Source organism: Pseudomonas sp. FME51 (assembly GCF_014897305.1).
On sequence record NZ_JABUYN010000006.1, the window covers coordinates 57,672 to 115,342 of the forward strand.

Sequence of the window (57,671 nt, forward strand, 5' to 3'; positions counted from 1 at the left end):
ACAGCTGCAACTGCGAACGTATCTTCAGCAGCCCGCGCTCGGGGCGCAGCGCAGGATCAATAGTGTCCCACTTAGGACCACCAACGGCACCCAGCAGAATGGCATCAGCCTGGCGCGCACGCTCCAGTGTCTCGTCTGCCAGCGGCGTGCCGTAGCGATCATAGGCCGCACCGCCCAGATCGTCATAGCTTAGCTCGACGCCCAGGTTGTATTTTTCACTGGCGGCGTCCAGTACCTTGACCGCTTCAGCAACAATTTCCGGGCCGATACCGTCGCCGGGAAGAATCAGAATGTTCTTTGACATATTTTCGTAAGCCTTTGATTTCTTATATCTGAAGCCGGAGTACGCGAAACCGAAACGGTCGGCGACTCCGGCTTCCGAGTCAATTCACTTGATCGCACCGAACAGCCACGGCTGCGCCTGGCGGTGCTTCTCTTCGAATATGCGAACGGCGTCGGCGTCCTGCAGCGTCAGGCCGATATCATCCAGGCCATTCAACAGACAGTGCTTGCGGAAAGCGTCGATCTCGAAACCGTAGCTTTTGCCGTCGGGGCGGACCACCGCTTGCGCTTCCAGGTCGACGGTCAGCTGATAGCCTTCTTCCGCCTCGGCCTGAGCAAAGAGCTCATCGATATCTTCTTCTGCCAAAACAATAGGTAACAAGCCATTTTTAAAGCTGTTATTAAAGAAGATATCCGCAAAGCTCGATGCCAGCACCGCACGAAAACCATACTCATCGAGGGCCCAGGGCGCATGTTCACGGCTGGAGCCGCAGCCGAAGTTTTCCCGCGCCAGCAATACACTGGCACCTTGGTAACGCGGCTGGTTGAGGACGAAATTCGGATTCAGCGGACGGGTGGAATTGTCCTGCCCCGGGTAGCCTTCATCCAGGTAGCGCCACTCGTCGAACAGATTGGCGCCAAAACCGGTGCGCTTGATCGATTTGAGAAACTGCTTCGGAATGATCTGATCGGTATCCACGTTGGCGCGATCCAATGGTGCAACCAGCCCGGTGTGTTTGGTAAAGGCCTTCATGCCGTCGCCTCCTCTCTGAGCATCTCTCGTACATCAACGAAATGGCCAGCAATCGCTGCCGCTGCTGCCATGGCCGGACTGACCAGGTGCGTGCGTCCGCCATTACCCTGCCGACCTTCAAAGTTACGGTTGGAGGTCGACGCGCAATGCTCTCCCGCCTGCAGTCGGTCGGGATTCATCGCCAGGCACATGGAGCACCCGGGATCACGCCACTCAAAACCCGCGGCCTTGAAGATCACATCCAGTCCTTCGCGCTCAGCCTGTTCCTTGACCAACCCCGAGCCCGGAACCACCATCGCCTGCTTGATGGTGTTGGCCACCTTGCGACCCTTGACCACGATCGAGGCGGCACGCAGATCTTCGATCCGCGAGTTGGTGCAAGAACCGATGAACACGCGATCAAGAGCAATGGAGGTGATCGGCTGATTGGCTTCCAGCCCCATGTATTGCAGCGCACGCTGATAACCACTGCGCTTGACTGGATCGGTTTCTTCTGCCGGATCCGGCACGTTGGCATCCACCGCCACGACCATTTCCGGTGAAGTACCCCAGGATACCTGGGGCTGAATCTGCGCAGCATCCAGCTCGACCACAGTATCGAACTCGGCATCGGCGTCGGATACCAGATCCTGCCAGGCGATCACGGCATTATTCCAATCCTCGCCTTTGGGCGAGTAAGGACGGTCCTTGACGTAGGCGACGGTTTTCTCGTCGCAGGCAACCAAGCCTACGCGAGCGCCGGCCTCGATAGCCATGTTGCAGACGGTCATGCGCCCTTCCATTGACAGGCTGCGAATTGCCGAGCCGGCGAATTCGATGGCATGCCCGTTACCACCAGCCGTTCCTATCTTGCCGATCACGGCCAACACTATGTCCTTGGCCGTCACGCCAAAGCCCAGCTCGCCTTCGACCTTGACCAGCATATTCTTCATTTTCTTGGCGACCAGACACTGGGTGGCCAATACGTGCTCAACCTCGGACGTGCCGATACCATGAGCCAGGGCACCAAAGGCACCGTGGGTGGCAGTATGCGAGTCGCCGCAGACGATGGTCATGCCGGGCAGAGTGGCACCCTGTTCAGGCCCCACCACATGCACGATACCCTGGCGCCGGTCGGTCATATGGAATTCCATGATGCCGAAATCGCGACAGTTGTCATCCAGTGTAGTGACCTGCAACTTGGAGACCTGATCTTCGATACCGGCAGTACCTGCGGCACGGTTGATCGTGGGTACGTTGTGGTCGGGCGTCGCCAGGTTGGCGTCGATGCGCCATGGCTTCCGGGCGGCCAGACGCAACCCCTCGAAGGCCTGAGGTGAGGTAACTTCATGGAGCAGATGGCGGTCGATATACAACAACGCTGACCCATCGTCGCGCTGCTTGACCAGATGACTGTCCCAAAGCTTGTCGTAAAGCGTCTTGGCGGACATGCTTATCTCCTGAATCGGCTGATGACTGCGGTCACGGAAAACCCGGCGGCAGCTCTTTATTGACGAGATGATGGTAAAAGCTGGCAATCAATAACACAAATTCATTATATTCATGCATTGGATAACCAAACGGAATCCGTCATGGATACTGGCAACCTTATCGCCTTTCTTGCTGTCGCCGCCACAGGCTCCTTTTCGCGCGCGGCGGAGCAGCTGCATCTGACCCAACCGGCCATCAGCAAACGCATCGCCACCCTGGAGCAGCAGCTCGATGCACGTCTGTTCGACCGTATCGGCAAGCACATCGGCCTGACCGAGGCAGGACGAGCACTGAAACCCCGCGCCGAACTCATCATCCACACTCTGAACGACACGCGGCGCGCGCTGGATAACCTGTCATCCAGCATCAAGGGTCGGCTAAGCCTGGCCACCAGCCACCATATTGGCCTGCACCGATTGCCTCCGATACTGCGGCGTTTCACCAAGGCCTATCCCGGCGTGGTGCTGGATATTGAATTTCTCGATTCCGAAGTCGCCTACGAAAAGGTCTTGCATGGCGAAATAGAGCTGGCCGTAATTACCCTGGCCCCCGCAGTCGAAGCGCCGATCATTGCCACGCACATCTGGGATGATCATCTGGAGTTCGTCGTTGCACCCGAACACCCACTGGCCGAGAAGAACCCGGTGCAGCTGCAAGAGCTGGCCGCGTATCCGGCGGTGTTTCCAGGCATCAACACCTTTACTCACCGCGTGGTGGCTCAACTCTTTGACCAACACCATATCAAACCGCAGGTCAGCATGAGCACCAACTATATGGAAACCATAAAGATGATGGTCTCCATCGGCCTCGCCTGGAGCGTGCTGCCGCGGACCATGGTCGATTCACAGGTGCGGGCACTCGATATCCCCAACGCAGGACTGGTACGGCAACTCGGCTGCATTCACCACAGCGGGCGGACACTATCCAATGCCGGCCAGGCGCTCATCGAACTGCTGCGAGTGGAAGCAGCACAGGCTCTCGGCAACGCGGCGGAAAACCAAAGCTGAACTTGCAGACCACTATAAGGTCTCAGAAGTAGATTTGCGGATAACCGCATCAGACAAACGCAGTACACAGGGATTTCACCATGAATAAATCAATGTTGTCAGGTATCGTTATCGGCGCTGTAGTAGTCACTGCAGGAGGAGCCTTTGCCGGGTACAACGCGTTTTCCGACAAGACGCCGACCCATGCTCAGGTACTCAACGTTGTCGAAATAAAGGAAAACGAGCGCATTCCTCGCGAGGTATGCCAGCAGGTAACCGTGACCCGCCAGAAACCGGTCAAGGACCAGCATCAGGTATTGGGCAGCGTGGCCGGCGCGGTGATTGGCGGCGTGCTGGGTAATCAGGTGGGCGGCGGTACCGGCAAGAAGATCGCTACCGTGGCGGGCGCGGCTGCCGGAGGCTATGCCGGCAACAAGACTCAGGAACGCATCCAGTCCGGCAATACCTATACCACCACCGAACAGCGCTGCGAAACCGTGTACGACAACAAGGAAAACCTTGTTGGCTACCAGGTCGAATACAGCATCGGTGACGAGACCGGTACCGTGCGCATGAACAACCATCCCGGCGACAAGATCCCGCTGCAGGATGGCCAACTGGTGCTGGCTGGGCAGTAACAGCCTCGCTCACCTCTCAGGCCGGGCGCCCTGCCCGGCCTTTTCAAACCCCTCTCCGCTTCCTCCGCCTCCTATTGCTCCTCTTCCTGACACAATTCCAGCCAGCGGCGCATGCCCGCGCTGAGAAACTTGTTGCGGTGGCGCACAAAATACAAACCGCGCTGGAAGTCCCTATGAGGTACCGGCAGCGGCACCAGACTGCCACGACGAAAGGCATCATCCAGCGTGATCGCCGACAGACAACCCACGCCCAGCCCTGCCTCCACTGCCCGCTTGATCGCCTCGGTATGCTGCAGCTCCAACTTGATGTTCAGTTGAGGCAACAAACCATGCAAGGCCCATTCAAAGTTCTGCCGGGTACCGGACCCCTGCTCGCGGACTATCCACTCAGCCTGTAGCAGATCCTCGTCAGTCAGCCAGGGCTTGCCCGCCAGTTCATGGTCCGGCGCGCAGAACACCACCAGCTCATCGTCCCGCCAATGCAGCATCTTCAGATCCGGATGGCGCGTTTCACCTTCAATCAGGCCCAGATCCAGTTCAAAGTTTGCCAGCTTGCGGATGATGGTCGAGGTATTGGCCACCTCAAGCTCGACCCGCGCTCCGGATTGCTCCAGCATATAGCGCGCCATAATCCCGACCGCCAGATAGTTGCCGACACTCATGGTCGCTCCCACCCGCAAATGACCAATCTCCCGGTGCCCTCCCATTGCCGCCTCCAGGCCCCGCGCCTGCTCCAGCAGCGCCTCGGCCTTGGGACGAACGCTCTTGCCGAGTTCATTGAGCTGCAAACGCTTGCCAACCCTGTCGAACAGCTGGATGTTGAACTGGCCCTCCAGATCGCGCAGCGCACTGCTCGCGGCAGATTGCGACATCGCCAGGCTTTCCGCAGCACGCGTCAGGTTTTCATGAAAGGCTGCAGCCAAGAAGACTTCCAACTGCCGGAGGGTATATTTCATTATCGGTTTTACCGTTTATAGTTAGAAAAATAAGTCACTTAACCGGTAGGTTAGTCAAAGGGTAGAATGCACGCAATTCAAATATCAAAGATCCCTAGGGAGGGAATGATGTCCAAATTCAAGACCGAGCGTGTCCTCAGTGTGCATCACTGGACCGACACTTTGTTCTCGTTCAAGACCACCCGTGATCCCGGGCTGCGCTTCAAAAACGGGCACTTCATCATGATCGGTCTGGAAGTGGACAGTCGCCCGCTGATGCGCGCCTACAGTATCGCCAGCCCGAACTACGAAGACACAATGGAGTTCTACAGCATCAAGGTGCCGGACGGCCCGCTGACCTCGCGCCTGCAGCATATCAAGGAAGGCGACAACATTATTATCAGCAGCAAGCCCACCGGCACGCTGGTACTGGACAACGTACTGTCCGGGCGCAACCTGTATCTGCTGAGCACCGGCACCGGCCTGGCGCCCTTCATCAGCATTATCCAGGACCCGGAAACCTATGAGCGTTTCGACAAGGTCATTCTCACCCATGGCTGCCGCTGGGTACGCGAACTGGCCTATCAGAAGCTGATCACCGAAGATCTGCCGAACCATGAGTATTTCGGCGAGCAGGTAAGCGAGCAACTGATCTACTATCCGACCGTGACCCGCGAACCCTATCGCAACGAAGGCCGCCTGTCGGATCTGATGACCAGCGGCAAGCTGTTCGAGGATATCGGCCTGCCCAAGCCGAACCTGGAAGATGACCGCTTCATGCTTTGCGGCAGCCCGGCCATGCTCAAGGACCTGACCGCCATTCTGGATAACTGGGGCTTCGAGGAATCCCGTCAGGGTGTGCAGGCGCATTACGCCATTGAGCGAGCTTTCGTCGAGAAATAAGCCCTGCACGACCGTCATCTCGGGCTGCTCGATTACACAACATGAGCGAGCAGCCCGGGATGGCAAAGCCAAAGCGTTTCCGCCATATCAAGTCTGCCGATGACTTTAGATCTGCAGCCTACTCTCGGTAGATCATCTGCCGGGTCATACCACCATCTGCAACGATATTCTGCCCAGTGATGAAAGCCGCTGCGGGACTCAATAAAAACGCCACTAATTCGCCCACATCTTCCGGCTGCCCCACCCTGCCGACGGCATGCTGCTCGTGGTCGACTTGCCGCAGCGGGTCACTGGCTTGAAAGGTTTCGGCGCGGGTATCAATCCAGCCAGGGCTTACCGCATTGACCCGCACTTCAGGGCCAAGACTCACCGCCATCGCATGGGTCAGCGCTACCAGCCCACCTTTGCTCGCCGCATAGACTTCGGTGTGCGGCTCCGACTGCAGGGCTCGCGTCGAGGCTATATTGACGATGGCACCTCCGCTGGCACGCAGTAGTTCGATACATTGCCGGGAGACCAGAAACGCTCCGGTCAGGTTGACCGCCAGCAGTCGATTCCAGTATTCAAGACTCAACTGCTCCAATGGGCCGCTATCCGGATCGGCAAGACCAGCATTATTGACGATACCGTCCAGTCGCCCGAAATCCTCCTCAATCAACTCGACAGCTGCCTGCACGCTAGCTTCATCAGCCACATCCAGCGGTACGAATTCCACCGTGCCCAGGCGCGCCAGCTCCTCGGCTGTGAGAAGCCCTTGCGCCTCATCCACATCACCCAGCACCACTGACCAGCCAGCACGCAGCAGGCTGGCAGCAATACCTTTTCCTATGCCACGTGCAGCCCCGGTTACCAGCGCCACGCGTACTTCATGCAGCTCGCTCATGGGCGCTTCGGTCCCTTGTGCCACCAGATAGCCCAGCCAGCCAGGGGCAACAGGGCCACCAAGGCAATCCAGCGTGTTTTGCCGCTACGCGATTCGGTGCTCTGAGCAATACTGCTGATGGCTGACAGCGCGATGAGCAGCAGCGCAATTGCGCCCATGACGACAATGAAATTGGTATTCATGCCCCCTCCATTCCAACTGCCCACCACTATAGAACATGGTCGGGCTGCATAATGAACGCTGGCCCGTGGCGGATCAGTTCAAAGCTGACCCAGTACCGGCGTATCAACCTGCACATCAGCGTTCTGTGCCCGGTGGCGCAGCAGATGATCCATCAGCACCATGGCCATCATCGCCTCAGCGATCGGCGTGGCACGAATGCCGACACAAGGGTCATGACGGCCTTTGGTAATCACCTCGACCGGGTTGCCCGCAACATCGATGGAGCGGCCCGGCGTAGTGATGCTGGAGGTCGGTTTGAGTGCCAGATGAGCGACAATCGGCTGACCGGAGGAAATTCCACCCAGTACACCGCCCGCGTGATTACTGACAAACCCTTCAGGGGTGAGCTCATCCCGATGTTCGGTGCCACGTTGTCTCACCGAGGCGAAGCCCGCGCCAATCTCGACGCCCTTGACCGCGTTGATATTCATCAGCGCATAGGCCAACTCAGCATCCAGACGATCAAACACCGGCTCGCCCAACCCCGGCGGCACGCCTTCGGCAATCACGGTGATTTTGGCACCCACCGAATCCTGATCCCGCCGCAGTTGATCCATATAGGTTTCAAGCTCCGGCACCTTGTCGGGATCAGGGCTGAAAAAGGCGTTCTGGCTGACCGCCTCCCAGCTCTTGAATGGAATCTCGATCGGCCCCAGCTGACTCATGTAACCGCGCACGGTAATGCCCTGGCTGGCCAGATACTTGCGCGCAATCGCTCCCGCCGCCACACGCATCGCCGTTTCCCGCGCCGACGAGCGTCCGCCACCACGGTAATCGCGAATGCCATATTTATGATGGTAGGTGTAGTCGGCATGGGCCGGACGAAACAGGTCCTTGATCGCGGAATAATCCTTGGACTTTTGATCGGTATTGCGGATCAGCAGCCCGATGGGGCAGCCGGTAGTGCGCCCTTCGAACACCCCGGAGAGAATCTCCACCTCATCCGGCTCCTGACGCTGGGTGGTATGTCGGCTGGTGCCGGGTTTGCGGCGATCCAGGTCCCGCTGCAGATCAGCGGCCGCCAGCGCCAGACCCGGTGGACACCCGTCAACGATGGCAACCAGGGCCGGACCGTGGCTTTCGCCGGCGGTAGTGACGGTAAACAGAGTGCCAAGGGTATTTCCGGCCATGCGCGCTATCCAATTTCAGATAAATGAAAGGCCAGCAGTATAACGCCCGACCGGTACGGGTGACAGCCTGAGATGGTGACGGTAGTCTTGGCGATCGAAAACCCCATAAAGCGAAGCCGTTTGATGCAAGCATTGCTGGACCTTCTGCTGCCCGCGGCACTGCCGCCGCTGACCAGCGCTGCGCTGATAGCCATTTCGGCGATCACTTCGGCGATTACCGCATCGCTGGGTATTGGTGGTGGCGTGCTTCTGCTGGCGATCATGGCCACCGTCATGCCACCAACCGCCATCATTCCGGTGCACGGCATGGTGCAGCTGGGCTCGAACCTCGGCCGTGCGGCCATGACTATCCGCCATATCAACTTGCGTCTGATTCTCTGGTTTACGCCCGGCGTCCTGCTTGGCGCCTGGCTCGGCAGCCTGTTTCTGGTCGATCTGCCGTTGTCGCTGGTGCAACTGTGCATTGCCGGCTTCATCTTGCTGTTGTGCTGGGGGCCGCCGATTCCGGCGATCGCCACCGGACCTGTCGGCACATTGCTCGCGGCTGGGATAACCACCTTTATCAGTTTGTTCGTGGGCGCTACCGGCCCGCTGGTAGCGGCCTTCGTCAAACAGCAGCAGAAAGGTGAACGTTTTTCGACAGTCGCCACCTTCGCCACCGCCATGTGCCTGCAGCATGCCCCGAAAGCTGTGATCTATGGCGCGGCGGGATTTGTATTTGCTGATTGGCTCGGGTTGATACTGATGATGATCACCGCTGGCGCAGCGGGCACCTGGCTGGGCCTGAGGCTGCTCAGACGTCTGACTGACAGCAGGTTCACGCTGGTTTTCAATACGCTGCTGACGCTGTTAGCGCTTCGCCTGATCTGGCAGGCTGCCGGCAATCTCTAGGAAGAGCCGGCGAAGACAGCTCAAGATCGTCGATAGTCTGCCGATAACGGAATATACAGGCAGGAAATGACACTCCCATGAACGAAGAGCATATTCATCCAGAGGTACCCGAGTCGCCCTCCGGGCGCGACCCCTTTGCCCATGCTCGGCCTTCGGAGTTCTACTGGATTCAGCTCAAGCCGGTGTTCAAGGGCAGGCTGATGCTGCATGGCGAGCGTCTGGTGCAGATAGCGGTGACCCGCGAGCGCGTGGCGCAGTTGGAGCTGGTTCGTCTGCAAGTCAGAATTGAAGACGAAACCGTCCCTCCCGATACCAATTTCATGGAAGTGCTGATCGATCACCGCAACCAACGGGTGCGATTCGGGCCGCTGCAGGGCGTGCGGATATTTCCGCCGCAGCGCGGGCTTGCGGGCTTCATGCTGGCTCAGCTGATCGAATGGTGTCAGCGCCATTGCGGTGATTATGCGGTGACGCCGATCATGCTGCACCGCGCCGAGGTGCCCAGCGAAGAAGCTCGGCAGATACGCGAACGTCTGCTCAAGCGCGCCGGCTTTCATCAGTCTTACAGCGACGAAGGGCGAACCGAGGGCAAGGCTCAGGCCAACCGCGTCAGCGATCTTGTTGCCAGCTGGAACGTTGAGCAGGTACAACCGCTGCATATCGCTGATACCCTGCGACAACTGCGCGAGCAGGAAACACTGAATCGTCAGCAACAGGCCCAGCTTACGTCATTGCAGGCCAGATTGGACGAGTACAGACGTAATGATGTCGGCCATCGCTTCGCCATTGGCTGCCTGATCGTATTTTCCATTTTCCAGGCGTTGATGCTGCTGTGGGTGGTGTTGCGCTGATCGGCACTGCGCTATCTGGTAGACTGCCCGCCTGTTCAATCAAATCCGAATCAAGCTCCGACCATGACCCAGGACACCAACGAACCGGATGATCTGGAGCTGTTCCGCCAGGCCATCAAGGGCGCCCGGCCGATCACCACTGATCGCGCCGATACCGGCAAGCCGCGCAGCGACCGCGCACAATTGCAGACCCTGCGCCAGCGCGCGGTTCAGCCGCAACATCGCACGCGAGTAGATGGTCTCTCTGATCATTTCGTTATTGATGTGGCTCCCGAAGAGGAGCTCGCCTGGACTGCCAACGGCGTGCAGGAAGGCCAGCTGCGCAAGCTGAAAACCGGTCAGATTCCCTTTGATGGCAGCATCGATCTGCATGGCATGACCGTGGAAAAAGCCCGCGAGCTGTTGTGGGAATTCCTTGCCGAGGCCACCTCGCTGGAGGTGCGCTGTGTGCGCGTCACCCACGGCAAGGCGCAACGCAAGGATGGTCGCACACCCATCCTCAAGAGCCACGTCAACACCTGGCTGCGTCAGCATCCGAAGGTGCTGGGTTTCACCTCCTGCATACCGCGCCACGGGGGTACCGGGTCGGTGTATGTGTTATTGCGGCGGGAGATGCTCGAGGGGCGGGATGATTAGGGCTTTCGTGCTGAAGAGCGTGATACGAGTGCTTTCGCTATTTGCGTAGGGCAGCGCTGGCCGCCAGGGTCAGACCGACACGCTGTGAATACATCCATGTAAGCTCATTGATGCCATCCCTGGCATCAAACGGTCGGTCTGACCCTGACGGCCAACCCTACCCTGTGGTTCCGAGTCTCTGATGGAAAACCGGTAACCTTATTGCCGGCGTGTCTCACTCAAATACCCAATCACCGCCTCTTTGTCCCCTGCAAACACAATCCGCTCTTCCTTGGCTTCGCGCTGATAGGCGTACATGGGATCGTAGTAATCACGCAGCAGTCCCTCGATCCACCCCCGGTGCGTCTGTACATCACCGCTGTGCTGCTGGAAGTCCAGCGCCTGGCGCATAAGCTCGTCAAGCTCCTGGAACCGCTCTCCTCCCAGCCGCTTGCGGATACGCAACAGGCTGCCTTGGAGGTATTGCGAAAACGCCTGGAATGCCAGCTCGGGGTCTTCAGCGTGTTGCACGGCGAACTCGGCGCGCATGTCGATCACGTAATCTTCAAGGATGCGTGTCACGCGGTTTTCCAGCGTGTCATCCAACCAGATCAAAGGCGCGTCCTGCATGGCCCGGAACAATTCCAGCGGCACAGTGCAACTGCCCACCATACGGCCTTCGTCTTCCAGCACCAGCGCATTTGCACCCTGCCTCCGGACCTTGAGCGCTTCGATTGCCAGGCGGTTCTCGAAGTCGATCTGGCCAGGTTGAGGTGTGGCGTGACGCCCGAAGCTGGAGCCACGATGGTGCGCGTGACCTTCCAGATCAAGGCTGCTATCCAGTGCTGCAATAACTTCGGTCTTGCCGGTGCCGGTCAGACCCGCGACCAGACGTAACGGGCAGTCACGCACGATTTCTTCAAGGCTATCGATGAGGAAGCGGCGCATGGCCTTGTAGCCACCAATCACCCGCGGATATTGCACACCGACTTCGGCCAGCCATTGCTGCACCAGCTGCGAGCGCAGGCCACCGCGAAAGCAATACAGGTAGCCGTTCGGATTGGCTTCGACGAAGGCTTTCCAGGCGGCTACACGGGCGTCTTTCAGGTCGCCATTGACCAATTCATGACCCAGCGTGATTGCAGCCGCCTGCCCCTGTTCCTTGTAACAGGTACCGACCTTGCGGCGCTCCTCGTCATCCATCAACGGATGATTGACGACCTCCGGGAAGGCACCCTTGCTGAATTCGATCGGTGCCCGCACATCCATCATCGGCACACCCCTCAGAAACAGGCTGCGGTAGTCGTCAGTGTTTTCGCGCATCAGACAGCTTCGACCCAAGGGCCGCCCTGATGTTCGAGTAATTCACCGATCGGCTGCAGGGCCAGACCTTCTTCTTGCGCAACCTTGAGGAATGCCTGCTCGCTGGCCGGATCAACCGCGACCAGCAGGCCACCACTGGTCTGCGGATCGCACAGCAAACTGCGCCAGTGTTCCGGCATGTCTGCCAATTTATGACCGTAGCTGGCAAAGTTTCGAGCAGTGCCGCCGGGGATGCAGCCGGCCGCCAGGTAATGTTCGACACCGGGCAGTCGCGGCACGGCAGATTCGCTCACTCGCGCCAGGACTCCCGAACCTTCGGCCATCTCCGCCAGGTGACCAAGCAGACCAAAGCCGGTGACATCGGTCATCGCCTGCACCGCATCCAGCTGTGCGAAGCGAGCGCCGACTCGGTTGAGCTGACACATCAGGTCGCGAGCAACGCCGGCATCCTCGGGACGTAGTTTTTTCTGCTTTTCGGCGGTGGTGAAAATACCGATGCCCAGTGGCTTGGTCAGATACAGGCGTGCCCCGGCTTTGGCAGTATCGTTACGCTTCAGTTGGCTGCGGGTAACCTGTCCGGTCACCGCCAGCCCGAATATGGGTTCAGGCGCATCGATGGAATGACCGCCAGCCAATGGCATGCCGGCGTCGGCGCACACCGCACGGGCACCCGCCATGACCTGAGCCGCGACTGACGCAGGCAGCAGGTTTACAGGCCAGCCGAGAATGGCGATGGCCATCAAGGGCGTGCCACCCATGGCATAGATATCGCTGATGGCATTGGTGGCGGCGATTCGGCCGAAGTCATAGGCATCATCGACGATGGGCATGAAGAAATCAGTGGTGCTGACAATACCCCGTTCGTCATCCAGCCCGAACACGGCGGCGTCATCGCGGCTGCCGTTACCGACCCAGAGCTGCGGATAGTCGGGCGTCGGCAGGTTGCAGGCGAGGATCTCATCCAGTACCTGGGGGGAAATTTTGCAACCACAGCCCGCTCCGTGGCTGTACTCGGTCAAACGCACTGCATCGGTCATGAGGGTCTCCGCTGTGAAACTCAGGGCGGCATTCTAACAGTCTGATCTTCGCTACGCTGGTCAAACCATCGGCTTGTTCTTCTCGAACCGATCAAGTGTATCGCTGGCCACCATACGGCCCAGCTCGATCAACTCGGGCGCACGCTGAAACTCGAAAAAGCGACACAATTTTTTGGGCACATCAAAGATCACATCCGGTGGGTAGCCCGCAATCTTGTACTTGGTCAGTGATGCCTGCATGGTTTCAAAGGACAGGTTGACCAGCTCCAGCATGCTTGCCGGCCCGATCTGGATATCAGCCTGCACTGGCTGTGCCTCATCTTCCTGGCGGTTCGCTGCTGCCTCTGCGGGTGATATTTCCTCGGTCAGGTATTCCAGTTGGCCCTGGGGGTCACCCTCTTCCTCTTCATTGCCCTTATGCAGCAGATTGCGCCAGCTCAGTGTTTCCATCCATTGATCCCATTGCTGGCGGATCGGCGCGGGGCGCTCGATGACAGGTAACGCATAGCCATTGGTGTGATTGGAGTTGAGGTTGACGGCCATGATCAGGTCGCAGTGTGCCGAGACCACCGGGATGATCGGCAGCGGATTCAGCAACCCGCCATCCACGAGCACCCTGCTACCCTGACGCACCGGGGAAAACAGACTGGGAATCGCGGCCGAAGCGCGCATGGCCTGCTGCAGGCTGCCCTGCTGGAACCACACTTCCTGCTGGTTGGTCAGGTCGGTGGCCACCGCCGTGAAGGGAATGCGCAGGTCTTCGATATTCACGTCACCGACAATTTCATGTATCCGCGAGAAAATCCGCTCGCCGCGGATGGCGCCGAGATTGCCGAAGCCGAAATCCAGCAGGCGCAACACATCAAGATAGGCCAGTCCAGAAACCCAGTCCCGGTAGGCCTGCAAGCCACCTGCGGCGTAGACACCACCGATCACCGCTCCCATCGAACAGCCGGCCACGCATTCGATTGAGTAACCGCGCCGCTCGATTTCCTCGATCACACCGATATGGGCATAACCCCTTGCGCCCCCGCTACCGAGGACCAGCGCTACACTTTGCGCCATATTTGCTTCTCCATATTGAATCCCGATTGACGCCGGGCTGCGCTCTCAGCATGATGCTTCGCTCAAGAACCATTCTCCGTTACAAGGCCAACCGTGATCCAGCCTCGCACCCTTTTTCGCTTGAAAATTATTGCCGCCCTGCTCGTTATCGCCATTGCTCTGGCGGCTCTCGGCCATTGGGTTCTGCACAGCGCCGAAGCACAGCGCAGCGGCACCTTACGCCTGAAAGGCCTGCAACAGGAAGTGTCGGTTTATTTCGATGCCTGGGGTGTGCCACACATCGATGCCCAGAACGATGACGATGCTTATCGCGCTCTCGGCTACCTGCATGCGCAGGATCGCTTGTTCCAGATGGACATTCTGCGACGTATCGGCGGTGGTCGCCTGTCCGAACTGTTCGGCCAGGAAAGTTACGCCACCGACAGATTCTTCCGCGGCCTGGGTATCAGCCGTCATGCCCGCCAGTATGCCGCGCAGCTGGAGCAGAACGCCGATCAACCCCACGTGAAGCTGATCAAGGCTTACCAGGACGGTATCAACCAATATATTGATCAGGGCCGCACTCCCGTGGAGTACCGTGCGCTGCTGACGCAACCGGATTATTTCTCTACTGCGGATATCGCCCACATCATGGGCTACACGGCCTATTCATTGGCCGAAGCCTTCCGCACCGATGCCCTCGTGGATCATGTGCGCGGCACACTTGGCGAGCGCCATGTTCAGGATCTGGTGCCGGGTGCTCCCCAGAGCTTGCCGCCGCGCCCCTCCGGCAACCCCATGAGCGTCGATGTGCTCCAGCCGCTGCTCGATCAGGTCGCCGAGGTACAGCGGCAGTTGCCGGCCGGGCAGTTTCAGGGTAGCAACGCCTGGGCCATCAGAGGCGCCCTGAGCGCCAGCGGCCGGCCCCTGCTGGCCAACGACCCGCATATCGGCTTTGCCGTGCCGGCAGTATGGTACGAAGCACATATCCGCACACCACAACATGAGGTCTATGGCCACTTCCTCGCCGGTCTGCCTTTTCCACTGCTGGGCCAGACCCGTCATCACGCTTGGGGGTTGACCATGCTGATGAACGATGAAATCGACTTCTACCGCGAACGGGTGAATCCGGACAACCCGGAGCAGGTACGGGCCGGCGATCGCTGGCAGAAGCTGACCGTGCATGAAGAAGTGATCAAGGTGCGCGGCCAGGAAGATCGCCTGGTGCGCCTGCGCAGTTCACGCCACGGCCCCATCATCAATGATCATCTGGCCAGCGCGACGGAAGATAGCAGTACGCCACCCCAGCCGGTCAGCCTGTTGTGGACATTCCTGACCCCCGGCAGCGATTCCACCGAGGCCTTCTATCGCTACTCCCGCGCCACCAATATGGCTGAGTTCGAGGCCGCTGCCGCGTTGCACTGGTCGCCGGGGCTGAATGTCATCTATGCCGATGTCGACGATAACATCGCCATGTGGGCGACCGGTCGCCTGAAACGCTGGCCCAACAGCAACAACAGTTTCAGCTTGCTCGATGGCAGCAATCGCCGTGACGACTTCCTTGGCTATCAGCCCTTCAGCGCCAACCCCAGGCTGATCAATCCTGCCTCCGGCTTCATCTACAGCGCCAACAACCCCTATCCGGAGAGCAGCGTACGCCGCATCCTGCCGGGTTATTACGCCCCAGCGGAACGGGCCGAGCGCCTGGCTGAACTGTTGAAAAGCCGGGACAGTCTCGACTTTTCCGTTTTCAAGGCCATGCAGCTGGACAGCCAGCGGCCCCACGCCGTCGCGATGGTTCAGGACGCCCTGCCATTATTCGACAGCCAGTTGTTGGAGCAAAATCTGCGCCCCACAGCCGAGCAGGCCCGGCAGATCCTCGCCGACTGGGACGGCCGCTTCACACCCGATAGCATCGGCGCCGTGCTGTTTCAGCGCTGGGAGGACAACCTGATGGAAGCGCTGTTCGCCGATGAGCTCGGCGACCGCTACCTGCATTTCCGCGACACCTTCATGGCCCGCAAAACCCTAGCCAGCCTGTTCTGGAAACCCGCCTCGCCCTGGTGGGACAACCGCCAGCAGCCGATCATGGACGGCCGCCAGTCTGCCATCGAGCAAGCCTGGATCCGCACCATCGAGGGGCTGACCGAGCAATTGGGCATGGCACCCGAGGAATGGACCTGGGGCACCGTCGCAAGTCTGCAGCACAAGCACCCGCTGGCAGACAGGATTCCCTTTGCCGGGCGACTCAACAGCGCTCGGGTAACGGTCACCGGTACCGATGGCAGCATGAACAACATGGCATTCAAGCGGGGTGGCGACCATTACGAGGTGGAAGCCGGTCCCTCGACCCGCCGGCTGATCGACCTGGGCAATCTCGAATCGGCACTGGGCATCAACCCCCTGGGCCAATCCGGTAACCCCTTCGATCCCCATTACGACGATCAGGCCCAGCTGTTCGCCCAGGGCAACTATCGCGCCCACCTGTTCGACTGGCTGGGTATTCGCGCCCTGCCCGACCACCTCACCCTGCGCCCACGGCGTAAATAAAGCGACTCGTAGATAAGGCCGGAACAGCTCTGTTCCGGCCTTGAGACCGCAGTTTTGCCAACTGACTCACAACCCTGCTTGCCCAGAGAAGCCTTGCCGGCCCCGGTCTGATATAACGGCGACTTTGTTCGTCAGACAAGGGAATACAGGATGTTCGCCCCGGCCAATACTGCTCACTTCGCCCTCGCTATGCCCCACCTGGAACATGACTTCAAGGTGCTGACGTTCCAAGGCACCGAAGCCATCAGCCAGCCCTATTGCTTCGAACTGGACCTGGTCAGCGAACGTCCCGATCTGGATATCGAAAGCCTGCTGCACCAGCCGGTGTTTCTTTCGTATGCCGGCCCGGACAAAGGCGTTCACGGCCTCATTCACAGCATCGCCCAGGGCGAATCCGGCAAGCGCCTGACCCGCTACCGCATCACCCTGGTTCCCCGGCTGGCCTATCTGCAGCACGCCACCAACCAGCGAATCTTCCAGCACAAGACCGTGCCGCAGATCATCACCGAGGTACTCAAGGGTCACGGTATCTTTACCAATTCCTTCCGTTTCCAGCTGCGCGAAGAAGGCCCCGAGCGGATCTATTGCACCCAGTACGGCGAAACCGACCTGCATTTCATTCAACGCTTATGTGAAGAAGAAGGCATCCACTACCACTTCCAGCACAGCCCAGACGGACACCAACTGGTGTTCGGCGAAGACCAGACCCTCTTCCCCACATTGCCGGCAACCAAGTTCAACCAGGGCAGCGGCATGGTCGCCGACGAACCGGTCATCAAGCGCTTCAACCTGCGCCTGCAAACTCGCCCCAGTCACGTCACCCGCCGCGACTACAACTTCGAGAAGCCGCGCCTGCTGATGGAAAGCGCAGCGCAAAGCGAAGCTATGCCCGCTCTGGAAGACTACGCCTACCCCGGCCGCTTCATGCACCGCGACCGAGGCGCACACCTCGCCACAAGAGCCCTGGAAACCCACCGTGCCGACTACCGACTGGTTCACGGCGAAAGCGACCAGCCCTTATTGATCAGTGGGCATTTTCTGGCTCTGGCTGAACACCCACGAGAAGACTGGAACGACCTCTGGTTATTGACCTCGGTAATTCACGAAGGCAAGCAACCGCAAGTGCTGGAAGAGTCCGTCACCAGTGCAAATTCTGAAGAGGATTTTACCCAAGGCTACCGCAACACCTTCACCGCCACCCCGTGGGATGTGAATTTCCGTCCCCAAACAGACCACAAGAAACAAACCATCGCCGGCAGCCAATCCGCCGTCGTCAGCGGCCCCGAAACCGAAGAAATCCACTGCGACGAATACGGCCGCGTCAAAGTCCAGTTCCACTGGGACCGCCACGGCCAGGCTGACGCCAAGACCAGCTGCTGGCTAAGAGTGGCCAGCAACTGGGCCGGCGACCGCTACGGCGGCATCGCCATCCCCAGGGTAGGCATGGAAGTGCTGGTCAGCTTCCTCGAAGGCGATCCCGACCAACCCCTGATCACCGGCTGCCTGTACCACAAGACCCACCAGGTCCCGTACAACCTGCCGGAACACAAAACCAGAAGTGTCTTCAAAACCCTCAGCAGCCCCGGCGGCGACGGCTTCAACGAACTGCGCATCGAAGACAAGGCCGGCGAAGAACAGATCTTCATCCACGCCCAGCGCGACTGGGACCAGAGCATCCAGCACGACCAGACCATCCGCATCGGTAACGAACGCCACGACCGCGTCGAAGCCAACAGCTACACCGAATTACTGACCGAAGAACACCACACCACCCACGCCGATCGCAAAACCGAGCTCAAGGCCGACGATCACCTGACCGTCGCCAACACTCAGCACGTCAAGATCGGCACCGGCCAGTTCATCGAAGCCGGCAATGAAATCCACTACTACGCCGGCAACAAATTGGTCATTGACGCCGGTATGGAATTGACCGCCAAAGCCGGCGGCAGCTTTCTCAAGATCGACCCGAGCGGAGTCACGCTGGTCGGGCCGCAGGTGCGGATAAATTCGGGCGGCAGTGCGGGAAGTGGAGCGGGAGCGCGCCCGCTATTGCCAGGAGATGTTATGCCAGCCGATGTAACTGCGCCCGGCGCTCTGCTGGAACAGCGTCTGCGTGAAGACGTACCTATTGTCGAGCTGTGCCAGAAACCTCAGGGCGGCACTTCGGCGCAGTGTCCACTGAGTGACTGTCCCTGTCGAAATGCTATTGAGAGCCAGCCATGACCGGGCAGATGCAGTGGTTACTTCTCGACTTCAGGGACGACCTGCTTAAACGCTTGTATCAGCAAGATGGAGAGCTGGATCTTTACCGCCTGTTCGACAACACTGAACTAGCGAGCTACTCAGCTCAAAGTCCGGTCTTGGTTAACATTGAGTGCAGTCCTGGACTCCTCATGGCTTTCCATGAGGAACCCAAACACTGGCCTGGTTTGTTGTTACAAACATCCCAGTGCTCTGCTGAATTGCTACAACACCTCCGGCATATCCTGATCGTCAACTTCGAAGGCGAGCGCAAGGGCGTGCTGCGTTATTACAACCCACGTACCGCCAGTTATTTTTTTGTGGGTCAGCGTACCGGTCTAGCTACCTGGCTCGGCCCGATTGAGAAACTGAGCTGGTATGGCGGTACATGGCGGGATGAGGCTGAAGAAACTACGGGGCTACATACCACCACGAATCCTGTAGCTGATACCTGGCAGCCATCGACGACCCAAGAACCACTTCGCCTCACCCATGAGCAGGAGCAAGCCCTCCAATGCCAGCAGGCAGAGAACTTTCTCTATCAATGGTGGCTGGGGCAACAACCACCAGTGCCTTCCAGCCAAGCATGGATATGGCTGGAAGAAGGACAGCAGCTTGATCTGCACTCTACCAACGCGTTGACAGATTATCTGGATATACGCCGCCGATATCCACATCACCCTCTCCCCACCGGTCGCTCTGAAGCAAGTGACATAGAAAAGATCACGTATTTACGAGCTCACTTTCAGCGACATAACGACAAGGAACGTTTTTCATGAGCAACCTCTTCTCTCTTGGCGGAGGAGCAGCCTGTGAGCCGGCAAAGTTGATCATTCAGGTAGTCGGCAAGGACCATCCCGATAGCCAACGTCTTGTCATCTATGACGAACAGAACTTGCAGGAACAGGAATGGTTAACCCAACAGGACAAACCGGAAATCCAAACCAACGACACCTTCAGCAGTGTGCTGCATGTCTGGGACTGGGAAGACCAGCCCAAACGTAACCTCTGGTTGGAGATTGCCGCTGTTGACGGAATGACAATTCGTGTCCCCTTGCTGGATGCCCTGCTTCAGACTCCGCGGCAGCGTGAGCATCACATGCAGTGGAATCAGATAGTACCGATTGTACCCATGACAGCCTTGCCTGGCAGCAAAAGCGAGCAGGATCTGGGCGCACCGGTACTGTTACGCAGCGGCTATCTGTATGTGTTCTATCAAGACAAACTCTGGCGCGAACTGGAAGTACGCGTTACGGAAGACAGCACCACCTATCATGATATTGACGTCAGTCGGTATCGCCGGGCAGACGGCTTCCGCAATGGGGTGCGTCGGGCTACCGGCGTAGCACTGGAAGATATCTGGCTTCCCGCACAATGGAATAACTTCCACGAAGCAAGTGTACAAATGTGCTTCTCGGAAGTGCAACTCAATGCGGTCCGCCTACAGCGTCTGGAGCAGGATAACAGCCTGCGCCGTAGCCGCTGCCACAGACCGGATCTGCGAACCTCAAAGGATAAGCTCGAGAAACTATACAAGGACAAACCCGATGGCCTGGCCATGCTGGAGGCCTTCTCTCGATACGACTTTCACGATGCCGCGAGAAGAACGGCCGCTCTGGCGCCAACCGCAACGCGCTTGAACATTGCCCTGCATGCTTTCCCAGTAACGTTGGCCGCCCCCCAACGCACACGGGAGCCTGGATACGAATGGCTCCTGGACCATCCGGCAAGATATATCTGCGATCTGTCCGGCGCCATGCCTGCTACAGCGCTGGATCTAGCCAAAGCATTCTTGAACAGTTGTGAAAACTCTACCCCCGCGACTCCGGATTCTCTGCTGGAAACCAGCGCCCTTGCTTCCTGCCTGGATGAACACCTGGCCAATACCGAAACAGGAACTGATCGTGAACCCAGCGAGAACCCCACATCACTCTGGTCTGCCCAACCCAGCGAAGCGGATGCGTTACTGAAGGTCCGTGACCGCCAATTGACCGCGGTTCTGCTGGAGGATCCGGCTTATCGGCTGCGTCATCTCAAGCAGCGCATAGAAGAACAGCAGGAATTACTCCGAAAGTGCATACAGCGCACATCACAGCACCCACATCATGGCAGTGCTTTGTTGATACAGCAGATGGTGGTACCGCAGAGCATCGGTGGCCAGCGTAATCCGCTGCATGCCAGCCTGGCCAAAATCAACGAAAAAGGTAAGGCGGATATCAATCACTTTACCGCGATTCCGGAAAGAATGCTGGTATGGCAACATCTTTCAGCGGCGCAACAGTTGCTCAGTGCTTGCCTCGACAGCACATGCGTCCAGCAAGCGCTCGCGGATCACCTCAGCCTGGACAACTTTGAATACCTTGCCGAGCTCCACTTTGTCAGCCAGCTGATCCCTTTGCTGGTTGCTTCACCCACTCAACTGGATACTCTGGCCACCAATGGTCGCCTGACAGACGCGGTGAGCAATCAAGTAGTATTTGCACCACAGGAAACGCCAGGGCAACGGCTAGTCAGCCGGATGGCCAACGAAGCGACACATCCTCTGCACAACATGCTTTGGCCGGATGTGGAGCTGGACAGCATGATGGTTGCCTACCAGAAGCCGGCCGAACCCAATCGCGGCGATGGACGATTCCGCCCCGATGAATTGGCACAGTTCGAAAACACCGAAGCGCCTGAAAGCGAACCCGAAACTCTTAATGCAGCCATCATGGCGGGCCTGTTGCGCAGCGGGAGTCTGAGCAATGCCTTGGTTGCCAACGCCAAGGCCGGAGCCAATGCCTTGCATCAGATCCATGCCAACCTCATCGGTGCCGTTGACGCCGCGCAACGGGTACTGAATCAGGCGAGAGACACGTCAAGCGTTGCCAGTCAGGAAGTCAATCGAGCCCGTCAACAACATACCGACAGTCAAGACGAGCTAGCGCGGGCCGGTCGTGACCGTCAGGCCGCAGAACAGGCACACCGGCAGGCACAGAATACTCAACAGCGCAGCGCTGAACAGGCTCAGCAACGGACGCAGCAGTTAGGCCAGGCCCAGCAGGCGGAACAGTCTCAACGCAGCGCGCTGGCCAGCGACGCACGGACGGCAAGCCTGCGCCTGCATGGTATGGGTGTTGAGCAACTGCGGGGCATGTTGCGTGAGAGCTTTGGTGAGGCCGTGTTCATCCGTCGCGCCGCCGCCAGTGCAGGGACGCATTATCTTTTCGGCCTGGATGACCTCCCGGTAGATCAACAGCGCCCCGTACGTATGTATGGAGAATACCTCGACGGTCAAGGCAACCCGCTCGCTTCAACCAATCAGCGGATGGCAAGCCGCGCCGGACTGTCACCCGTGGCCGGAGACTACCTGGTACTGGCATTACCACGCACCCACAAGACAGCGAAGGCGGTGCGACAGCTCAATCAGGCCGTTATCGAAGTGATGCAGGCAGAACAGAGTAACAAGCTAGCCCAAAACGAGCTGGGCCGCGCCAGCGCAGTGACAAGAAGGTCGATGGCGGACACCCTCAGAGCTCGCCTGCAAGAAGCGGCACACTGGCGCAATGTTCAAACGACGCAAAGCGCGGCAAATACAGCCCAACAGAATCTGGTGCAGGCAAGAAGTGGCCTTCAGGAAGCGGCTGACAGCCTCCAGAAACAACAAGGCAACCTTTTGTTCCGTGCGCTTAATGGCAAAGTGTTTCCGGCTTCGGTGATGATATTGGAGTTGTATAACTTGGCGCTGGAGCGAGAGGGGAATGATAGAACTCTGCAAGAGAAAGGGAAGGGCCGGGCTGCGTTTGGAATGATGGGAGCTTCCTTAGACCTAATTATCGCGATGGAAGCTCTGACTTATAAAATGGCCGGAAATAATTCAGTTCTGGCTATCACCCGGGCTCCGCTGTTTATCATGCCGGAACTTAGCGCGATTCGCTGGCTCGGTGCGAAGCTGGGTGTTGAAGTAGTCCGCGACGTCACGGCGCGTCTGATTGGGCAGGCTGCGGCTGCTCTGCTCATGATTGGGATCTGTCTGTACGACGTCTGGTACGCCTGGCGCTGGAACGACGATGCCATGTGGGGTTATCTGTTGATGGCCAGCGGGGCAGCTGTGGGTGTGGTTGGCGGTTTTTTTATTGGGGGCAGCGCACTGCTTGGTCCAGCGGGCTGGGCCGCGTTACTGCTGATAGGTACCGGTGCCGGCATCGTCTATTGGCTCAGCAGCACGCCCTTGGAAGACTGGCTTGGCAACGGCCCCTTTGGTGACAACACCAAGTACCCGCATCTGCAGAACCCGGACGAGGCTTTCTATCGCCTGCTGGGGTTGTTTGCCGGCCCTACGGTCAGGATTGAAACCAACCCCCTGTATGATCCCAATGCCAAGCTGCTTGCAAACGATCCGGTGCCATATGTGGTGAAAAGTGCCAACACAGTAATCTGCATCGACACCCATCTACCAGGCCTGCTGGGTTCAAAGGAAGGCGGCAGTGTTCGTGCAGAATGTTTTCTTCACCGCATAGAAATCCCCCATATCAGAGGCTACGCACCCAGGAGAGATATTCAGACCATAGAGCCTTCCGCACAGATCACGTGGCCAGGCTCTCTGCAGCTTTTTGTCACTACACCGGCTACACGTACTCCAAACGGCGAATATACGGGCACCAGTGTGAGCTATGAATGGCACGTACGCTTTCAGGCCAGACTTGAATTGCCCGATGACACTTGGATATTTCCTGCCCCGTCGCCAAAAGCGCCACAACGCAATGCCGCCAGCCAGGCCTTCTCTGCCCAGCCGGCAATCCACTACCCAGTTACAGCCGTCCTTGAACTATGACTACGGATACTTACGCCCCCACCGCCTATCGCCCGGATCGTATCCCGCTACAGCCGCCGCCGGCTGAACGCTCATGGTTCCGACGCGCCTCCAGAGTGCATTTGTCCTGGGGTAATACCCAAGAACTGGCTCCAGCCAAATTCTTTCACAAGGACAGCCCGGAAAGGCTACGCCTGCGTGAGCAGGCTGAACGAGAGGATGCCGAGAAGAAAGCCAACGGCACCTATCAGCCGAGAATTACCGAGACTCAGGATTTCCATTATGTTCATGATCACCAGCGATACCGCTTTGCGCAGTTGTCGCTGGGTGGCCGATTCTGGACAAACTTATATCTGTTTGGGAAAGGATTTTTTTTTGTAATGATCCTCCCCACCCTGATAGGTATTTTCAGTGTCTTTCCTCTAGGGGATCCACTTTCAAATGAAGATATCGGTGACCTTATAAATATACTGTTTATAGCTTTGGGAATCCCCTTGGTCATGTGGGCAATAGGCAGCCTGGTCATCCACAAACTCCCCCGTCTCTGGGTTCGCCCCGCACGCGGCCCACTATGGGAGTTCAACCGCCAGACTGGCATGGTCACGCTGTTCGATTATGACAACAACGGTGAGTACAAGAAGAACGGCTCTATCGGTGAGCTGACCGCACCTTTTCATGAATTCGACGCCTATGTCATCAGCAGTCCTGATCGACAGGGCTTACCCCTGAACGTACTGGAACTGACGCACCGTTATCGAGACATCCGCTTCAACCTGGCCCCTATCCTGCACCAGAGCGATGATGCCAACGAGCATTTTGCGCTGTGGGATTATCTGCAGAACTACATGGACGTTAGCCGCCCGCTCCCCGATATCCCCTATCTGGAACAGTTCCGCCACCTCGACCCTACTACCGTCGAGCACGACCGCCATACCGGGCGCGATCCTCGTTACTGGGTGGATATGGACGATGACACCTTCAAAGCCAAGGTCAAAGAGGTGCTGGCCGGTATTCGCAATATCGACACCCTGCGTCGCCCCAACCTGATGGCGCAATATGTGGAATACCCGTTATGACTGCAGCAGGTGAAGAAGCTACATGATCAATGCTTTTCCAACCGCAACGCCATTCGCCGGTTTTGCATTCCCCGTGAGCATGTGTGCCCCGCAACGCCAACGGCAGCCAGACCAGACCAGACCAAGAGATGCTTGATGACCTGCTCCAACTATACAGCCACAGCTTATTCGCCCGAGAAGCTACCACGTCAATCAGCAGCCAAGTCCCGCCTAGGTTTCAGACGCCTGACCGGCAGGCGCTTACCCTGGGGCAATACTCGGGAGCTGGTGCCGGACACCTTTATGCGCCCCGAACCAGAAAGTCTGCGTTTCTGGGAGCAGGGATACAAACACAGAGATGAGGGGAAAGCCAAGGGCACCTACAAACCAGCTCCTCTTGAACATATCGACTTCCATGACCGCTGCGACCATGAGCATTATCGCCATGCGCCATGGGCAGGCAGGGCTCATTTCTGGATTTACCTAGCCACCTTTGGGAAAGGAATATTTTTTGTTTTTCTTTTTTTTGGGGCTTGGGGAGCACTGGCGGGAGCGATGAGAGCCACACAAAACTATACGCAGGCTTTCATCGAATCATTTAACGCAGTTTTCTTCGCTGTAACTCTCCCCTCCCTAGGAATATGGCTGATAGCTTCTTTGGTAATTCACCGTCTCCCCCGCCTCTGGGCCAAACCCGCCAAAGGCCCCAAATGGGAACTCAACCGCCGTACCGGCATGATCACCCTGTTTAAATATCGCCGAAAACAAGTCGTTGAAGAACGCGCGCCCTTCCACGAGTTCGACGCCTATATCAACACCACCCCGGATCGCCAGGGCCTGCCGATGAACGTGCTGAGTCTGGAGCACCGATATTCGGATATCCGTATCTTTTTTGGTGATATTCAACCACCGGACCGCAACACCCAGCAGCTGTGTGCCCTGTGGGATTTCATTCAGAACTATATAGATACCAGCCATCCATTACCCGACGCTCCTCTGTTCGAAGAGCATCGCAAAAACGATCCAACCACGGCCGAGTATGATCGAACCACCGGGCGTAACCCTCGGCACTGGATCGATATGGACGATGCGACTTTCAAGGAAGAGCAGGTCAAGATGCGCGCCAGAGTGGATATGATTGATACCTTCAGCCGGCCGAATTTAATGGCACGGTATGTGGAATATCCGTTATGACTGCAGCAGGTGAAGAAGCTATCAGAACCAACAGAGCTCGGGCTTGGATATTATTTTCGCCGGCGGCGAAGCTAGCGGCGCCACGCCCAAGGCTGGGAAATTATTGACAAGACTGACCACCAATGACAAATGAAATGCACTACGGAACCACCGCCTATCGCCCGGATCGTATCCCGCCACAGCCGCCGCCGACTGAACGCTCATGGTTCCGACGCGCCTCTAGAGTGCATTTGTCCTGGGGTAATACCCAGGAACTGGCTCCAGCCAAATTCTTTCACAAAGATAATCCGGAAAGGCTACGCCTGCGTGAGCAGGCTGAACGAGAGGATGCAGAGAAGAAAGACAACGGCACCTATCAGCCGAGAATTACCGAGACACAGGATTTCCATTATATCCATGATCATCAGCGGTACCGCTTTGCTCAATTATCTGTTGGTGGACGTTTCTGGATGAACTTATATATCTTTGGGAAGGGATGCACTATTTTTATAGCTTCTGTGTATAGCGTGGTTTGCATTGTATTTGCGCTTGATTCAGATATAGGATTCGTGGACGAGATTATGGATAGCGCTATTAGTGGCGTATATATATTTTCTCCCCTCTATCTGAGCTGGCTACTGGGCTCCTTAGTTATCCACAAACTCCCTCAACTCTGGGCGCGCCCCGCACGCGGCCCACTATGGGAGTTCAACCGCCAGACTGGCATGGTCACGCTGTTCGATTATGACAATAACGGTGAGTACAAGAAGAACGGCACCATCGGTGAGCTGACCGCACCTTTTCATGAGTTCGACGCCTATGTCATCAGCAGTCCTGATCGACAGGGCTTACCCCTGAACGTACTGGAACTGACGCACCGTTATCGAGATATCCGCTTCAACCTGGCCCCTATCCTGCACCAGAGCGATGATGCCCACGAGCATTTTGCGCTGTGGGACTATCTGCAGAACTACATGGACGTCAGCCGCCCGCTTCCCGACATCCCCTACCTGGAACAGTTCCGCCACCTCGACCCTACTACCGTCGAGCACGACCGCCATACCGGGCGCGATCCTCGTTATTGGGTGGATATGGACGATGACACCTTCAAAGCCAAGGTCAAAGAGGTGCTGGCCGGTATTCGCAATATCGACACCCTACGCCGCCCCAACTTGATGGCGCAGTATGTTGAGTATCCACTATGAATACCCATATTTCCTCAGGGGGCGCATCAATATTATTCCGAACCATTTTCGTTAACATAGGCATGTTTCTGTTTTCGGAACTGCTCAGCTTTCGTGGCCGCATCGGTCGTTTGAAATTTCTGGCGATCGAGTTGTTGATAGTCTGGCCACTATTGCTCACCGCAATCATCGCCGACGCGATAGAACTACCCGAACCCCTGGAATTTCTGGCTTATACATTCTCGGTGCTTTACTGGATAGCTGGTACCTTGGGGGCCGCTGCGAGGCGCTTGCATGATCTGGGGCGAAACGGTGGGTTCTGTGTTCTCATCAATCTGCTGTGGCCCCTGTTACTTTTGATACCCGGGCAAACACAAGATAACCGCTATGGACCGCCCCCAGCTCGCCAGCCTTTGTGGGCCGTCGCACTATTGTTCTGGCCGCTCATCATTTTGTTCTTTTCCTTGAAAGATTACCTGAGCCTGCTGATAAAGACTGGGTAGGGGAAAACACAATCAAGCGAGCCTTTGTTCAAAGCCGGGTGACTTGCCCCCAGCCAGGGACGTGGGTTGAGGCGCCCAAGGGGGTGCCACTGCAGCTAGGCGCCGCTCCTACAATGGAGCCGCGCGGGCCACGAACAGAGGTATGCCTGAATCCGAAATGGACTGGGGCGCTGATGAATCAGCGCTTTTCCAGTCGCACACCGTTCTCCGGTTCTGGTTCGCCGATTTCCAGGCGCTGCTGGTTGATGCCGCGATCAAGGAGGCTTTGCACGAAGGCCGGGGCCTGGGCGCCGTTGACCTGGATACGCAGGCGGTTGTCCGAGCGCAGCATGCGAGCGGTCAAGTCGAGCCAGGCTTCGGTGATAGCGCTGTCGCTGTCTTCGGGCGTAATGCCGGATATCTTCAGCTCACCGTCAGCACGCAGTATCTTGCCCAGAGTGGCGGGGGTTGGGTAGAGCATATCGGTAACGGCCTGTTCCGGAGTCATCTGGTCCATATGCAGATAGACCTGGCGGTTACCGCGGGTAATGGCATAGAGGCTGATGAAGCGCTGTGGCTCGTCATCCAGGCGCAGGGCGAGATACGACTGGTTTTCCTCGGGGCCATACAGGCGGGAATAGCCCAACACCTGATTGGCCCACAGGCTGCTGCTGCCGCATTCACGCCCCTCGCAGAAGAACAGCGTGGTGTGCGGATGCTCCTGCAATTGCTTGACAGCGTGCGCCATGGCTTCTCTGGCGGTGTGGCCTTCGGGAATCAACCAGGATATGCGGAGCAGCTCGCCTTCGGCCAACACCTCCCGCTCGGCCCGTACCTGGTTGTTGATTCGGCGGATATTACCAATGACCACGGTATGCTCGATATCTTCCTGAGTACGTTCCCGGGCCACTTCGGAACGCGGCAGAGGCTCGATGACGGGGGTTGCGGCCATGCTGGGCGATACGAGGCCGCAGAATGCCAAAGTCAACAACAGCGGCCGCCAATCCCGGCGAACCTTCGATTGCAATTGCATCAATACTCCTATGAACAGACAGCCCCTGCGCGCGTATGGCGGCAGCGCCCGGTACCGACGGCCGCCTTTTTCAGAGCGGGTGTCATGGCAGCTTTGCCCAGCCACCTCCCCGGGTCAAGCAAGGGTTCGGAAAAAGCTGTTGATAATTGTTGCAACAGCGGGCGCTTGCTCTTCCAGATGCAGGTGATGGCCGCCGTCCAGGTGGTGGGTCTGGATGTGTTCGAAACCTTCGATACGTTCGCGCAATGGCGGCCGCTTGGCCATCACGCCCTGATTGGCCAGCACCAGACAGGTCGGCGTGCTTATCGCTTCGGCGAAGGCCACCGCATGCTCGAACGTCAGCCGCATCGGCGAGGGCAGCATCAGTTGTGGGTCGGACCGCCAGGTCCAGCCGCCCTGCTCCGGCATCAGTCCGCGCTCCACCAGTCTGCTGGCCGCATCGCGGGAGATACTGAAAGCGCTGCCCATTATCCGCGCGGTGACCGCCTTGGATGCGCTGTCATAGACGGGCTTTCGCTTGGTCGTCAGCGCTTGGGTGGCCTTGAGAAAGCGCGCCATCTGCTGCGGTGCATCGGCCGCCTCACCGGTAACCGGCAGGATGCCATCGATCATGGCCGCGCCCAGCAGGCGCTCCGGAACTGCCCCGGACAGGATGCAACTGATGATGCCGCCCATGGAATGCCCTAACAGGGCGAACCGCTCCCACCCCAGATCGTCAGCTACTTGCAGTACGGTCGCCGCCTGCTGCCAGAGGCTGTAACCGCCCGCCGGCAGGTGGTCTGACAGGCCATGACCGGGCAGGTCCAGGGCCACCAGATGGACATTATCCAAGGCAGGGCCGATCAGATCGAAAGTGGCGGCGTTGTCCAGCCAACCGTGCAGCCCAATGACCGGCAAACCGCCCGGTTCCCCCCAAACCTTGCCGGCGACTTCGATCGACGGCAGGGTAAAACGTATCTCATGACTATCGCTCATGGATGTCCCGTAATGGATTGCTATGAATGTTCGAGATAAGTGGAATGTAAAGATGGGACTGCGCCCGGGCAAGCAGGTGCCGGGGCCTGAATGCAGCCACATAAGAAGTTCTTCAATCAGCCCAGACGACAGGTCTGCCTCGTACCGACCAATCGCCGAGCCGATCATGATAGCGGGCATAGATGACGCTGCGCCTTAGCTGCTGGGTGCCGGTGAGCATGCCATTGGCCGGATTCCAATCCTCATCGAGGACTACCAGGCAACCCAGTTGCTCCGCCCGTGGCAGGGCTTCGTTCGTTGCCCGCAGCAATGCTTCCAGCTCCCGTTCGACTTCGTGCCGCGGGGCTGCTCGGGCCCGCTCCGTGAGCGTCAGTAGGCCAAGGGGCTGCGGCAAACCGTCCCCTGCGACGCAGACCTGCAGTACGAAGCCGTGGGCCAACAGGCGATGCTCCAGGGGCTGCGGCACGATCATCCGACCTTCGGCAGTGTGGAACAGGTCGTTTATGCGCCCGGTCAGGCGCAGGAAGCCGTCGGTGTCGATTTCGCCCCGATCCCCGGTATGCAAAAAACCCTCGGCATCAATCATCTGCGCCGTGCGTTCCAGGTCACGGTGATAGCCGAGCATGGTAGCCCGGCTGCGTACCAGCACCTCCTGCTGCTCGCCCTGACGGCATTCAACTCCGGGGTTGGGCAGCCCACACCAGCCCGGGCGCAACCGCTCCGGGCGCCCGACATGGGAATAGCCGCAGTTCTCGGTCAGCCCATATAGCTGGAATAGATGCACGCCGATGCGGTGATACCACTCGAGCAGTTCAGCCGGCGCCACATCGCCGCCGGCCACACCGAAACGCAGCTGATCCAGCCCCAGCTGTTCGAGCATACCGGTGGCCAGGTGCTTACCCAGCAGGGGAATCTTCAGCGCCGCATCGAGCACCCGATGTTGTGCCCGGCGCATGACGCCCTGACGAATCTGGTGCCATGTCGTTGAGGTACCGAGAAACAGAGTCGGCCGGGCCCGCCGCAGATCCTCGATGAAGGTCTCGCGGCTATGGGCGAAATACACCGTCATGCCCGACAGCAGGGATTGCATTTCAATGAACTGACGCTCCATCACCTGCGACAATGGCAGCCAGGAAAGTACCCGATCCTGATCACTCACCAGGAACAGACGCAGGAAATTGTTGGCGGCGAACTGCATGCTGGCGAAACTGAGCATGCAGCCCTTGGGCACCCCGGTGGTACCGGCGGTATACATGATGGTGGCCAGATCGGCTGGATCGCGCGTCACGACCTGCGCCAGGGGCTCGCTGGACTGCTGCAGGCTTGACCAGTCCAGCACTTGCTCGTCAGGCTCGGCCAGTGGCATGCCGACCCAGGGAATGCCGCTGGGCAGGCCCGGACGCACGCTCTGCCAATCGTCCAGCTTGCCGACGATGACCACCTTGACCTCGGCATGCTCCAGCATCCGCCGGACGGCGTCATCCGGCGTGGCCGGCGGCAGGGGTACGGAGACATGACCGGCCATCCAGATGGCCAGATCACAGATGATCCAGTGCGCACAATTCTTCGAGAGGATGGCGATGGTACTGCGCTCGGGCAGGTCCAACTTCTGCAGCCAGCCAGCGAGTCGGAGCGCCTGATCAGCGGCCTGCCCCCAGCTGATCTCCTGCAGCAGGTTGTCAGCCAGCGGCTGGACCAGCCAGATCCGCTTCGGATGCAGCTGCGCCCGCTGGAAAAATGCGTCCAGTACCCGGACTTCTCCCGGTCCCGCCTGATTGTCCATGACCACTCCGCTGTACCGATGAGTTGCGATTGTTAAATGACCCGCCAGCGAACTCCAGCCACTTTCCTCAGCTGCGCTCCCGCACGTTGGCCGGGTCGGACAGACTGATCAGCCCAGCTACGCCGGCTGCCGGCAGTGGCATTTCCAGGCAGGCCAGCCCGGCGGTGGGCATCGGATAATGCCCCTGACGATGTCCGTCCACCAGCAGGCTCAGCAGCTGGCCGACCAGGGGTTGGTGGCTGACCAGCAACACTTCTCCCTCGACCCGGTCGGCCAGCTCATCCAGCACAGCGAGAGGATCGCTGTCCGGCGTCAACCAGTCCACCGTAATGATGCTGCGGCGAACCCCCAGCTGTTGACGCATCAACTCCGCGGTCTGCTGGGCCCGGCGATAGGGACTGGCGATGATCGCCTCCAAGGCATGGCCCGCCAATTGCTCCGCCATGCCAGCCACTTCCCCGCGCCCGGCGTCCGTCAGCCGTCGTTCGGCATCACTGGCTGCCGAGGGCTCGGCCTGCCCGTGGCGCAGAATCCATACCCTCATGGTTTCAGCCCGCTGCCGTCACCCGAAGTAGCGTCCGGGTCATTGATTTCATCTTCAGGCCCCAGTACCGGCGGCTCCGGTACGATGACGTCATCTACGGGTGTCACCACCGGCACCTCAGGTTCAGCTTCAGGCACGGGCTCCACAGGATCCACCACAGTCGGCGTCACATCGGCCACCGGCGCATGGGTATCAGGCACTACCGGCGCCGCTGGCGGTACCGGAGCGGCATGCGCCGGGTCCACCGTTACCGGCTCCTGGGCCGGACGCGGCTGCCACTCGGCGTGTTCATCCGGCCATTCCATGAACGGCCAGGGCTTTTCTTCAGCAGCACCGCTGACATAGCGGCCCATCTGCCAGGCGTATTGCGACAGGCTGTTGCCAAAGCCCGCCAACTGCGCATTGGGTTCACCGGTGAACAGACGAAGCACGATCTGCAATACCAGAATCGCCGCCAACAGTATCTCAACCACCTGCCAGGCCAGGGCGAACAACAGCGTGTAGACCAACCGAAGCCAGAAGTCGGCTGAAGTGATGTTTTCTTTGAATGCGTTCATTTCTGTTCCTTGTTCAGTGGTGTGCTCGCCATAAAGGCGGAAAACTCGACGTCATGCTTCTGCTCGGCACCCATCAGTCGGCCAATCACATCAGCCAGAGGCTGCTGTTCGAAGATGATCGCATGCAGTCCGGCCACCAACGGCATGTAGATGCCTTCTTCCTCAGACTTCTGCCGCAGTACCTTGAGCGTATTCACACCCTCAGCAACCTGCCCCAATCGAGCAACGCTCTCCTCCAGAGTCAGCCCGTTGCCCAACGCATGACCCACCTGGTAGTTACGTGACATCGGCGAGGTACAGGTCACGATGAGATCCCCAACACCAGCCAGACCGAGGAACGTCATGGGATTGGCACCCATATGTACCGCAAAGCGGGTCATTTCCGCCAGTGCTCGGGTGATCAGCATGCTCTTGGTATTCTCGCCCACACCCATAGCCGCAGCCATGCCGGAAATGATTGCGTAGACGTTCTTCAGCGCGCCGCCCAGTTCAACACCGTAGCGGTCCTGGCTGGCGTATACCCGCAGACTCTGGCAACCCAGCACATCCTGCACTTGCGCGTTCAAGGCTTCATCATCACTGGCCACCACGGTAGCGGTCAGCGCGCCAGCGGCTATTTCCCGTGCCAGGTTGGGCCCGGAGAGAACCGCCACGCGGGCACCGGGAACTTCCTGCTCGATAATCTGACTCATCATCAGAAAGCCCGGCTGCTCGATCCCTTTGGTCGTGCTGATCAATCCCTTGCCGGAAAGCCCGGGACCAATCTGTTGCAACACGCTGCGAAAAGCGCCGCTGGGGATAGCCAGAAACACCAGTTCGGCCGCCTTCAGGGCAGCGGCAATATCCGTGGTGATAGTCAAGCGAGGGTCAAGCTTGATACCCGGCAGGTATCGACTGTTTTCGCCTTGGCGACGCATTTCGGCAGCCTGCTCTTCATTGCGCAGCCACAGCGTGGTCGGAACGCCATTGCTCGCCAACAGGTTAGCGAGGGTGGTGCCAAAACTGCCGCCGCCCAGTACGGTGACGGGGACCTTGAGGTCGGTCATGCAAAATCCTTGTGACTGAGAACAGCCGTCAGTATATGTCCGCGAACAATAACAGCGAAACGTTGATGAAAAAACCTGGCCGGAGGTACGATCGGGTGGACTCGCGTATCGAGAAAAAATGAACTTCAGGCAGAACAGGAGTCTGACCTTGACGCCGACCTGGCGATACCGACTCGACGACGAAGCGCTTACTTGGGACGAAAAACTCATGATAGCCCAGTCACTATTACCTCAGCGCTGAGCTAGAATTCTGAGCTGAACCAGATTGACAAGGATAGTCATCATGCCCCAAACCAAGAGCCGGACCAGGCCATGCCCCCCGCTTCGCCTGATAATCTGGGCGCTGGCGTATCTGCTGCCAATGGGTGCATGGGCAGATAGCATAGTCGTGATCATGCCACGTGAAACAGAGCTCACGCGCACCTTTGTCGAGGCTCTCGCCCGCCGCGTGCCAATGGACACTCTCGACGTTCACCTGCTGGCCAGCACCTCAGTCTCCGATTCCGCCTCGCTGTATATCACCTTGGGGCACGAAGCATTGCAATGGCGCCTGCAGCAGCCATTTGCGACACCGACAATTGCGGCCTACGTCACACTGGACAGTCTGCAAGAGCAGCACACGAAGATTCGTCCATCCTCGGTGCAGATACTGCTGGCCAGTGCCAAACCTGAACGGCAAATCCAGCTGGCCCAGCTACTGGTCCCCCGACTGGATACCATAGGTATGCTCTTCAGCGATCAGCAGCGTTGGCAGAAACCCTTCTGGCAATATGCTGCCATACAGCGACGCGTCAATCTCTATGCCCAGGCGGTACCCAACCAGGAATCTCTGCCACACCGCCTGACCGATGTCCTCAATGAAAGCAAGGTACTGGTTGGCTTCGATGACCCAACCATCTATAACGCGGACAATCTCAAGACTCTCTTGTTGACCAGCTATGCCCGCAACCGCGTATTGATCGGGCCCTCACGCCTTTCATTGCGGCGGGGAGCTTGAGCACCACCTACAGTTCGCCAGAGGACATGGCCGCCAGTATCGTCAACATGTGGCAGAGCCCTTGGCAACCGGCCGCAATCCGTTATCCTGATCACTTCTCAGTACTCAGCAATCCGTTGGCCGCACAATCACTTGGTTTGCCACCGCCGGATGACGCAGAACTGATGCGCCGCATTCATGCACAGGAGCAGAGCCGTTGAATGTCTTTCGACGCGGCAGCATCAACCGCCGCCTGATCACTATAGCCCTGCTCCCCGCGACCCTGCTCGGCGTCATCCTGCTCACTTATTTCACCCTCGTCAGGCTGGAGACACTCGACCGGGAACTGGAAACCACCGGCCAGTTGCTCGCCGACCAGCTCGCGCCTGCTACCGAATACGGCGTCATAACCGGGAATCTGGAGCTACTGGAAAGCCTGATCAAGGGCTCACTGAAAATGCCCCATGTGCACAAGGTAGAAGTACTTGACCAGAACGGCAAGATGCTGGCGATGGAGCAGAAAAGCCCGGCCACTTCTGGCCCGTTACGCCTGTTCAGCGCCCCGATCGAGCGTCAGCGTATCCCTCTGCACTATGATCTGTTCATGCTCGGTACCGAAGCCCTCGAAAGACATGATCTCCAACAACTGGGGCAGGTTCGGATCAGTCTCCGTTATCAACCCTTCGTCGAACGTCAGCGTGGCATCCTGTTCCGCACCTTCTTGCTGGGCACCCTGGTACTGCTCGCTGCCCTGTTATTATCGACCCGCCTGGCCCGCGCTTTTGCTCGACCGCTGGTGGACATGCGCAAAGCGGTTCAGGCCTTGCAGGACGGACGCCTGGACACCCGTCTCGAAGTGCAAGAACACAACCAGATCGGCGAGTTGATGAGCAATATCAACCGTTTGGCAACCACCTTGCAACAGGCTGAGATACAGCAGCAGAACGCCATGTCTGAACTCATCAACGCACGTGAGCAGGCTGAGCAGGCCAGCCGGGCGAAGTCGGACTTCCTGGCGATGATGAGCCATGAACTGCGCACTCCAATGAACGGTGTCATGGGCATGCTGCAGTTGCTGGAAACAACCGACCTGACCAGCGAGCAAATCGAATATTGTCGTATCGCCAGCGAATCCACCGAACATCTGCTCAAGGTCATCAACGACATTCTCGATCTGTCGCGCGTCGAGCGCGAAGCCTTCGAGCTGGAACACATCCCCTTCGACCTCCCTGCCCTGTTCGACAGAACCGCCGTCGCCTTTGAATATGCCAGCAGCAAAAAGGGCCTGACGCTGAATAGCGGATGGAGCGGCCAGCCCCCGGCACCGCGGGTACTGGGTGATCCGACGCGTCTGCGCCAGATTCTGGTGAATCTGCTGGGCAATGCACTGAAATTCACCGAGCATGGGCTGATTCAGATGCGCGCCCATTGGCAGGTCGATACCGGTGGCGCTTTGCAGCTCACCTGCAAGGTCACTGACAGCGGCATCGGTATTGCCCCAGAACGCTTGGAGCATATGTTCGAAGCCTTCCAGCAGGGCGACAGCAGTACTTCACGGCGTTTCGGCGGAACCGGGCTCGGGCTGTCGATCGCCCGCGACCTGGCCCGCAAGATGGGCGGCGAGCTGGAAGCCACCAGCCAGCCCGAAGCAGGCTCCTGTTTCACCCTGACCCTCCCCCTCGAGCTGGCTGACCGGGCGTCGACGGCCGATGAAAGCCACCTCGCCGACATCCCTCGTCCTGGTTCCCTGCCGGTGCTGCTGGTGGAAGACAACCCGGTAAACCAGATGGTCATGGAAGGCATGTTGCGCAGCCTCTCCTACTCGGTCGTTCTTGCCGCCGATGCCCAGCGGGCATTGCAACTTCTCAAAGACCCTGCCCAGGCGTTCTCGATGATCTTCATGGACATTCAATTGCCGGACATGAATGGCTTCGATGCCTACCATTGGTATCTGCGCCATTGCAGCGAGACGCAAACCCCGCCCCGGCCTTGCATCGCCCTCACCGCCAGCGCCTCTGACGACGATCGCCGGCGCAGCGAGGAGGCCGGCATGCAGGGCGTTCTCAGCAAACCGGTAACTCGCAAAGCCCTGCGTGAGGTTCTCGAACAGTGGGCCTGAACAGGGCCTGCATCAGTGCGATTGATCGACTGGCATTTTGCAGTATCCGGATGATGGATTCACCCGGATCAAACAGCGACACTGGAGCGTCCCCACCATTTCAGGAATCCCATAAGCATGAGCGCAGTCGTCAGCTACCCGGTCACACTGGAATCACCCTTCACCACCCTCCCCGAACTGCTGGCACTGAATGCCCGTCATAGGGCGAATCACCCTGCCGTTATTCAGGATGGGCAGCAGCTCAACTATGCCGAGCTGGATACCCAAGTGAATCGCGCCGCCGCAGCGCTGCAACGTGATGGATTGCAGCCGGGCGACGCTATCGCCATCTGCGCTGCCAACTCGATTCCCTACACTGTGCTGTTCCTGGCCGCACTGCGCGCTGGTATGGTCATCGCACCGCTGGCCCCCTCTTCCACCGCCGACAGCCTGATCACCATGCTGCGCGACTCGGCAGCCAGAATACTCTTTACTGATCAGTCGGTGGCCGAGACGCTGCACCCCGTTGCGGAGCGAATCCAGATTCCTCTGCTGAGCCTGGATGATAGCCAACCAAAGACCGGTTTCAGCCAGTGGCTGGCTGACAGCATGCCCACCCCGGTGGAACTCAAGCCCGAGACTCTGTTCAACATCATTTATTCATCGGGCACCACCGGCGAGCCTAAAGGCATTGTCCATGACCACCTCATGCGCTGGTCACATATTCAGCGCGGCATTGCCTTCGGCTACGGGCCCGATTGCGTCACCCTGATGTCCACTCCGCTGTATTCGAACACCACGCTGGTGTCTTTTCTGCCGACCCTCGGCCTGGGCGGGACCCTGGTGCTGATGAGCAAGTTTGATGCGCAGAAATACCTGGCGTTGGCCCAGGAGCATCGCGCCACTCACAGCATGCTGGTGCCGGTACAGTATCAACGCATCATGGCTCGAGCCGATTTCGACAACTACGATCTATCCAGCTTCAAACTCAAGTTCAGCACCAGCGCGCCCTTTCATGGCGAGCTCAAGGCTGACATCCTGTCGCGCTGGCCCGGCGGGCTGGTGGAGTTCTATGGCATGACCGAGGGCGGTGGCTCATGCATGCTGCTGGCCCATCAATTTCCCGACAAATTGAATACCGTGGGCACACCGCTGGACGGCCATGATATGCGGGTCATTGATGAGGAAGGCAATGAACTGCCCACCGGCGAGATAGGCGAGGTAGTGGGCCATTCCGTCGCCATGATGAGCTGTTATCTGAACAAGCCGGAAAAAACCGCCGAAGCCGAATGGTATGACCATACCGGCAAGCGCTTCATCCGTACCGGTGATGTCGGCCGGTTCGATGAAGACGGCTTCCTCACGCTCATGGACCGGCGCAAGGACATGATCATCAGCGGCGGATTCAATATCTATCCCAGCGATCTGGAGGCAGTTCTGCGCCAGCATCCGGATCTGCTGGAGGTCACCGTTATTGGCGTCTCTTCCACCAGCTGGGGCGAAACTCCGGTTGGTTATGCCGTGCTCCGGCCGGGACTCAACACCTCTGCAGAACACATCCTGCAATGGTTCAATGATCAAGTAGGCAAGACCCAACGTCTGAACCGCCTGATTCTCACCGACGAGCTGCCCCGTAGCGCCATTGGCAAAGTCCTCAAGCGTGAACTGCGTGACCAGTTCCACAGTGAACTCGGCACTCTGGACTGAATACCTGTCCCAATAGCCAGCCGAGGACGCATAATTTTTTGTCCTCGGCTGGCATCACGGGTATCCTCAACGCCTCGAGTCTGACCGGGTGTGACTTTCACCTCGTTTCAGCAGTCTGAGCTTACGCTGGCGGATTCATCGTTCATCAACCCCCGCCATGCCGATACAATAGCGCCCCACCGAACGGGGAAGAGCAGGAGCCTCTATGTCAAAACAAAATGCGTTCAGCCGGGAAGATCTGCTTAAATGCAGTCGTGGCGAGTTGTTCGGCCCCGGTAACGCACAGTTGCCAGCCCCCAACATGCTGATGATCGATCGCATCACCCATATCAGCGAAACGGGCGGCCGCTTCGGCAAGGGCGAAATCGTTGCCGAACTGGATATCAATCCCGACCTGTGGTTTTTCGCCTGTCACTTTGAAGGTGATCCGGTGATGCCAGGCTGTCTGGGTCTCGACGCCATGTGGCAACTGGTTGGTTTCCACCTTGGCTGGCTCGGCTTTGAAGGCCGGGGCCGCGCACTGGGTTCCGGCGAAGTGAAGTTTTTCGGGCAGGTCCTGCCGACCGCGAAGAAAATCACCTATACCATACATATCAAACGCACCATCAACCGCGCCCTGACTCTGGGCATTGCCGATGGCACCATGGCGGTCGACGGGCGTGAGATCTACTCTGCTGAAGGCCTGCGAGTAGGTCTGTTCACTTCTACTGATAGCTTCTGAGGATCATCACTATGCGTCGCGTCGTGATTACCGGTATGGGCATTGTCTCCTGCCTCGGCCAGGACCTGGAAAGCGTGGCTACCAGCCTGAAAGAAGGCAAGTCAGGCATTACCCACAATCCTGAATATGCAGAAAAGGGCCTGCGCAGCCATGTGTCGGGCAGTGTAAAGATTGACCTGGATGCTGCCATCGACCGCAAGGTCAAGCGCTTCATGGGCGATGCCGCAGCCTTTGCCTACCTGTCCATGCAACAGGCGATTGCCGATGCCGGTCTGAGCGAAGAGCAGATCAGCAACCCGCGCACCGGCCTGATTGCCGGCAGCGGTGGCGCCTCCACGCTGAACCAGATGGAATCCATCGATATTCTGCGCGAAAAAGGCGTAAAGAAGATCGGCCCATACCGCGTACCGCGCACCATGGGCAGCACCGTTTCCGCCTGTCTGGCCACCCCGTTCAAGATCAAGGGTATCAACTACTCGATCTCCTCCGCCTGCGCCACCAGTGCCCATTGCATCGGCAGCGCCATGGAGCAGATCCAGTTGGGCAAGCAGGACGTGGTTTTTGCCGGCGGTGGTGAAGAAGAGCACTGGAGCCAATCCATGCTGTTCGACGCCATGGGTGCACTGTCCACCCAGTACAACGATACTCCGGAAAAGGCTTCCCGCGCCTACGATGCCAAGCGTGACGGTTTCGTTATCGCCGGTGGTGGCGGCATGGTCGTGGTCGAGGAACTGGAGCATGCTCTGGCCCGCGGCGCGAAGATCTACGCCGAAGTCGTCGGCTACGGCGCCACCTCCGATGGTTACGACATGGTCGCACCCAGCGGTGAAGGCGCAGTCCGCTGCATGCAGCAGGCCATGGCCACCGTTGAAGGTACCATCGAGTACCTCAACACCCACGGCACCTCTACGCCGGTGGGCGACGTAGCTGAACTCAAGGCTATCCGTGAAGTATTCGGCGACAAAGCTCCAAAGATCAGCTCGACCAAGAGCCTGTCGGGTCACTCGCTGGGTGCCGCTGGTGTGCAGGAGGCCATCTACTGCATGCTGATGATGCGCGACAACTTCCTCACCGCTTCGGCCAACATCGAGGAGCTGGACGAAAACGCAGCGGATCTGCCGATCCTGCGCGAGCGTCTGGACCAGGCAGTTGACCTGATCATGTCCAATAGCTTCGGCTTCGGTGGCACCAACGCCACCTTGATCCTCAAGCGCTGGACCGGCGCCTGAGACTGACGGCGGGCAGAACTCTCTGCCCGCCGCCTTGCTTTATCCTCCCCCCAAGTATCCCCCTGCTGCAAATGTCAATCGCGCTGAAATATCCCGCCGTGGCTACGCCCCACATGTGAGGTCGGCTCAACATCCGCCTGCTGCTCGCTGGCAGTCAATTGCTGCAGAATCTGGCAATCAGCTGCCTCTCTGGCTGCAGCACAGTGACTGCGCAACTCGATCAGCTGACGACTCAGGGCTTTCAGCTCTTCAATACGGGCAGCAACATGCTCGATGTGCTCATCCACCAGCACATTCACTCCACCACAATCCTGGTCTGGATTGTCGCGATAATCCAGCAGCCGACGCACCTCATCCAGCGTCATGTCCAACGCACGGCAATTACGGATGAACAGCAGGCGTGCGGCATGGGACTGAGTATACACCCGGTAATTCCCCTCACTGCGCTGCGGCACCGGCAACAAGCCGGCCTGCTCGTAATAGCGGATGGTTACTGTCTTGCAGCCCGTCTTTCGGGCCAGCTCACCAATTCTCATCAATTCCACTCCTGCCATTGACTCTATAGTGACTATAGGGTGCTTACTATCGCCCAGCAAAGGAGAAAAGCCATGACCAACTGCTGCGGCACTGAACAACCCACCTCTCATCAACCGGCTTCCGAGCGTCCTCAGGCGCCCGGTCTACGCCCGGATGGCAGTGATATCAGTATCTTTCATATTGCCCAGATGGACTGTCCAACCGAGCAACGCATGATCACCGACCGTCTATCCGGTATGGCTGGCATCGATCAGTTACGCTTCAATCTGCTGGATCGGACCCTGACCATTCAGCATGCCCCCGCAGCAATGCCCCCTGCCCTGCAGGCAATCCGCAGCTTGGGTTTCTCGCCTCTGCCATTATCCGCCGACCAGTCCGCGTCGCAGCCGGACTCCATGCAGCCACGCTGGTGGCGCCTGTTACTGGCCGGTAGCCTGGCTCTGGCGGCGGAAGTGCTGCACTTCGCTCACTGGGGTCCAGACTGGATGATCCCACTCATGGCCATCGTCGCCGTTGCTCTGTGCGGCCTCAACACCTATACCAAGGGCTGGGTCGCACTGAAAAACCTCAACCTGAATATCAATGCGCTGATGAGTATCGCGGTGACCGGGGCGGCCTTCATTGGTCAATGGCCCGAGGCAGCCATGGTCATGTTTCTGTTTGCGGTTGCCGAGCGCATTGAAACCCGCTCACTGGATCGAGCCAGAAATGCTATTCATGACTTGCTCAGCCTGACGCCCGAGACAGTCACGGCGCAACAGGCGGACGGCAGCTGGCAAGAGCGCAGGCTTGCCGAGATCACACTGAACTGTCGTGTCCGGGTACGCCCGGGTGAGCGCATAGGGCTGGATGGCGAAGTGCTAAAGGGACATTCCAGCGTCGACCAATCGCCAATTACCGGAGAAAGTCTGCCGGTGGACAAGCGCATGGGGGATACCCTGTTCGCCGGCACCATCAACCAGAGCCACGAACTGGAATACCAGGTCACCGCTCTTGCCGGAAACACCACCCTCGACCGGATCATCCATGCGGTCGAGGAGGCACAGGGCTCCCAGGCGCCAACCCAGCGCTTCGTCGATCGCTTCGCACGCATTTACACTCCCGCCGTATTTGCGCTAGCCCTGGCGGTGGCACTGTTACCGCCCTTGATCATTGGCGGCGAATGGCAGGAGTGGGTCTATCGAGCGCTGGTATTGCTGGTAGTTTCCTGTCCCTGCGCATTGGTGATCTCGACCCCGGTGAGCATCGTCAGCGGGCTGGCCGCCGCCGCTCGCAAAGGCATCCTGATCAAGGGCGGTATCTATCTGGAGGATGGCCGAAAACTCACTCACCTGGCACTGGACAAGACCGGAACGCTGACCCACGGCAAGCCCGTGCAGACCGACTTCCAGCCGCTGGTCGAGCAACAGGTCGACCCGCTTCAGGCCACTGCTGCCAGTCTTGCCCAGCGCTCTGACCACCCGGTATCCATCGCTCTCGCCACTCACGCTGCTAGGCAGGCAGTCGCTCTGTCGGAAGTGGATGACTTCAGCATCCTGCTCGGCCGTGGCAGCCGCGGGAAAATCAACGGACGAGACTACCATCTGGGCAACCATCGACTACTGGAAGAATTGGGACTCTGTACGCCAGCCATTGAAGCCCGCCTCGAACAACTGGAGCGTCAGGGCAAGAGCGTGATCATTCTCAGCGATGAAACCCGCGCGCTGGCACTGTTTGCTGTCGCCGATACGGTCAAGGCCAGCAGCATTGAAGCCATACGTGAGCTGCACAAACTGGGCGTCAGAACCCTGATGCTGAGTGGCGACAATCAACACACTGCCACCGCTATCGGCACTCTGCTCGGCATCGACGAAGCCAGGGGCAACCTGTTACCAACCGACAAGCTCGCGCATATCGAGGCATTACTGCATCAGCAAGCCCGGGTAGGCATGGTTGGCGATGGTATCAACGATGCGCCAGCGCTGGCCCGGGCGGACATCGGCTTTGCCATGGGCTCCATCGGCACAGACACCGCCATCGAGACCGCCGATGTGGCAATCATGGATGATGATCTGCGCAAGATTCCAGCGTTTATCCGGCTATCCCGGCAGACCCATGCCGTGCTGGTGCAGAACATCAGCCTGGCACTGGGCATCAAGGCGGTATTTCTGGCGCTCACGGTGACCGGTCACGCAACCATGTGGATGGCAGTATTTGCCGATATGGGCGTGAGCCTACTGGTCATCTTCAACGGCCTGCGGTTGCTGCGCAAATAGCCTGTCAGATTACTTCGCGCGGAGTCACCCGCCGCGCCAGCAGCGCCATGGTTGCCGCGCCAAGACCACAGAGCGTGATCATACCGGTCATGGGCAATGCCGTGCCGTCATGCAGCAGGCCGACCACGGCGGATACTATGCCGGCGATGGCGAACTGCAGCGTGCCCATCAGTGCCGAAGCAACGCCAGCCTGATGCCCGTGTCCGGCCAACGCGCAGGCCGACGAATTGGGCAATACCAACGCCAGCAGAGCCATGCACAGAAACAAGGGCACCAGCAGCGGCCACAACGTAGATGGCTCGAACAGCGCCACCACGGACAGCGCGACCGTGCTGCACATGAACAATACGGTGGTTGTCTTTAATACCTTGAGCGGAGTACGCCAGCGCAGCAGGCGGCCATTCAGTTGCGCCGCCAGCACGAATCCTGCCGAGTTCATGCCAAAAAACCAGCCATAGTGCTCGACCGGTACGCCATAGAGCTCGATGAATACGAAGGGCGAGCCGGCGATATAGGCAAACATGCCGGCCATGGCGATACCGCCGGTCAGCGCATGGAACATGAACTGCGGTTCTCTCAACAGCCGACCGTAGCGCCCCAGGGCGCTGGACAACGGGCTCGGTGGAATATCTTTGGACAAGGTTTCCGGCAGACGAAAGAACACCAGGAAACCGAATACGCCGGCGAATGCCGCGAGGAACGCAAAGATCAGTTGCCAGCCACCGAACAGCATCAACCAGCCGCCGGCCAGCGGGGCGAGGATTGGCGCCACGCCCATCACCAACATCAACTGCGAGAATGCCCTGGCCGCTTCAATCGGCGTGCATATGTCACGCACCACCGCGCGGTTCACCACCATACCCGCACAACCACCCAATGCCTGGGCGAAGCGCGCAACAATAAGCCATTCCAGGGTCGGGGCCAGCGCGCAGCCGATTGAGGCCACGGTAAACAGGCCAATGCCGAACAGCAGCGGCTTGCGCCGACCGAAACGGTCCGCCAACGGGCCGTAGAACAGCTGCCCCAGCGCCAGGCCGATGAAATAGGCCGACAGGCTCAACTGAACATGTTCGGTATCGGTGTCGAAGAACTGCGCGATGGCGGGAAATGCAGGCAGGTAGAGGTCAATCGCCAGAGGCCCGAAGGCGCTCAGGCCACCCAGAATGAGTAGCAAGCGTAAGGTCATGTAACGTCCAGAAGCGGGGGCCGAACGATGTGACGGTCGGCGCAATCCATCATCATGCCAGATCGCGCCGAATTAGATAAACCTTAGAAAGCGCATGCGATGCAACTAACTCTCGTGCAAACGCACATTCAGCTGATCGACAACCGGAGCCCACTCGGCATCTTCACGCATTTCCTCCTTGAGAAACCGGGCCTGGGCCGGTGTCCAAAAAGGCGCATCAATCAGTTTCACCTCAGGCGGCAAGGAGTGGCTGGCAAAAAAAACGTCGATATCTTCCGGTTTGGAAGACAGACCAAGCTGATCGAACAAAGCACCTAAGTCATGGTTCGACAATTCCATAGATAACTCCTCGTTGCGGGTCACTGTACTAATTAAAGCAGAAGATACGGTTTGGGCCCGGTCATCGTTCCGCTTTAGTTGGCTGAGCGCCGGGGAGACACCTTGCAGAAGATGACCTGACTGCGCGACAGATGCACAATGGGGGTTTTCTCCAGGAGCACCACCATGGCTGACAAACCCACCCTTGATGATGAAACACTGGCATTTGCCGAGCGCATGTTCGACCTGGCCCGCCAGGGCGATGCCGCGCAGTTGAAAACAATGCTGGACGCTGGCCTGCCTGCCAATCTGCGCAATAGCAAAGGCGACAGCCTGCTGATGCTGGCCAGTTACAACGGCCATCTCGAAGCAGCTGAGGCCCTGCTCACCCACGGTAGCGACCCGGAGTTGGCGAACGACCGCTGTCAGACGCCACTGGCTGGGGTTGTATTCAAGGGTGACATGCCCATGCTGGATCTGCTATTGGCCAAGGGCGCCGATGCCAACGGTTGCCCAGCCGGCGGAAAACCACCATTGATGTATGCGGCCATGTTCAACCGCACCGACATGCTCGAGCGACTGTTACAAGCGGGCGCCGACCCGAACGCCACCGATAGCGAAGGCAAGACCGCCCTGGATCTGGCTCGCGCCATGGGCGCCAACGACGCCATCGCCCATCTGGAACATAGCTGACACTTCCACCCGTCACCCCGAGCTTGAAGCCCCAGCGGCTATACGGGCAGAATACTGTATGCCCAACCAGCCGAAAAACTCAGCCGCTGTCGACCAGCCGCCGCCACTCTACTACCTGCACAACTTCCAGCAGGCGATGGACTGGCTGCAACAGCGCTACGCCGATCTGTTCGATGACGAGGAGCAGCGTTTCCTCATCGGCTTCGCTGCCCTGCCCTCATCATCACAGGCGCTGCTGGTGCGACTGATCATGCGCAAGGGGCCGCACTTTCGCCTCAGCCGCCTGAATTATCCGGAAATCGGCGACATCAACACCGCTGCCGCGCCGCTGCTGGAACTGGGCTGGCTCTGTGACCAGCAGCCATTGGCTGCCGACGAGCTGGGCGGGCTGCTGCGCAAGGACGAGATCATCAGTCTGCTGCCCACCTCCGCGGATCTGCGCACTCTGCGCAAACCCGAGCTGGTTGCACGTCTGCAACTCAGCACACCAGAGATGCATAGCTTTCAGCAATGGTGCCCAGGCAGCCCCGAGCGCCTGTTGACCTTGCGGGTCGGCGAGCTGTGCGAACGGCTGCGGCTGATGTTCTTTGGCAATCTGTCTCAGGGCTGGGAAGCGTTCGTGCTCTCGGAGCTGGGCATCTTCCGTTACGAAAATGTCGATTTCACCCCCGAGTCCAGGGGCTTCTCCTGTCGTCGGGATATCGAGCTGTACCGCCACCTGCACCAGTGCCGCAGTCAATTGGCCGAGGGCCGGCCCTGCGCAGAGGTCATCGAGTTGCTCGGTGAGCCGCAATGCCGCAATCCCTGGCTACGCAGCCGCCACGCCCGGTTGCTGTTCGCCCTCGCCCGGCAGCTGGAACGGGAATCCGAGCCAGAACGGGCATTGGCGCTCTATGAACGCAGTGGCTGGAGCGGCGCTCGGCAACGGCAGATTCGTATTCTGGAGAAGCTGCAGCAGTACCAACAAGCCTGGGAACTGGTGCAGACTTCGATCAACGCGCCGGAGAACGAAGCGGAATTGCAGTTGGCCCTGCGTGCCCACCGGCGTCTGGCGCGCAAACTCGGTCAACCGGCCCACCCACCGATGGGCGACACGGGAACTGAGCGCATCGATCTGATCCTCCCTGGCCCGCACCCACTGGGTGTGGAAGTCGCCGTGCGCGAGCAGCTCGATACCCTGAAAACGCCGGTGTATTACGTGGAGAACAACCTGATCACCGGTCTGTTCGGTCTGCTGTGCTGGGACGCGATCTTCGCGCCGCTGCCCGGCGCTTTCTTCCACCCGTTCCAGAGCGCCCCGGCTGACCTGCACAGCCCGGATTTCCACGGCCGGCGCCGTGACCTGTTCGATAATTGCCTGGCGCGCCTCGATACTGACGCCTGGCAACACAGCATCCGGCGTACCTGGCAGGCCAAGCAGGGTATCCAGACCGCCTTCGTCCACTGGCCGCTGCTCAGCCAAACGCTGCTGGAGCAGGCGTTGCATTGCCTGCCGGCCGCGCACCTGCGGGTGTGGTTCCAGCGCATGTTGCAGGATATCCGCGCCAACCGCGCCGGCATGCCCGACCTGATCCAGTTCTGGCCCGAGCAGCGCCGCTACCGGATGATCGAGGTGAAAGGTCCCGGCGACCGCCTGCAGGATAATCAGCGTCGCTGGCTGGAATTCTGCAACCGTCATGGCATGCCGGTTGCGGTCTGCCATGTGCAGTGGACCAACCCATGAACTACCGCATCGCAGTGCGAGCGCTGTGCGAATTCACCGCGCGCGAAGGCGATCTGGATCTGCGCTTCACTCCGGCCCCCAGCGCTCAGGAAGGCATGGCCGGGCATAGAACGGTGGTATCCCGACGCGGCCCGAACTACCTGAGCGAGGTAACCCTGGCCGGCAGTTACCAGGGTTTGCTGGTCGCCGGTCGCGCTGATGGCTACGACCCGGCGCTCAATCTTCTGGAGGAAATCAAGACACACCGTGGCGACGTCAAGCGCATCCCGGACAATCACCGGCTGCTGCACTGGGCCCAGGTAAAGGTGTATGGCTGGCTGCTGTGCGCCGAGTACCAGCTCGACGAGATTGATCTGGCGGTGGTCTATTACAACGTGCTCAGCCAGCAGGAAACGGTATTGCGCGAACGCTTCGGCGCCGACAGCCTGCGGGAATTCTTCGAGCTGCAGTGTTGCCGTTTCCTCGCCTGGGCCGAGCAGGAAACCGCTCACCGCGCCGCCCGGGATCAGAGCCTGACCCAGTTGCAGTTTCCCTGGCCCAGCTTTCGCCGGGGCCAGCGCCAACTCGCCAATGCGGTCTACCGGGCCGCCCGCGATGGCCAGACCCTGATGGCGCAGGCCACCACCGGGATCGGCAAGACCCTGGGCACCCTCTTTCCCCAGCTCAAGGCGTTTCCTGAGCAGCAGCTCGACCGGCTGTTCTTTCTTACCGCCAAGACGCCCGGCCGCCAGCTGGCCCTGGATGCCCTGGCCAGCCTGCGCACGCAGCAACCGGACATGCCGCTGCGGGTGCTGGAGCATGTCGCCCGGGACAAGGCCTGCGAATATCCCGACCGCGCCTGCCATGGAGAATCCTGCCCACTCGCCCGGGGATTCTACGACCGTCTGCCGGCGGCCCGGCAGGCCGCCCTGGAACGCCGCTGGTTGACTCGCCAGGCAGTGCGCGAGACCGCGCTGGCCCATGGCATCTGCCCCTACTACCTCAGCCAGGAACTGTGCCGCTGGACTGATATTGTGGTCGCTGACTACAACTACTACTTCGACATGACCGCCCTGCTCTACAGCCTGACGGTGGTGAACGACTGGCGGGTGACCCTGCTGGTGGACGAAGCCCATAACCTCATCGACCGCGCCCGCGGCATGTACACCGCCGAACTCGATCAGGGCAATTTCAATGCCCTGCGCAAAACCGCCCCCAGTGCCCTGAAAACACCGCTGGATCGGGTCAATCGCCATTGGAATCAATTACACCGGGACCAACAGGCCGAATACCAGATCTATCCGGCCATCGCCGACCTGTTCATCCTCAGCCTGCAGAAAGCGGTCAGCGCCATAACCGACCACCTCAGCGACCAGCCCGAGAGCAACGATGCGGCGCTGCTACGTTTCTATCTGGACGCCATGTCGTTCTGCCGGCTCGCCGAACAACATGGGCCCCATTCCCTGTTCGATATCACCCGCCGCCAGCTGGGCCGGCGCACCCTGTCGACCCTCTGCCTGCGCAATATCGTCCCGGCGCCCTTTCTGCGCGACCGCTTCACCGTTGCGCACAGCAGCACGCTGTTCTCGGCCACCCTGAGCCCACAGCACTACCACGCCGATCTACTGGGCCTGCCGGCAGATACTCAGTGGCTGGAAGTGGAATCGCCCTTCGCCGCCGAACAGCTGCAGGTACGTTTTGTCGGCAACCTGTCAACCCGCTATCAGCACCGCGCCGACAGCCTGCGGCCGATCGCGCAGTTGATCGCTCGGCAGTTTCGTGAACACCCGGGTAACTATCTGGCCTTTTTCAGCAGCTATGCCTATCTGCAGCAAGTGCTGGACGTCATGCGTACGATGGCGCCCGAGATACCGGTGCGGGAACAGTCACGGCAAATGGATGAAGCGCAGCGCGAAGCCTTTCTCCAGGGGTTCACCGATGACACCCGCTGCGTCGGCTTCGCCGTGCTCGGTGGTGCCTTCAGTGAAGGGATCGACCTGCCGGGCAAGCGGCTGGTCGGCGCCTTTATCGCCACCCTGGGTCTGCCCCAGGTCAACCCGGTAACCGAAGAAGTGAAAAGTCGCATGCAGACGATGTTCGGCAAGGGCTATGACTACGCCTATCTGTATCCGGGATTGCAGAAGGTGGTGCAGGCGGCCGGTCGGGTGATTCGCACCACCGAGGATCAGGGCATGGTCTGGCTGCTGGATGATCGCTTCGGCCAACTGGCGGTACGGCAATTACTGCCGCGCTGGTGGCAGCTGGAGCGTCACCGTCTGGAACACCAGCCCGAACCCGGCACCATTCAGTCGCTGTTTCCCGGGTAGGCATCGGCCGCGCGCTGCAACCAGGGCTCCAGTTCCTTGCGGCCGACCTTGCGCTGCTGGGCCTCAGCCAATTGTTCAAGCATGTAATCGCGCTTGGCCTGATTCTCGCCCGCCATGGACAGCGCCAGATCCCGGTTGCTCCAGCGCCGAATGCGCACCATCAGCCACCAGTGAAAATACAGACCGCTGAGCACCGCGAAAGCGATAATGAAATATTCCATGATTATCCAGTACCAGTTCGAGAGGACCGCCAATTTTAGCTCTTGCCTTCATCGAACATCCAGCACCGGACCTGTGGGAGCGGGCTCGCCCGCGAAAGGACTTGCAGCCGGCTCCCCCCCTTCGCGGCCAAGGCCGCTCCCACAACAGCCAAGCCAGATACCGACAGACACCAGCACTCAACCTGCTGCCTTGATTACCGCTCGACCTGAACCCTCACCACCTTGTTGTACTGACGATGGGCAAACTCGCCGGTAACCACACCCTGTTCGTCCATCAGCGGAAACGCATAGCGCGGTGTCATGATCACCTCGTAGTCATGGCTTCCCGCAGGCCGCACTTCGACTTCGAGAAAGCCATAGTGCTTGCCGCCGTCAACCAACTGGTTGCCGCTCCAGATTTCCGGCGCATCGCCGTGGGCGCTCCAATGCGTCTCCTGTGCCTCTGCCGGCAACTGGTCGAAGGGCACATAGTCGGTAGTCGGCGCATAACCTGGGCCACGCAGACCGTCCCCGGCAAAACCCACATCCCAGTAATGCACGCCATCCATCTGCACGTATTCAAGCAGCTCATCATGCCCGGCGAGTACCGCAGTCACACCATAACGATCGAACAGCTCATGGTAGATACGCATTGGCTGGCCGGACTGGCTGTCTTCGTTGTTCGGAATGCCGGCGCTGCCCGATGGCAGGCTATGCACGCCGGTACCGAAAGGCGTGTGGTGGAACTGCACGAAGATCACCTGCCCCTGGGCCTTGGCATCAGCCAGTTCGCTCACTGCCCAGTTCCACTGCTCACTGCCACGGTTGAAATCCGGCACCCGCGACTGCACGCCATCGATGGCCAGGTTGGTGTCCTTCAGTGGATCACTGTCATCGCCGTTCGACGAGTCGAGGGTGATCAGGGTGACCGGGCCGTAATCGACTCGATAGAAGCGTTTTTCGTAGCGCTCATCGGTGCCGTAGTTACGTGGCAATTCCCAGTAGCTGCTCCACTTGTCATAGGAACGCATCACCGCCGGCGGTGAATAGGAGCCGCCCTCCGGGTGCCAGTAGTTTTCATGGTTACCCAGCGCCGGGAAGATCGGCGTGCTGGAAGCAAAGTCGCTCCACTCGCCCGCGGCGTGGCGCCAGAACTCATCCCAGTCCAGCTGACGGCCGCCCTTCTCCACCAAGTCCCCGGCAATCACCCAGAAATCCGGCTGACGTTCCATCGCGTACCGGATATTGGCGCGGTAGCCGGTGGTCTGATCGACCGGGTACATACGATCGTAGGTGCCGGGGTCGGTCCCCAGCTTGTCGCCACCAACCGGCAAAGCGCTGGCACCCCAGGCCACGGTCTTCTCGGTGGACTCCGGCTCGGTTTCCATATCCGACATCGCCAGGAAGCGGATACTCGCGCGCTCGCCCACAGCCGGCGCGGTGGTGAACTGCGCCTCCATCAAGGTTTCGCTGCCCGGTTGCCGAACCTGGTATTCATAGGTGGTCGCTGCACTGAGGCCCTCTACCCGGACCAGGTGCCGGTACGGCAACGCCGGCGCCTGCCCCGCCGCCACGTCGGCATGAATCCCCCCGAAATTACGCTCGCCATGGATATATTCGACCTCGCTGTCGCCATAGCCCAGGGCCTCCACCAGCTCCGGTTCGGAGGTAAAGCTACCAACCCCATCGACCACCAGCTCGCCGGCCACGTCAGTATCAGTGAACCAGATGACGCTGATCGCGGTGTCAGTCGGGTTCTGCAGGTAGGGCAACACCAGAACGCGGGTATCCGGTGCAGTCTCCCCCGGTGCCGGGGCGGCATTGTTATTGGAGGAGCTGGAACCATCCAGGCAGCCTGCCAGCCACAGGGTGGATGCGGCGACGATCAAACTCGCCAGAGCAGTCTTTTTCATGCACTTGTTCTCGGTAGGGTTGTGATGACGCGCCAGCATGGCAGCGCCGCGTGTCATCCCTGTTGCACTTCCGAGAAGATTTGACGCCTGATCAAGACCAGGCAGGCAACACGGTCAATCCCGCTGAGGGACCACTGCAACCGCCCGTGGCTGATAGAACATGACCACATTGCCCACCAGGATCAGGACCAGCCCGAACACCGCGGCGCCGGTCCACTGGTAACCCTCGAACAGCGTGGACATACCCAACGCGATCAGCGGAAACATGACCGTGGTGTAGGCCGCCGGGCCGGCGCCGATGCGGCCGATCAGCGAGAAGTAGGTGGCAAAACCGATGACCGAGCCGATCAATGCCAGATACAGCAGCGAGCCGATATAGGCCGCCGTCTGTTCGATGGCGAAGGACGCGCCGGTGGCCAGCGCCAGCCCCAGCATGGTCAGCGCGCCATACCCCATGGCCCAGGCATTGGTGGTCAGCAGATCCAGCTTACGTTGCTGGAAGCGCACGCTGATCATGTTGCCCAGCGAGAAGCCGTAGGTGCCCAGCAGACTCAAGCCGATCCCCAGCAAGGTGCCGCTGGACATTGCCCCGCCGGTAAGGTCATGCCAGAACAGACTGACAATGCCGGCGAACCCCAGCAGATTGGCCAGCATCAGCCGCCGGGTGATCCGCCGCCCGAAGAACAACACCCCATTGAGCGCATTGAACAGGATCGCCAGGGAAAACAGCACCGACTCCAGGCCGCTGTTGATATAGGCGTTGGCTGTATAGAAACAGACGAAATTGAAGCCGAAGACGCACATGCCCTGCAACAGGCAGAACAGGTGATCACCTCGCTGCAGCTTTTGCAGGCGCCCGCTTACACCGAGCACCAGCAACATCAGGGAGGCGGCAATGGCAAAGCGGTAGAACACCGATACCAGCACCGGCACGGGACCGGTCTGCATACTGATAGCGATCCAGGTGGTACCCCAGATCAGAACGGTTGCCGCATACAGAAAGGCGTTCATCAATAATCTCGAAGAAAGGCTGGCATCCCTCTGCGCAAGGCTGAGGCGTTGGAGTAGAGCGTCGAAACTGCCGGAACTAATCCATCTCGTCAACGACAGAAATAAGGTCTGCCCTCGTTCATTCTCTGCCTGGAGGTTCAGCATGCCCTATTGGGAACTCCTCACCGACCGTGCACTCTGGCTGCAACTGGGGATTCTGGTTGCCGTCACGCTTGCCACCTACCTGCTGCTATCAATCGCGCTGCGGGTAGTGAGCCGGCAGCTGGCCCAGCGCGACAAAGGCACCCAATCCCGGGTTTTCCATTTTGCCTCGGAGCTGTTGCGCTCAACCAGCAAGCTGCTGATCTTCGCCTTCGCGTTGATGATCGGCCTGAAGACCGTCGAGCTGTCACCCCGCTGGGAATCGACTATGTCCCATGGCTGGTTCATTGCCCTGGCCATTCAGATCGCCCTCTGGCTGGATCATGCCGTCAAGCTCTGGACCGACAGCCTGACCCGCGATGGCAAGGCGCGCAATCCGGTAACCACGGCCCTGCTGGGCATCATCATACGCCTAGTGATCTGGACCATGATGCTGCTGTCGATTCTCGCCAATCTGGGCATCGACATCACCGCCATGATCGCCAGCCTCGGTGTCGGCGGTATCGCCATCGCCCTGGCCGTGCAGACCCTGCTCAGCGACATGTTTGCCTCCATGTCCATCGGTATCGACAAGCCCTTCGAGATCGGCGACTTCGTGGTTTTCGGCGAGGTAGCCGGCACCATCGAGCACATCGGCCTCAAGACCACCCGCATCCGCGCCCTGAGTGGCGAGCAGATCGTGATCGCCAACGCCGACCTGCTCAGCCAGACCGTGCACAATTATAAACGCATGAGTACCCGGCGGATCGTGTTCAGCTTCGGCATCAGCTACCACACCCCGGCGGACCAGGTGCGTGAGGTTGGGGCGCAGATCAAGCGCATCATCGAGGGCACCAAACAGACCCAGTTCGACCGCGCACACTTCTTCGCCTTCAACGAAAGCCAGCTGACGTTCGAGGTGGTGCATATCGTCCAGACTGCCGATTACAACCAGTACATGGATATTCAGCAAGAGATCAATCTGCAATTGTTGCAAGCGCTGCGTGACATGGAAGTGGAGTTCGCCTTCCCCATCCGTCGCGTAGAATTCATCGGTGGCGAGCTGCCGGAAATCAAAGTCGCCGGCATGCCCGATAAAGCCGCTTCAGCCAATACTTCGCCTTACGGCGGCGTACCCTGACGGTAGACTCGACGACAACCGCAGGATCGGGCAGGATGTGCGCGATCCCGTTTAATGGAGATACCATGAGCACTTTCCGCACGCTGCTGCCCGCCACCCTGGCAGCCACCCTGCTTTTTTCTGGCTGCGCCAGCACCACCTCGTCCACTTCCCCGGATGCCCTCACCGCTCACAGCTGGGCCCTGGTCGAAGCCACTGACGCCGATGGCCACCTCGACACGTCCCTCACTGGCGGCAATAGCGCGCCCATCGAACTGCGCTTCCAGCCCGACCGTATCGGCGTAAGCAATGCCTGCAATGGCATGGGCGGGAACTACACACTCAAGGGCGATACCCTGGAAGTAGGTATGCTGATGCAGACCATGATGGCTTGCGAACCACCGTTGATGGCCCGCGAAAAGGCCATCAAGCAACGCCTGGAAAAACCCTTGCAGGTGCAGCTGAACGACGACGCCACGCGGCTGACCCTGCGCAACGGCGCCGGGATCATGACTTTTCAGCCCGCAGCCGATCATTCCGCCCATTGAACATACAGGGCAGGCCAACTTGGCCTGCCCTACCACTCATCCACCCGCCTGAACTCCCCGCACAGCCTCCTATCACAGTAAAGAACGGCAACCAATGGCCCGCCACAGCATCACGGCGCCACCAGTCCTCATTACTGCTCCCCAGGAGGCATCCATGGCACAGACTCCGAAAACCCCGGCCAGCCTGGCTATCTATCTCACCTTCCCCGGTAACTGCCGGGAGGCTCTACAGTTCTATGCCCGGGAACTGGGCGGCACTCTGGGCGAAATCCACAGTCACCGCGATGCTCCGGAAGGAACCGGCGTACCCGAAGACTGGCTGGATCAGGTCATGCATGGCGAGGTCACCGTGGCCAATCAGGTGATCATGGGCTCTGACGCACCGCCGGGTACCTATCAGCAGGCCCAGGGCGTGTTTGTCCAGCTGTACTACGATGATGTGCTGATCGCCGAGCAGGCCTACAACCGGCTGTCCGATGGCGGCACCACCCGCATGCCCTTTGGCCCCAGCTTCTGGGCCGAGGGTTTCGGCATGCTCACCGATCGTTTCGGCATTGGCTGGATCATCACCAGTCGTTACATCGAGTCGGCCGACTGGACATAACCCGGCGGGTGCCGGCTTATGCTTACACCCGGCGCACCGTAGCGAGCAGGCCGGCGGCAACGCCAAACATGACGCCAAAGCTGCGATTGAGCAGGCGTTGCTGCCGCGGTGAATTCAACAGCCGCAGCGCCTTCGCCGCCAACCCGGTATAGCCGGCCATGACGACCAGATCCACCGCCACCATGGTCAGCGCCATGAGCACATACTGCATCAGCATGGGCCGTCCCGGATCGAGGAACTGCGGCAGTACCGCCAGGATGAAGATGATCGCCTTGGGGTTACTGAAATTGATCACGAAGCCGCGCAACACCAGACTCAGGGGCCGACCGATGGGTCGATGCTCCAGGGTCATCGCCTGCGCCGGTGCCCGCCACTGCCGGATAGCCAGGTACAGCAGGTAGACCACCCCGAACCACTTGATCAGCGCAAACGCCAGGGCCGACGTCGCCAGTAATGCGCCCACCCCCGCAGCGACAATCACGATCTGCAGTATCAGCGCCAGCTGCAGCCCCAGCGCATTCCAATAGCCCCGGGCAAACCCGTAGTTCATACCGCTGGCCATAGAGGCCACCGCTCCGGCGCCGGGCGACAGGCTGATCAGCCAGCACGCCACGAAGAAGGCCAGCCAGGTTTCAATGCTCATGAAATTGTCTCGATTCGATGCAAGTGATGAGCGATTCTAGCAAAGCCCGACACATATGCCGTAAGCGAAACCCAAAACTGGATAAAAAACCAGTATACTGTCAACCGCCACGCGGCATGCAGCGCCGCAGGCCCACCGAATCACATTCAAGCCAGGGGTAAAAAATGGCCGTTGAAATAGTCTACCGAAGCAGCAGAGACCCGGAGCGCCTGTTCATGGATAAAGCCGAAGCCGACCGTCACGACAAAATGCTGGAACTGGCCGAGCTGCTGAGCGACGTCCTGCGCAAGGCCGTACCGTCGATCAACGAAGCGCAATCGGAAGAAGCCGGCATCTACATGGCCAGACACCGCGATCTGTTCGCCAAAGCCTTCAAGAGTTCGCCTGATGTGCTGTCGGCGTTATTGGAAGAAGAGGAGCCGGCCTGAGGCCGGCTTTCACAAAGAGTTTCTTAGTGGTACATCCAGAAGTTGGGATGATCCTCGACCATCGCCGCCTTGGGCTTGGTACGGGCATTTATAAAGATTCGCTTGAGAATATCCATCGTGAAACGCTCCTTGCACTGAATTGGATGGCACTATCCTAGGCAGTCCAAGAAAATAACTAAAATCAATCGATTCTATTACCCTGATTACCTTACTCACCTGTGCCGCGTTCAATGGCGGCCTTGCGTAAAGTCAGGTAAACCCTCCTTTACAAACCACCTCTGCCCCTGGCAATGCCATATGCTGAGCTTGTTCGTTATTCAGCGAGAGTCGGGGCTGGATCGGTGAGAGTTGGAGCAGTGGGACCAAGACTGCTCCCACAAAGTTTGCCCACCGAGGAATTCCAGCCGCCGGCACTGCTCTAAGCTTTATCAGAATGAGGGTATCGCCATGAAATTACGTCACCTTTTCATCAGCCTGTTCGCCGCAGCGGCCTTGCTGGGCTCCGTGGCCCAAGCCGCTGAAGGACCTTATGCCCCCGGCAAATCCCATGAACATCGCAAAGCGCTCAAACACCATCAGCAACAGCGGGACCATCACCGCGACCAGATGCTGCGACGTGACCATAACCGCTACGGCCAGCAACACCCGGGCTCCGGCTACCGGCCCCGGGACCATGCCCGGCCGCCCAGCCATCGGCAGATCTACGAACAACGCCACCAGTATCGGGCACCCGACCGCAGTCAGCTGCGCCGCGAGATCCGTCAACACCGGCACCATATCGGCCGCGGCCCCGCACTACCGCCCCGCGCCCGCCTGATTACCGGCCGCCCCATCCCCCACGGCTGGGGCCAACGCTTGCCCCATCAACATGTACGGCACCTACCCCACTACCCCGGCTACGAATGGCACCGCTCAGACAGCAACCTGGTCCTGGTAGCCGTCACCACCGGGCTGATCTACACCATCGTGGAAAATGTGCTGAACTGACCCATCCAATTCATCCATCCAGTTCACCCCTTGTGGGAGCGGCCTTGGCCGCGAATAACCCCAGGTGCGGCTTGCGATGCAACAACCGCACCCCCTAACATCACAACATCATCCTCGCCTCCCGGATCAAGATGAAAGCCCCCGCCAAACGCCCGGCCTTCCTGCTGTTCTTCCCCCTGGCCGCTTTCCTCGCGGCTATCGTCGTGCCGTTGTCGGTCTGGGCGGTGCTATCGGGCACTGGCTGGCCACCGGGGCTGCTGGGTAACGGTCATGGGCACGAGTTGATCTTCGGCTTCGCCCTGGCATTGATCGCCGGCTACACCCTCGGCAACCAGCCACGACAGGTCCTCTACCCGCTGATCGGCCTGTGGCTGGCCGCCCGCCTGGCCTGGTTGTTGCTGCCGGAGAGCTGGCTCGCCCTGCTGCTGTCCCCGGCCTTCGCCCTGCTCCTGGCCTGGCACGTGGTGCCGCGTTTTAACGCCGCGAAGAAGTGGCGCAACAAGATCACTGGCCCGCTGATCCTGACGATCTGCCTGCTGCCCATAGCCTGGCTGGGGCTGCTCATTACCTGGCGTTACTGGCCCGAGCTGGCGCGTCAGTTGCCGCTGGATACCCGCCGTCTGCTGCACGCCGGCGCACTCTGCCTGTTGCTGCTGATGATGTTCATGGGCGGGCGCATCATCTCGCCGGCGGCAGCCGTCACCCTGGAGCGCCAGGGGCATGAGCCCCGGGCCCGGCTGCAACCGCATCTGGAATCGGCGCTGATCATTCTCTTGGCGCTGGCCATTTTGCCGTTGTTGCTGCCATGGCTGAGCGGCGCGGTCAGCTATCGCTGGTCCGGTCTCTGCCTGATTGCCGCTGGCGCGGTGCTGGCGGTGCGGTGTCTGCGGTGGGAGTTATGGCGCTGCATCGAGCGGCCCGACCTGCTGGCCTTCGGCATTGGTTACGCCTGGCTGGCGCTCGGCAGTG

At 59.3% G+C, this 57,671-nt stretch carries 53 protein-coding genes (2 of these 53 cut by a window edge); 30 read left to right on the top strand and 23 right to left on the bottom strand.

All coding sequences use genetic code 11. The features are described 5' to 3' along the window. The 3 genes from leuB to leuC all read right to left on the bottom strand — a co-directional run. On the bottom strand, positions 1-304 hold the start of the coding sequence (gene leuB / locus INT39_RS12135; protein ID WP_193074191.1) for a 3-isopropylmalate dehydrogenase. The gene continues 779 nt to the left of window position 1, outside the view; the window shows 304 of its 1,083 coding nt (coding positions 1-304); the start codon lies at positions 302-304; the stop codon falls past the left edge of the window. Positions 305-388: 84 nt separating this feature from the next. Further along, positions 389-1,036 carry a 3-isopropylmalate dehydratase small subunit gene (gene leuD, locus INT39_RS12140; protein ID WP_193074192.1) on the bottom strand — a complete coding sequence of 216 codons (648 nt, stop codon included), beginning with the start codon at positions 1,034-1,036 and terminating at the stop codon, positions 389-391. Further along, a complete protein-coding gene (gene leuC / locus INT39_RS12145; RefSeq protein WP_193074193.1) occupies positions 1,033-2,466 on the bottom strand; it encodes a 3-isopropylmalate dehydratase large subunit in 1,434 nt (477 codons plus the stop codon). Before leuC ends, leuD begins: the two co-directional genes overlap by 4 nt. Before the next feature lie 141 nt (positions 2,467-2,607). Between leuC and INT39_RS12150 the strand changes: the two genes are divergently transcribed. Beyond that, positions 2,608-3,513 carry a LysR family transcriptional regulator gene (locus tag INT39_RS12150; RefSeq protein ID WP_193074194.1) on the top strand — a complete coding sequence of 302 codons (906 nt, stop codon included), beginning with the start codon at positions 2,608-2,610 and terminating at the stop codon, positions 3,511-3,513. Positions 3,514-3,593: 80 nt separating this feature from the next. Beyond that, positions 3,594-4,130: a glycine zipper 2TM domain-containing protein gene (locus INT39_RS12155; RefSeq protein ID WP_193074195.1), complete on the top strand. Its 537-nt coding sequence runs from the start codon at positions 3,594-3,596 to the stop codon at positions 4,128-4,130. A gap of 71 nt (positions 4,131-4,201) precedes the next feature. Here INT39_RS12155 and INT39_RS12160 read toward each other — a convergent pair whose 3' ends face one another. Then, positions 4,202-5,086, bottom strand: coding sequence for a LysR family transcriptional regulator (locus INT39_RS12160; RefSeq protein WP_193074196.1), 885 nt, complete (start codon positions 5,084-5,086; stop codon positions 4,202-4,204). A gap of 108 nt (positions 5,087-5,194) precedes the next feature. On the opposite strand from INT39_RS12160, the gene INT39_RS12165 reads away from it, so the two are divergent. Beyond that, positions 5,195-5,968 carry a ferredoxin--NADP reductase gene (locus tag INT39_RS12165; RefSeq protein WP_193074197.1) on the top strand — a complete coding sequence of 258 codons (774 nt, stop codon included), beginning with the start codon at positions 5,195-5,197 and terminating at the stop codon, positions 5,966-5,968. A 118-nt stretch (positions 5,969-6,086) separates the two neighbouring features. Here the strand turns inward: INT39_RS12165 and INT39_RS12170 are convergent, their stop codons facing one another. From INT39_RS12170 to aroC, 3 genes are all read right to left on the bottom strand, one after another. After that, a complete protein-coding gene (locus tag INT39_RS12170) occupies positions 6,087-6,851 on the bottom strand; it encodes an SDR family oxidoreductase (RefSeq protein ID WP_193074198.1) in 765 nt (254 codons plus the stop codon). After that, on the bottom strand, positions 6,848-7,033 hold the full coding sequence (locus INT39_RS12175; protein ID WP_193074199.1) for a PLDc N-terminal domain-containing protein: 186 nt from the start codon (positions 7,031-7,033) through the stop codon (positions 6,848-6,850). Before INT39_RS12175 ends, INT39_RS12170 begins: the two co-directional genes overlap by 4 nt. A 78-nt stretch (positions 7,034-7,111) precedes the next feature. Beyond that, positions 7,112-8,203: a chorismate synthase gene (aroC, locus tag INT39_RS12180; RefSeq protein WP_193074200.1), complete on the bottom strand. Its 1,092-nt coding sequence runs from the start codon at positions 8,201-8,203 to the stop codon at positions 7,112-7,114. 123 nt (positions 8,204-8,326) lie between these two features. On the opposite strand from aroC, the gene INT39_RS12185 reads away from it, so the two are divergent. The 3 genes from INT39_RS12185 to INT39_RS12195 all read left to right on the top strand — a co-directional run bounded on the left by INT39_RS12185 (position 8,327) and on the right by INT39_RS12195 (position 10,581). Continuing rightward, positions 8,327-9,094 carry a TSUP family transporter gene (locus INT39_RS12185; RefSeq protein WP_193074201.1) on the top strand — a complete coding sequence of 256 codons (768 nt, stop codon included), beginning with the start codon at positions 8,327-8,329 and terminating at the stop codon, positions 9,092-9,094. Positions 9,095-9,171: 77 nt separating this feature from the next. After that, complete coding sequence (locus INT39_RS12190; protein ID WP_193074202.1) at positions 9,172-9,945, top strand: hypothetical protein; 774 nt, start codon at positions 9,172-9,174, stop codon at positions 9,943-9,945. A 63-nt stretch (positions 9,946-10,008) separates the two neighbouring features. Next, complete coding sequence (locus tag INT39_RS12195) at positions 10,009-10,581, top strand: Smr/MutS family protein (protein ID WP_193074203.1); 573 nt, start codon at positions 10,009-10,011, stop codon at positions 10,579-10,581. 198 nt (positions 10,582-10,779) lie between these two features. Here INT39_RS12195 and mnmH read toward each other — a convergent pair whose 3' ends face one another. Genes mnmH through INT39_RS12210 form a run of 3 tightly spaced genes read right to left on the bottom strand, consistent with a single transcriptional unit; the run spans position 10,780 to position 13,985 of the window. Continuing rightward, positions 10,780-11,883, bottom strand: a complete 1,104-nt coding sequence (gene mnmH, locus INT39_RS12200) for a tRNA 2-selenouridine(34) synthase MnmH (protein ID WP_193074204.1) — start codon at positions 11,881-11,883, stop codon at positions 10,780-10,782. Then, entirely contained in the window at positions 11,883-12,920 is a 1,038-nt protein-coding gene (selD, locus tag INT39_RS12205; protein WP_193074205.1) for a selenide, water dikinase SelD, read from the bottom strand. Before selD ends, mnmH begins: the two co-directional genes overlap by 1 nt. A 60-nt stretch (positions 12,921-12,980) precedes the next feature. After that, positions 12,981-13,985: a patatin-like phospholipase family protein gene (locus INT39_RS12210; RefSeq protein ID WP_193074206.1), complete on the bottom strand. Its 1,005-nt coding sequence runs from the start codon at positions 13,983-13,985 to the stop codon at positions 12,981-12,983. Between the two features lie 120 nt (positions 13,986-14,105). Here INT39_RS12210 and INT39_RS12215 point away from each other — a divergent pair, with 120 nt between their 5' ends. The 8 genes from INT39_RS12215 to INT39_RS12250 all read left to right on the top strand — a co-directional run bounded on the left by INT39_RS12215 (position 14,106) and on the right by INT39_RS12250 (position 27,462). Then, complete coding sequence (locus INT39_RS12215) at positions 14,106-16,514, top strand: penicillin acylase family protein (protein ID WP_193074207.1); 2,409 nt, start codon at positions 14,106-14,108, stop codon at positions 16,512-16,514. Between the two features lie 150 nt (positions 16,515-16,664). Then, positions 16,665-18,737 carry a type VI secretion system tip protein VgrG gene (locus tag INT39_RS12220; RefSeq protein ID WP_193074208.1) on the top strand — a complete coding sequence of 691 codons (2,073 nt, stop codon included), beginning with the start codon at positions 16,665-16,667 and terminating at the stop codon, positions 18,735-18,737. Beyond that, on the top strand, positions 18,734-19,534 hold the full coding sequence (locus INT39_RS12225) for a DUF4123 domain-containing protein (protein ID WP_193074209.1): 801 nt from the start codon (positions 18,734-18,736) through the stop codon (positions 19,532-19,534). The genes INT39_RS12220 and INT39_RS12225 overlap by 4 nt, the downstream gene beginning before the upstream one ends. Next, positions 19,531-23,568, top strand: a complete 4,038-nt coding sequence (locus INT39_RS12230; protein ID WP_193074210.1) for a toxin VasX — start codon at positions 19,531-19,533, stop codon at positions 23,566-23,568. The genes INT39_RS12225 and INT39_RS12230 overlap by 4 nt, the downstream gene beginning before the upstream one ends. Before the next feature lie 479 nt (positions 23,569-24,047). Further along, positions 24,048-24,623, top strand: a complete 576-nt coding sequence (locus INT39_RS12235) for a hypothetical protein (protein WP_193074211.1) — start codon at positions 24,048-24,050, stop codon at positions 24,621-24,623. 135 nt (positions 24,624-24,758) lie between these two features. Continuing rightward, positions 24,759-25,796 (top strand): hypothetical protein, encoded by a 1,038-nt coding sequence (locus INT39_RS12240; RefSeq protein WP_226944751.1) that lies wholly within the window; start codon positions 24,759-24,761, stop codon positions 25,794-25,796. 560 nt (positions 25,797-26,356) lie between these two features. After that, a complete protein-coding gene (locus tag INT39_RS12245) occupies positions 26,357-26,980 on the top strand; it encodes a hypothetical protein (protein ID WP_193074212.1) in 624 nt (207 codons plus the stop codon). Further along, entirely contained in the window at positions 26,977-27,462 is a 486-nt protein-coding gene (locus INT39_RS12250; protein ID WP_193074213.1) for a DUF805 domain-containing protein, read from the top strand. Before INT39_RS12245 ends, INT39_RS12250 begins: the two co-directional genes overlap by 4 nt. A gap of 178 nt (positions 27,463-27,640) precedes the next feature. On the opposite strand, the gene INT39_RS12255 is transcribed toward INT39_RS12250, so the two are convergent. The 6 genes from INT39_RS12255 to INT39_RS12280 all read right to left on the bottom strand — a co-directional run bounded on the left by INT39_RS12255 (position 27,641) and on the right by INT39_RS12280 (position 33,379). After that, entirely contained in the window at positions 27,641-28,474 is an 834-nt protein-coding gene (locus INT39_RS12255) for a DUF4892 domain-containing protein (protein WP_193074214.1), read from the bottom strand. A gap of 114 nt (positions 28,475-28,588) precedes the next feature. Next, the gene (locus INT39_RS12260; protein WP_193074215.1) at positions 28,589-29,449 is read right to left on the bottom strand and encodes an alpha/beta fold hydrolase; all 861 of its coding nucleotides are present in this window, start codon (positions 29,447-29,449) and stop codon (positions 28,589-28,591) included. A 112-nt stretch (positions 29,450-29,561) separates the two neighbouring features. Beyond that, entirely contained in the window at positions 29,562-31,232 is a 1,671-nt protein-coding gene (locus INT39_RS12265; RefSeq protein WP_193074216.1) for an AMP-binding protein, read from the bottom strand. Between the two features lie 67 nt (positions 31,233-31,299). Then, complete coding sequence (gene sixA, locus INT39_RS12270; protein WP_193074217.1) at positions 31,300-31,776, bottom strand: phosphohistidine phosphatase SixA; 477 nt, start codon at positions 31,774-31,776, stop codon at positions 31,300-31,302. After that, positions 31,773-32,333 (bottom strand): DUF4389 domain-containing protein, encoded by a 561-nt coding sequence (locus INT39_RS12275; RefSeq protein WP_193074218.1) that lies wholly within the window; start codon positions 32,331-32,333, stop codon positions 31,773-31,775. Before INT39_RS12275 ends, sixA begins: the two co-directional genes overlap by 4 nt. Beyond that, positions 32,330-33,379, bottom strand: a complete 1,050-nt coding sequence (locus INT39_RS12280; RefSeq protein ID WP_193074219.1) for an NAD(P)H-dependent glycerol-3-phosphate dehydrogenase — start codon at positions 33,377-33,379, stop codon at positions 32,330-32,332. The genes INT39_RS12275 and INT39_RS12280 overlap by 4 nt, the downstream gene beginning before the upstream one ends. Positions 33,380-33,662: 283 nt before the next feature. On the opposite strand from INT39_RS12280, the gene INT39_RS12285 reads away from it, so the two are divergent. The 6 genes from INT39_RS12285 to fabB all read left to right on the top strand — a co-directional run bounded on the left by INT39_RS12285 (position 33,663) and on the right by fabB (position 40,110). Next, a complete protein-coding gene (locus INT39_RS12285; protein WP_193074220.1) occupies positions 33,663-34,376 on the top strand; it encodes a hypothetical protein in 714 nt (237 codons plus the stop codon). Then, the gene (locus INT39_RS12290; RefSeq protein WP_193074221.1) at positions 34,373-34,576 is read left to right on the top strand and encodes a hypothetical protein; all 204 of its coding nucleotides are present in this window, start codon (positions 34,373-34,375) and stop codon (positions 34,574-34,576) included. Before INT39_RS12285 ends, INT39_RS12290 begins: the two co-directional genes overlap by 4 nt. Then, positions 34,573-36,474, top strand: a complete 1,902-nt coding sequence (locus INT39_RS12295; RefSeq protein WP_193074222.1) for an ATP-binding protein — start codon at positions 34,573-34,575, stop codon at positions 36,472-36,474. Before INT39_RS12290 ends, INT39_RS12295 begins: the two co-directional genes overlap by 4 nt. Positions 36,475-36,591: 117 nt before the next feature. Next, on the top strand, positions 36,592-38,160 hold the full coding sequence (locus tag INT39_RS12300) for a class I adenylate-forming enzyme family protein (RefSeq protein ID WP_193074223.1): 1,569 nt from the start codon (positions 36,592-36,594) through the stop codon (positions 38,158-38,160). 205 nt (positions 38,161-38,365) lie between these two features. Beyond that, on the top strand, positions 38,366-38,881 hold the full coding sequence (gene fabA / locus INT39_RS12305; RefSeq protein ID WP_193074224.1) for a 3-hydroxyacyl-[acyl-carrier-protein] dehydratase FabA: 516 nt from the start codon (positions 38,366-38,368) through the stop codon (positions 38,879-38,881). A gap of 11 nt (positions 38,882-38,892) precedes the next feature. Next, complete coding sequence (gene fabB / locus INT39_RS12310; RefSeq protein ID WP_193074225.1) at positions 38,893-40,110, top strand: beta-ketoacyl-ACP synthase I; 1,218 nt, start codon at positions 38,893-38,895, stop codon at positions 40,108-40,110. Positions 40,111-40,184: 74 nt separating this feature from the next. Here the strand turns inward: fabB and cadR are convergent, their stop codons facing one another. Then, on the bottom strand, positions 40,185-40,646 hold the full coding sequence (gene cadR / locus INT39_RS12315) for a Cd(II)/Pb(II)-responsive transcriptional regulator (RefSeq protein WP_193074226.1): 462 nt from the start codon (positions 40,644-40,646) through the stop codon (positions 40,185-40,187). A 72-nt stretch (positions 40,647-40,718) separates the two neighbouring features. On the opposite strand from cadR, the gene INT39_RS12320 reads away from it, so the two are divergent. Then, entirely contained in the window at positions 40,719-42,902 is a 2,184-nt protein-coding gene (locus tag INT39_RS12320; protein ID WP_193074227.1) for a heavy metal translocating P-type ATPase, read from the top strand. Positions 42,903-42,906: 4 nt separating this feature from the next. On the opposite strand, the gene INT39_RS12325 is transcribed toward INT39_RS12320, so the two are convergent. Together INT39_RS12325 and INT39_RS12330 are read right to left on the bottom strand one after the other, a co-directional pair. Beyond that, positions 42,907-44,088 carry a Bcr/CflA family multidrug efflux MFS transporter gene (locus INT39_RS12325; RefSeq protein ID WP_193074228.1) on the bottom strand — a complete coding sequence of 394 codons (1,182 nt, stop codon included), beginning with the start codon at positions 44,086-44,088 and terminating at the stop codon, positions 42,907-42,909. A 105-nt stretch (positions 44,089-44,193) separates the two neighbouring features. After that, positions 44,194-44,427, bottom strand: a complete 234-nt coding sequence (locus tag INT39_RS12330) for a DUF2789 domain-containing protein (RefSeq protein WP_193074229.1) — start codon at positions 44,425-44,427, stop codon at positions 44,194-44,196. Between the two features lie 165 nt (positions 44,428-44,592). Between INT39_RS12330 and INT39_RS12335 the strand changes: the two genes are divergently transcribed. From INT39_RS12335 to INT39_RS12345, 3 genes are read left to right on the top strand one after another with little or no spacing between them, the layout of a single operon-like run. Then, positions 44,593-45,099 carry an ankyrin repeat domain-containing protein gene (locus tag INT39_RS12335; RefSeq protein ID WP_193074230.1) on the top strand — a complete coding sequence of 169 codons (507 nt, stop codon included), beginning with the start codon at positions 44,593-44,595 and terminating at the stop codon, positions 45,097-45,099. A gap of 58 nt (positions 45,100-45,157) precedes the next feature. Continuing rightward, positions 45,158-46,822 (top strand): VRR-NUC domain-containing protein, encoded by a 1,665-nt coding sequence (locus INT39_RS12340; RefSeq protein WP_193074231.1) that lies wholly within the window; start codon positions 45,158-45,160, stop codon positions 46,820-46,822. Continuing rightward, positions 46,819-49,128 carry an ATP-dependent DNA helicase gene (locus tag INT39_RS12345; protein WP_193074232.1) on the top strand — a complete coding sequence of 770 codons (2,310 nt, stop codon included), beginning with the start codon at positions 46,819-46,821 and terminating at the stop codon, positions 49,126-49,128. The genes INT39_RS12340 and INT39_RS12345 overlap by 4 nt, the downstream gene beginning before the upstream one ends. On the opposite strand, the gene INT39_RS12350 is transcribed toward INT39_RS12345, so the two are convergent. From INT39_RS12350 to INT39_RS12360, 3 genes are all read right to left on the bottom strand, one after another. Continuing rightward, the gene (locus INT39_RS12350) at positions 49,107-49,349 is read right to left on the bottom strand and encodes a hypothetical protein (protein ID WP_193074233.1); all 243 of its coding nucleotides are present in this window, start codon (positions 49,347-49,349) and stop codon (positions 49,107-49,109) included. The genes INT39_RS12345 and INT39_RS12350 overlap by 22 nt on opposite strands. Before the next feature lie 194 nt (positions 49,350-49,543). Continuing rightward, positions 49,544-51,298 carry an FN3 domain-containing metallophosphoesterase family protein gene (locus tag INT39_RS12355; protein ID WP_226944752.1) on the bottom strand — a complete coding sequence of 585 codons (1,755 nt, stop codon included), beginning with the start codon at positions 51,296-51,298 and terminating at the stop codon, positions 49,544-49,546. Positions 51,299-51,355: 57 nt separating this feature from the next. After that, positions 51,356-52,252: a DMT family transporter gene (locus INT39_RS12360; RefSeq protein WP_193074234.1), complete on the bottom strand. Its 897-nt coding sequence runs from the start codon at positions 52,250-52,252 to the stop codon at positions 51,356-51,358. Between the two features lie 142 nt (positions 52,253-52,394). On the opposite strand from INT39_RS12360, the gene INT39_RS12365 reads away from it, so the two are divergent. The 3 genes from INT39_RS12365 (at position 52,395) to INT39_RS12375 (ending at position 54,644) form a co-directional block, all read left to right on the top strand. Further along, positions 52,395-53,513, top strand: a complete 1,119-nt coding sequence (locus INT39_RS12365) for a mechanosensitive ion channel family protein (RefSeq protein WP_193074235.1) — start codon at positions 52,395-52,397, stop codon at positions 53,511-53,513. A 65-nt stretch (positions 53,514-53,578) separates the two neighbouring features. Further along, positions 53,579-54,040 (top strand): META domain-containing protein, encoded by a 462-nt coding sequence (locus INT39_RS12370; RefSeq protein WP_193074236.1) that lies wholly within the window; start codon positions 53,579-53,581, stop codon positions 54,038-54,040. A 154-nt stretch (positions 54,041-54,194) separates the two neighbouring features. After that, positions 54,195-54,644, top strand: a complete 450-nt coding sequence (locus INT39_RS12375; protein ID WP_193074237.1) for a VOC family protein — start codon at positions 54,195-54,197, stop codon at positions 54,642-54,644. Positions 54,645-54,666: 22 nt separating this feature from the next. Here INT39_RS12375 and INT39_RS12380 read toward each other — a convergent pair whose 3' ends face one another. Then, positions 54,667-55,287: a LysE family transporter gene (locus INT39_RS12380; RefSeq protein ID WP_193074238.1), complete on the bottom strand. Its 621-nt coding sequence runs from the start codon at positions 55,285-55,287 to the stop codon at positions 54,667-54,669. A 164-nt stretch (positions 55,288-55,451) separates the two neighbouring features. Between INT39_RS12380 and INT39_RS12385 the strand changes: the two genes are divergently transcribed. From INT39_RS12385 to INT39_RS12395, 3 genes are all read left to right on the top strand, one after another. Next, positions 55,452-55,715 (top strand): YebG family protein, encoded by a 264-nt coding sequence (locus INT39_RS12385; protein ID WP_193074239.1) that lies wholly within the window; start codon positions 55,452-55,454, stop codon positions 55,713-55,715. Positions 55,716-56,162: 447 nt separating this feature from the next. After that, positions 56,163-56,702 (top strand): RcnB family protein, encoded by a 540-nt coding sequence (locus INT39_RS12390; protein ID WP_193074240.1) that lies wholly within the window; start codon positions 56,163-56,165, stop codon positions 56,700-56,702. 131 nt (positions 56,703-56,833) lie between these two features. Beyond that, positions 56,834-57,671, top strand: partial view of an NnrS family protein gene (locus tag INT39_RS12395; RefSeq protein WP_193074241.1) — the 5' portion only. 314 nt of this gene lie beyond the right edge of the window; the window shows 838 of its 1,152 coding nt (coding positions 1-838); its start codon is at positions 56,834-56,836; the stop codon falls past the right edge of the window.

Bases quoted from the DNA above. Each gene is read 5' to 3' on its own strand.
- leuD (WP_193074192.1), bottom strand. From the start codon at position 1,036: ATGAAGGCCTTTACCAAACACACCGGGCTGGTTGCACCATTGGATCGC.
- leuC (WP_193074193.1), bottom strand. From the start codon at position 2,466: ATGTCCGCCAAGACGCTTTACGACAAGCTTTGGGACAGTCATCTGGTC.
- INT39_RS12150 (WP_193074194.1), top strand. From the start codon at position 2,608: ATGGATACTGGCAACCTTATCGCCTTTCTTGCTGTCGCCGCCACAGGC.
- INT39_RS12155 (WP_193074195.1), top strand. From the start codon at position 3,594: ATGAATAAATCAATGTTGTCAGGTATCGTTATCGGCGCTGTAGTAGTC.
- INT39_RS12160 (WP_193074196.1), bottom strand. From the start codon at position 5,086: ATGAAATATACCCTCCGGCAGTTGGAAGTCTTCTTGGCTGCAGCCTTT.
- INT39_RS12165 (WP_193074197.1), top strand. From the start codon at position 5,195: ATGTCCAAATTCAAGACCGAGCGTGTCCTCAGTGTGCATCACTGGACC.
- INT39_RS12170 (WP_193074198.1), bottom strand. From the start codon at position 6,851: ATGAGCGAGCTGCATGAAGTACGCGTGGCGCTGGTAACCGGGGCTGCA.
- INT39_RS12175 (WP_193074199.1), bottom strand. From the start codon at position 7,033: ATGAATACCAATTTCATTGTCGTCATGGGCGCAATTGCGCTGCTGCTC.
- aroC (WP_193074200.1), bottom strand. From the start codon at position 8,203: ATGGCCGGAAATACCCTTGGCACTCTGTTTACCGTCACTACCGCCGGC.
- INT39_RS12185 (WP_193074201.1), top strand. From the start codon at position 8,327: ATGCAAGCATTGCTGGACCTTCTGCTGCCCGCGGCACTGCCGCCGCTG.
- INT39_RS12190 (WP_193074202.1), top strand. From the start codon at position 9,172: ATGAACGAAGAGCATATTCATCCAGAGGTACCCGAGTCGCCCTCCGGG.
- INT39_RS12195 (WP_193074203.1), top strand. From the start codon at position 10,009: ATGACCCAGGACACCAACGAACCGGATGATCTGGAGCTGTTCCGCCAG.
- mnmH (WP_193074204.1), bottom strand. From the start codon at position 11,883: ATGCGCGAAAACACTGACGACTACCGCAGCCTGTTTCTGAGGGGTGTG.
- selD (WP_193074205.1), bottom strand. From the start codon at position 12,920: ATGACCGATGCAGTGCGTTTGACCGAGTACAGCCACGGAGCGGGCTGT.
- INT39_RS12210 (WP_193074206.1), bottom strand. From the start codon at position 13,985: ATGGCGCAAAGTGTAGCGCTGGTCCTCGGTAGCGGGGGCGCAAGGGGT.
- INT39_RS12220 (WP_193074208.1), top strand. From the start codon at position 16,665: ATGTTCGCCCCGGCCAATACTGCTCACTTCGCCCTCGCTATGCCCCAC.
- INT39_RS12225 (WP_193074209.1), top strand. From the start codon at position 18,734: ATGACCGGGCAGATGCAGTGGTTACTTCTCGACTTCAGGGACGACCTG.
- INT39_RS12230 (WP_193074210.1), top strand. From the start codon at position 19,531: ATGAGCAACCTCTTCTCTCTTGGCGGAGGAGCAGCCTGTGAGCCGGCA.
- INT39_RS12235 (WP_193074211.1), top strand. From the start codon at position 24,048: ATGTGGGCAATAGGCAGCCTGGTCATCCACAAACTCCCCCGTCTCTGG.
- INT39_RS12240 (WP_226944751.1), top strand. From the start codon at position 24,759: ATGACCTGCTCCAACTATACAGCCACAGCTTATTCGCCCGAGAAGCTA.
- INT39_RS12245 (WP_193074212.1), top strand. From the start codon at position 26,357: ATGGATAGCGCTATTAGTGGCGTATATATATTTTCTCCCCTCTATCTG.
- INT39_RS12250 (WP_193074213.1), top strand. From the start codon at position 26,977: ATGAATACCCATATTTCCTCAGGGGGCGCATCAATATTATTCCGAACC.
- INT39_RS12255 (WP_193074214.1), bottom strand. From the start codon at position 28,474: ATGCAATTGCAATCGAAGGTTCGCCGGGATTGGCGGCCGCTGTTGTTG.
- INT39_RS12260 (WP_193074215.1), bottom strand. From the start codon at position 29,449: ATGAGCGATAGTCATGAGATACGTTTTACCCTGCCGTCGATCGAAGTC.
- INT39_RS12265 (WP_193074216.1), bottom strand. From the start codon at position 31,232: ATGGACAATCAGGCGGGACCGGGAGAAGTCCGGGTACTGGACGCATTT.
- sixA (WP_193074217.1), bottom strand. From the start codon at position 31,776: ATGAGGGTATGGATTCTGCGCCACGGGCAGGCCGAGCCCTCGGCAGCC.
- INT39_RS12275 (WP_193074218.1), bottom strand. From the start codon at position 32,333: ATGAACGCATTCAAAGAAAACATCACTTCAGCCGACTTCTGGCTTCGG.
- INT39_RS12280 (WP_193074219.1), bottom strand. From the start codon at position 33,379: ATGACCGACCTCAAGGTCCCCGTCACCGTACTGGGCGGCGGCAGTTTT.
- INT39_RS12285 (WP_193074220.1), top strand. From the start codon at position 33,663: ATGCCCCAAACCAAGAGCCGGACCAGGCCATGCCCCCCGCTTCGCCTG.
- INT39_RS12300 (WP_193074223.1), top strand. From the start codon at position 36,592: ATGAGCGCAGTCGTCAGCTACCCGGTCACACTGGAATCACCCTTCACC.
- fabA (WP_193074224.1), top strand. From the start codon at position 38,366: ATGTCAAAACAAAATGCGTTCAGCCGGGAAGATCTGCTTAAATGCAGT.
- fabB (WP_193074225.1), top strand. From the start codon at position 38,893: ATGCGTCGCGTCGTGATTACCGGTATGGGCATTGTCTCCTGCCTCGGC.
- cadR (WP_193074226.1), bottom strand. From the start codon at position 40,646: ATGAGAATTGGTGAGCTGGCCCGAAAGACGGGCTGCAAGACAGTAACC.
- INT39_RS12320 (WP_193074227.1), top strand. From the start codon at position 40,719: ATGACCAACTGCTGCGGCACTGAACAACCCACCTCTCATCAACCGGCT.
- INT39_RS12325 (WP_193074228.1), bottom strand. From the start codon at position 44,088: ATGACCTTACGCTTGCTACTCATTCTGGGTGGCCTGAGCGCCTTCGGG.
- INT39_RS12330 (WP_193074229.1), bottom strand. From the start codon at position 44,427: ATGGAATTGTCGAACCATGACTTAGGTGCTTTGTTCGATCAGCTTGGT.
- INT39_RS12335 (WP_193074230.1), top strand. From the start codon at position 44,593: ATGGCTGACAAACCCACCCTTGATGATGAAACACTGGCATTTGCCGAG.
- INT39_RS12340 (WP_193074231.1), top strand. From the start codon at position 45,158: ATGCCCAACCAGCCGAAAAACTCAGCCGCTGTCGACCAGCCGCCGCCA.
- INT39_RS12345 (WP_193074232.1), top strand. From the start codon at position 46,819: ATGAACTACCGCATCGCAGTGCGAGCGCTGTGCGAATTCACCGCGCGC.
- INT39_RS12350 (WP_193074233.1), bottom strand. From the start codon at position 49,349: ATGGAATATTTCATTATCGCTTTCGCGGTGCTCAGCGGTCTGTATTTT.
- INT39_RS12355 (WP_226944752.1), bottom strand. From the start codon at position 51,298: ATGACACGCGGCGCTGCCATGCTGGCGCGTCATCACAACCCTACCGAG.
- INT39_RS12360 (WP_193074234.1), bottom strand. From the start codon at position 52,252: ATGAACGCCTTTCTGTATGCGGCAACCGTTCTGATCTGGGGTACCACC.
- INT39_RS12365 (WP_193074235.1), top strand. From the start codon at position 52,395: ATGCCCTATTGGGAACTCCTCACCGACCGTGCACTCTGGCTGCAACTG.
- INT39_RS12370 (WP_193074236.1), top strand. From the start codon at position 53,579: ATGAGCACTTTCCGCACGCTGCTGCCCGCCACCCTGGCAGCCACCCTG.
- INT39_RS12375 (WP_193074237.1), top strand. From the start codon at position 54,195: ATGGCACAGACTCCGAAAACCCCGGCCAGCCTGGCTATCTATCTCACC.
- INT39_RS12380 (WP_193074238.1), bottom strand. From the start codon at position 55,287: ATGAGCATTGAAACCTGGCTGGCCTTCTTCGTGGCGTGCTGGCTGATC.
- INT39_RS12385 (WP_193074239.1), top strand. From the start codon at position 55,452: ATGGCCGTTGAAATAGTCTACCGAAGCAGCAGAGACCCGGAGCGCCTG.
- INT39_RS12390 (WP_193074240.1), top strand. From the start codon at position 56,163: ATGAAATTACGTCACCTTTTCATCAGCCTGTTCGCCGCAGCGGCCTTG.